51 protein-coding genes and 1 pseudogene (2 of these 52 cut by a window edge) are annotated in these 57671 nt (G+C 62.1%); 31 read left to right on the top strand and 21 right to left on the bottom strand.

Translation table 11 applies throughout. The features are described from left to right. The 3 genes in view from EXN22_RS06775 to EXN22_RS06765 are tightly spaced (at most 4 nt apart) and all read left to right on the top strand, a layout consistent with a single transcriptional unit that may run on beyond the window. Nucleotides 1–87 carry the 3' portion of a merozoite surface protein 3b gene (locus EXN22_RS06775; RefSeq protein ID WP_130263333.1) on the top strand. The gene continues 1053 nt to the left of window position 1, outside the view, so the window shows 87 of its 1140 coding nt (coding positions 1054–1140); its start codon lies off the left edge, out of view; the stop codon is at nt 85–87. Continuing rightward, nucleotides 87–1526, top strand: coding sequence for a DUF6384 family protein (locus EXN22_RS06770; protein ID WP_130263332.1), 1440 nt, complete (start codon nt 87–89; stop codon nt 1524–1526). The genes EXN22_RS06775 and EXN22_RS06770 overlap by 1 nt, the downstream gene beginning before the upstream one ends. A gap of 4 nt (nt 1527–1530) precedes the next feature. Then, entirely contained in the window at nt 1531–2880 is a 1350-nt protein-coding gene (locus tag EXN22_RS06765) for a coiled-coil domain-containing protein (protein ID WP_130263331.1), read from the top strand. Nucleotides 2881–2946: 66 nt separating this feature from the next. On the opposite strand, the gene EXN22_RS06760 is transcribed toward EXN22_RS06765, so the two are convergent. The 3 genes from EXN22_RS06760 to zwf are packed head-to-tail and all read right to left on the bottom strand — an operon-like array spanning nt 2947 to nt 5808. Beyond that, entirely contained in the window at nt 2947–3621 is a 675-nt protein-coding gene (locus EXN22_RS06760) for a bifunctional 4-hydroxy-2-oxoglutarate aldolase/2-dehydro-3-deoxy-phosphogluconate aldolase (RefSeq protein ID WP_130263330.1), read from the bottom strand. 17 nt (nt 3622–3638) lie between these two features. Continuing rightward, nucleotides 3639–4352 (bottom strand): 6-phosphogluconolactonase, encoded by a 714-nt coding sequence (gene pgl, locus EXN22_RS06755; protein WP_130263329.1) that lies wholly within the window; start codon nt 4350–4352, stop codon nt 3639–3641. Beyond that, nucleotides 4339–5808: a glucose-6-phosphate dehydrogenase gene (gene zwf / locus EXN22_RS06750; RefSeq protein ID WP_130263328.1), complete on the bottom strand. Its 1470-nt coding sequence runs from the start codon at nt 5806–5808 to the stop codon at nt 4339–4341. Before zwf ends, pgl begins: the two co-directional genes overlap by 14 nt. Before the next feature lie 213 nt (nt 5809–6021). Between zwf and hexR the strand changes: the two genes are divergently transcribed. Beyond that, nucleotides 6022–6882 carry a DNA-binding transcriptional regulator HexR gene (hexR, locus tag EXN22_RS06745; RefSeq protein ID WP_176794343.1) on the top strand — a complete coding sequence of 287 codons (861 nt, stop codon included), beginning with the start codon at nt 6022–6024 and terminating at the stop codon, nt 6880–6882. Here the strand turns inward: hexR and EXN22_RS06740 are convergent. The 10 genes from EXN22_RS06740 to edd form a co-directional block, all read right to left on the bottom strand. Further along, nucleotides 6875–7729 carry a D-hexose-6-phosphate mutarotase gene (locus EXN22_RS06740; protein ID WP_130263327.1) on the bottom strand — a complete coding sequence of 285 codons (855 nt, stop codon included), beginning with the start codon at nt 7727–7729 and terminating at the stop codon, nt 6875–6877. The genes hexR and EXN22_RS06740 overlap by 8 nt on opposite strands. Nucleotides 7730–7833: 104 nt before the next feature. Beyond that, nucleotides 7834–9180, bottom strand: coding sequence for a carbohydrate porin (locus tag EXN22_RS06735; protein WP_130263326.1), 1347 nt, complete (start codon nt 9178–9180; stop codon nt 7834–7836). A gap of 54 nt (nt 9181–9234) precedes the next feature. Next, nucleotides 9235–10386, bottom strand: a complete 1152-nt coding sequence (locus EXN22_RS06730; protein WP_130263325.1) for an ABC transporter ATP-binding protein — start codon at nt 10384–10386, stop codon at nt 9235–9237. A 6-nt stretch (nt 10387–10392) separates the two neighbouring features. Beyond that, nucleotides 10393–11238: a carbohydrate ABC transporter permease gene (locus tag EXN22_RS06725; protein WP_130263324.1), complete on the bottom strand. Its 846-nt coding sequence runs from the start codon at nt 11236–11238 to the stop codon at nt 10393–10395. Beyond that, on the bottom strand, nt 11231–12139 hold the full coding sequence (locus EXN22_RS06720; RefSeq protein ID WP_130263323.1) for a carbohydrate ABC transporter permease: 909 nt from the start codon (nt 12137–12139) through the stop codon (nt 11231–11233). Before EXN22_RS06720 ends, EXN22_RS06725 begins: the two co-directional genes overlap by 8 nt. A gap of 90 nt (nt 12140–12229) precedes the next feature. Beyond that, nucleotides 12230–13492, bottom strand: coding sequence for an ABC transporter substrate-binding protein (locus EXN22_RS06715; RefSeq protein ID WP_130263322.1), 1263 nt, complete (start codon nt 13490–13492; stop codon nt 12230–12232). A 144-nt stretch (nt 13493–13636) separates the two neighbouring features. Then, nucleotides 13637–15031, bottom strand: a complete 1395-nt coding sequence (locus tag EXN22_RS06710; protein ID WP_325053299.1) for an ATP-binding protein — start codon at nt 15029–15031, stop codon at nt 13637–13639. A 43-nt stretch (nt 15032–15074) separates the two neighbouring features. Next, nucleotides 15075–15773, bottom strand: coding sequence for a response regulator (locus tag EXN22_RS06705; RefSeq protein WP_130266766.1), 699 nt, complete (start codon nt 15771–15773; stop codon nt 15075–15077). Nucleotides 15774–15853: 80 nt separating this feature from the next. After that, the gene (locus tag EXN22_RS06700) at nt 15854–16807 is read right to left on the bottom strand and encodes a glucokinase (protein ID WP_130263320.1); all 954 of its coding nucleotides are present in this window, start codon (nt 16805–16807) and stop codon (nt 15854–15856) included. Continuing rightward, nucleotides 16804–18630 (bottom strand): phosphogluconate dehydratase, encoded by a 1827-nt coding sequence (gene edd, locus EXN22_RS06695; RefSeq protein ID WP_130263319.1) that lies wholly within the window; start codon nt 18628–18630, stop codon nt 16804–16806. The genes EXN22_RS06700 and edd overlap by 4 nt, the downstream gene beginning before the upstream one ends. A gap of 269 nt (nt 18631–18899) precedes the next feature. On the opposite strand from edd, the gene gap reads away from it, so the two are divergent. The 8 genes and pseudogenes from gap to EXN22_RS26635 all read left to right on the top strand — a co-directional run bounded on the left by gap (nt 18900) and on the right by EXN22_RS26635 (nt 27833). Further along, nucleotides 18900–19901 carry a type I glyceraldehyde-3-phosphate dehydrogenase gene (gap, locus tag EXN22_RS06690; RefSeq protein ID WP_130263318.1) on the top strand — a complete coding sequence of 334 codons (1002 nt, stop codon included), beginning with the start codon at nt 18900–18902 and terminating at the stop codon, nt 19899–19901. Between the two features lie 175 nt (nt 19902–20076). Continuing rightward, complete coding sequence (locus EXN22_RS06685) at nt 20077–20589, top strand: RNA polymerase sigma factor (protein ID WP_130263317.1); 513 nt, start codon at nt 20077–20079, stop codon at nt 20587–20589. A 93-nt stretch (nt 20590–20682) separates the two neighbouring features. Continuing rightward, complete coding sequence (locus EXN22_RS06680; RefSeq protein WP_130263316.1) at nt 20683–21645, top strand: FecR family protein; 963 nt, start codon at nt 20683–20685, stop codon at nt 21643–21645. Nucleotides 21646–21764: 119 nt separating this feature from the next. After that, nucleotides 21765–24359: a TonB-dependent receptor gene (locus EXN22_RS06675; protein WP_130263315.1), complete on the top strand. Its 2595-nt coding sequence runs from the start codon at nt 21765–21767 to the stop codon at nt 24357–24359. A gap of 145 nt (nt 24360–24504) precedes the next feature. Beyond that, nucleotides 24505–25119: a biliverdin-producing heme oxygenase gene (locus EXN22_RS06670; RefSeq protein ID WP_130263314.1), complete on the top strand. Its 615-nt coding sequence runs from the start codon at nt 24505–24507 to the stop codon at nt 25117–25119. Nucleotides 25120–25179: 60 nt separating this feature from the next. Then, nucleotides 25180–25605, top strand: coding sequence for a YbaN family protein (locus EXN22_RS06665; RefSeq protein ID WP_130263313.1), 426 nt, complete (start codon nt 25180–25182; stop codon nt 25603–25605). 101 nt (nt 25606–25706) lie between these two features. Continuing rightward, nucleotides 25707–26927 (top strand): annotated as a pseudogene (locus EXN22_RS26640) (PDC sensor domain-containing protein); the annotation flags it as partial. A gap of 150 nt (nt 26928–27077) precedes the next feature. Continuing rightward, entirely contained in the window at nt 27078–27833 is a 756-nt protein-coding gene (locus tag EXN22_RS26635) for a methyl-accepting chemotaxis protein (protein WP_407691962.1), read from the top strand. Nucleotides 27834–27891: 58 nt separating this feature from the next. On the opposite strand, the gene arcD (EXN22_RS06655) is transcribed toward EXN22_RS26635, so the two are convergent. Further along, nucleotides 27892–29319 carry an arginine-ornithine antiporter gene (gene arcD, locus EXN22_RS06655; protein ID WP_130263311.1) on the bottom strand — a complete coding sequence of 476 codons (1428 nt, stop codon included), beginning with the start codon at nt 29317–29319 and terminating at the stop codon, nt 27892–27894. A 443-nt stretch (nt 29320–29762) separates the two neighbouring features. Between arcD (EXN22_RS06655) and arcD (EXN22_RS06650) the strand changes: the two genes are divergently transcribed. The 12 genes from arcD (EXN22_RS06650) (at nt 29763) to EXN22_RS06595 (ending at nt 44033) form a co-directional block, all read left to right on the top strand. Continuing rightward, on the top strand, nt 29763–31190 hold the full coding sequence (gene arcD, locus EXN22_RS06650) for an arginine-ornithine antiporter (RefSeq protein WP_130263310.1): 1428 nt from the start codon (nt 29763–29765) through the stop codon (nt 31188–31190). Nucleotides 31191–31223: 33 nt separating this feature from the next. Beyond that, on the top strand, nt 31224–32480 hold the full coding sequence (gene arcA / locus EXN22_RS06645; RefSeq protein WP_130263309.1) for an arginine deiminase: 1257 nt from the start codon (nt 31224–31226) through the stop codon (nt 32478–32480). A gap of 78 nt (nt 32481–32558) precedes the next feature. After that, nucleotides 32559–33569 carry an ornithine carbamoyltransferase gene (locus tag EXN22_RS06640; RefSeq protein WP_130263308.1) on the top strand — a complete coding sequence of 337 codons (1011 nt, stop codon included), beginning with the start codon at nt 32559–32561 and terminating at the stop codon, nt 33567–33569. Between the two features lie 129 nt (nt 33570–33698). Next, nucleotides 33699–34628 carry a carbamate kinase gene (gene arcC, locus EXN22_RS06635; protein WP_130263307.1) on the top strand — a complete coding sequence of 310 codons (930 nt, stop codon included), beginning with the start codon at nt 33699–33701 and terminating at the stop codon, nt 34626–34628. A 55-nt stretch (nt 34629–34683) separates the two neighbouring features. Further along, nucleotides 34684–35049 (top strand): DUF5064 family protein, encoded by a 366-nt coding sequence (locus tag EXN22_RS06630; protein ID WP_130263306.1) that lies wholly within the window; start codon nt 34684–34686, stop codon nt 35047–35049. A gap of 115 nt (nt 35050–35164) precedes the next feature. Continuing rightward, nucleotides 35165–36673, top strand: coding sequence for a sigma-54-dependent transcriptional regulator (locus EXN22_RS06625; RefSeq protein ID WP_130263305.1), 1509 nt, complete (start codon nt 35165–35167; stop codon nt 36671–36673). 273 nt (nt 36674–36946) lie between these two features. Further along, on the top strand, nt 36947–37330 hold the full coding sequence (gene gcvH / locus EXN22_RS06620; protein WP_130263304.1) for a glycine cleavage system protein GcvH: 384 nt from the start codon (nt 36947–36949) through the stop codon (nt 37328–37330). A gap of 10 nt (nt 37331–37340) precedes the next feature. Next, on the top strand, nt 37341–40196 hold the full coding sequence (gene gcvP / locus EXN22_RS06615) for an aminomethyl-transferring glycine dehydrogenase (RefSeq protein ID WP_130263303.1): 2856 nt from the start codon (nt 37341–37343) through the stop codon (nt 40194–40196). An 89-nt stretch (nt 40197–40285) separates the two neighbouring features. Next, on the top strand, nt 40286–41662 hold the full coding sequence (locus EXN22_RS06610) for an L-serine ammonia-lyase (protein ID WP_130263302.1): 1377 nt from the start codon (nt 40286–40288) through the stop codon (nt 41660–41662). A 28-nt stretch (nt 41663–41690) separates the two neighbouring features. Beyond that, nucleotides 41691–42815, top strand: a complete 1125-nt coding sequence (gene gcvT, locus EXN22_RS06605) for a glycine cleavage system aminomethyltransferase GcvT (protein ID WP_130263301.1) — start codon at nt 41691–41693, stop codon at nt 42813–42815. 349 nt (nt 42816–43164) lie between these two features. After that, nucleotides 43165–43377: a cold-shock protein gene (locus tag EXN22_RS06600; protein ID WP_007934683.1), complete on the top strand. Its 213-nt coding sequence runs from the start codon at nt 43165–43167 to the stop codon at nt 43375–43377. Nucleotides 43378–43547: 170 nt separating this feature from the next. Further along, nucleotides 43548–44033, top strand: coding sequence for an RDD family protein (locus EXN22_RS06595; RefSeq protein ID WP_130263300.1), 486 nt, complete (start codon nt 43548–43550; stop codon nt 44031–44033). A gap of 59 nt (nt 44034–44092) precedes the next feature. Here EXN22_RS06595 and EXN22_RS06590 read toward each other — a convergent pair whose 3' ends face one another. Continuing rightward, complete coding sequence (locus tag EXN22_RS06590; protein WP_130263299.1) at nt 44093–44848, bottom strand: monalysin family beta-barrel pore-forming toxin; 756 nt, start codon at nt 44846–44848, stop codon at nt 44093–44095. Between the two features lie 198 nt (nt 44849–45046). On the opposite strand from EXN22_RS06590, the gene EXN22_RS06585 reads away from it, so the two are divergent. Next, nucleotides 45047–45577: a hypothetical protein gene (locus tag EXN22_RS06585; protein WP_130263298.1), complete on the top strand. Its 531-nt coding sequence runs from the start codon at nt 45047–45049 to the stop codon at nt 45575–45577. A gap of 65 nt (nt 45578–45642) precedes the next feature. Here the strand turns inward: EXN22_RS06585 and lptG are convergent, their stop codons facing one another. Beyond that, nucleotides 45643–46704, bottom strand: a complete 1062-nt coding sequence (gene lptG / locus EXN22_RS06580; protein ID WP_130263297.1) for an LPS export ABC transporter permease LptG — start codon at nt 46702–46704, stop codon at nt 45643–45645. Continuing rightward, nucleotides 46697–47812 carry an LPS export ABC transporter permease LptF gene (lptF, locus tag EXN22_RS06575; protein WP_130263296.1) on the bottom strand — a complete coding sequence of 372 codons (1116 nt, stop codon included), beginning with the start codon at nt 47810–47812 and terminating at the stop codon, nt 46697–46699. Before lptF ends, lptG begins: the two co-directional genes overlap by 8 nt. A 286-nt stretch (nt 47813–48098) precedes the next feature. Here lptF and EXN22_RS06570 point away from each other — a divergent pair, with 286 nt between their 5' ends. From EXN22_RS06570 to rlmF, 5 genes are all read left to right on the top strand, one after another. After that, nucleotides 48099–49592 (top strand): leucyl aminopeptidase, encoded by a 1494-nt coding sequence (locus EXN22_RS06570; protein ID WP_130263295.1) that lies wholly within the window; start codon nt 48099–48101, stop codon nt 49590–49592. A 51-nt stretch (nt 49593–49643) separates the two neighbouring features. Further along, complete coding sequence (locus EXN22_RS06565; protein ID WP_130263294.1) at nt 49644–50072, top strand: DNA polymerase III subunit chi; 429 nt, start codon at nt 49644–49646, stop codon at nt 50070–50072. Nucleotides 50073–50077: 5 nt separating this feature from the next. Continuing rightward, nucleotides 50078–50425: a DNA polymerase III subunit chi gene (locus tag EXN22_RS06560; protein ID WP_130263293.1), complete on the top strand. Its 348-nt coding sequence runs from the start codon at nt 50078–50080 to the stop codon at nt 50423–50425. Nucleotides 50426–50560: 135 nt separating this feature from the next. Further along, nucleotides 50561–53407 carry a valine--tRNA ligase gene (locus EXN22_RS06555; protein WP_130263292.1) on the top strand — a complete coding sequence of 949 codons (2847 nt, stop codon included), beginning with the start codon at nt 50561–50563 and terminating at the stop codon, nt 53405–53407. Between the two features lie 97 nt (nt 53408–53504). Next, nucleotides 53505–54467, top strand: coding sequence for a 23S rRNA (adenine(1618)-N(6))-methyltransferase RlmF (gene rlmF / locus EXN22_RS06550; protein WP_130263291.1), 963 nt, complete (start codon nt 53505–53507; stop codon nt 54465–54467). A 51-nt stretch (nt 54468–54518) separates the two neighbouring features. Here rlmF and EXN22_RS06545 read toward each other — a convergent pair whose 3' ends face one another. Beyond that, nucleotides 54519–54800, bottom strand: a complete 282-nt coding sequence (locus EXN22_RS06545; RefSeq protein ID WP_009398256.1) for an HU family DNA-binding protein — start codon at nt 54798–54800, stop codon at nt 54519–54521. A 408-nt stretch (nt 54801–55208) separates the two neighbouring features. On the opposite strand from EXN22_RS06545, the gene yejK reads away from it, so the two are divergent. After that, complete coding sequence (gene yejK, locus EXN22_RS06540) at nt 55209–56216, top strand: nucleoid-associated protein YejK (protein WP_130263290.1); 1008 nt, start codon at nt 55209–55211, stop codon at nt 56214–56216. On the opposite strand, the gene EXN22_RS06535 is transcribed toward yejK, so the two are convergent. From EXN22_RS06535 to EXN22_RS06525, 3 genes are all read right to left on the bottom strand, one after another. Then, nucleotides 56197–56496, bottom strand: coding sequence for a GIY-YIG nuclease family protein (locus tag EXN22_RS06535; RefSeq protein WP_130263289.1), 300 nt, complete (start codon nt 56494–56496; stop codon nt 56197–56199). The genes yejK and EXN22_RS06535 overlap by 20 nt on opposite strands. Before the next feature lie 40 nt (nt 56497–56536). Next, a complete protein-coding gene (locus EXN22_RS06530) occupies nt 56537–57007 on the bottom strand; it encodes a nuclear transport factor 2 family protein (RefSeq protein ID WP_130263288.1) in 471 nt (156 codons plus the stop codon). A gap of 79 nt (nt 57008–57086) precedes the next feature. Continuing rightward, on the bottom strand, nt 57087–57671 hold the 3' portion of the coding sequence (locus EXN22_RS06525) for a CynX/NimT family MFS transporter (protein WP_130263287.1). It continues 699 nt past the right edge of the window; 585 of the gene's 1284 nt are visible here — the last part of the coding sequence; its start codon lies off the right edge, out of view; its stop codon occupies nt 57087–57089.

Raw genomic sequence — 57671 nt, 5'->3', positions numbered from 1 at the left:
GAATCGAGCAATGCCTCGCGCGACATCGCGGCGGCGGTCGAGGATGCCAAGCGTAAATTCGCCGCCCTGCTCAGCAAGGCAGCCTGATGAGCAGCATTCCACTCTCCGAACAGCTCGGAGCGATGGCGTTCGTCGACGAATTGCGCCACCAGCACATGCAGGTCCAGGAACACCTGAACCTGCCCAAGCGCCGCGCCGATGTTGCGGCGCGTATTCGCGACTACTACCAAAGCCATAACATTGCCTTTGACGAAGCGCTGATCGATCAGGGCGTTCGCGAGTTTTTCGCCCGTCGCCTGATGTTCGAAGAACCGCCCTTGAGCTGGCGGCAAAAGCTGCTGAGCAAGGCGTCGATGGCGCGCAGCCAACTGTTCAAGCTGTTCCTGACGATCATCGCTGCGCTGCTGATTACCCAGTGCACGCGCCTGGTCCACGACAGCGGCGTCACCATCGAGATCGACAACAGTGCCCGCGACCTGCGCCTGCACGATGAAGACCTGCGCGCCGAAATCCAGCTCAAGCACGAGAAACTTGAGCAGTGGCAGCAAAAAGCATTAGCTCGACCCGATGCTGCGGTCGGCCGTATTCTTGATGAAGTCCGGCAAACATTGCCGCCGCTTGCGCAAACCTTCGCCAGCGATGTGCCGCAGTTCATCGACAAGACCAATCGCGACAGCGTCAAGGCCCTGGTCGAGAAACGTGAAGCACAGATCAAGCAGGTCCGCGATTCCATGTACGCGACGCGCTCCGCCTTTGCCACGGTAGAGGGTATCTACGAGCAGCGCGATGAACTGGCCAGGCTCATGGCCCTGCCGACCTACCTGAAAGGCCTTGCGCAGTTCCCCAACCTCAAGGAGCTTGCCGGCTCGGCCGACCAGCAACTGCTGCAGGTCAAAGATAACTCAACACTGACCGCCGCCAGCCGGTATGTCGGCCAACTGCGTTTGCAGATCGATGAAACCGGCGACTGGCTGGAAAAGATCGCCCTGCGCGACCAGTTAGCCCAGCGCCTCAAGGCCATGCCCCTGAGTGCCGGCGATCGGACGCAGCTGCAACTGTTACTCGCTCAGGCCAACACCAGCCTGGACGCTCGGGAGGCCACTCAAACCCACTATCGACTTCGCCACCTGGAGCAGATGCTCGACTTCGCCGCTGCAGCGCTGACGATCCAGATCGTCGACCGCACCGGCGTCAAATCCGGGGTGGAGCGTTGCTACGACCCCGCCGGTTGCAACCGCGGCGAGGCCACCGACAAAGGCAAGAGCTGGTTCGTGGTGGTCGAGGCCACCAACCCGGCCGGCATCAGAGTCGAAGTACCGGTGACCAGTGCCGAAACCGGCAAACTGCAATGGAACGGCTACTTCGGTGTGCGAGTCAGCCAGGCCGAATACCTCAAGGTCAAAGAAGACAAGCTCGACGACGGCCATGTCGATGACCGCATGATGGGCAACAAGGCTGCCAACTCGCTGACCCTGCGCTTTAACCAGCGCACCACGAGCAACCCTGACATGATCATGGACTGGTGAACACATGACCCCCACTACCCTCACCAGCACCGTGGCGCAGAACGCCCGCGACAACGAGTCCTTGTTGCGCAGCGCCGAGCAGTTGCTGTCGACCCTGAGCGATCAGGAAGCGCGCCTGGAACAGGACATTCTCACCCGGCTGAGCAACATCGCAACCCTCAAGCTTGAGCATCGCCCGGCACTGGACCAGGACACCTTGCTACAACTACAGGCTCGCCAGGACGCCGAAGCCCAGCTGCGCGCAGACCTTGCCCGGGTCGAAAGCGATATTGCCGCCTCGTTGGCCGAGCAGCACAGCGTGCGTGTGCGTATTGAAGACATCGACCGCCAGGTCAAGGATCAACTGGCGCTCGAACCCGACTGGCGCCAACTGGGCGAACAGTTACTGGCAGCGCAAGAGGCCAACGAAGAGGCGGTTACCGGCTACGCCGAGATCCGCCAGGAGTGCGTCGATAAGCTGCCCTCCTACAGCGCCAACCCGATCTACTACCACCTGCTCAAGCGTGATTACGGCACCGAGCAGTACCGCTACAACTTCCTCCACCGCTGGCTCGACAACACCCTGGCCAAGCGCGTCAACTTCCAGGGCAACCGCAATAACGAGCTGATACTGCGCGCCATGCAAACGCGTAACGAAGAACTGCAAGGCGAGCGCCTGGCCCTGATTGCCGGGCTGCAGAAAACTGTCGAACAACGCCTGGCCCAGGCACGAACAGCGGCGGGGATGGACCCTTTAAGCGGCCAAGACACCACGCTGAACAAACACATCGCCGCCGCCAAGGCCCGGGCCAACGAGCAGCACCAGCAGTTGGCCAGCTTTGCCGGCAAGCAGGACCCGCACTACCTGCGGATCCGCCAGAACATCACCGAACGCCTGCAGGCACAGACCATCGAGCAACTGCTGGTGGAAGTACAAAAGACCCCGGACAGCAACGACGACCGGATCGCCGCCCAGCTCAAGGAGCTGTACCCGCGCCTGCGGGAAGTGCAGGACCGCCTGCCGCAGTTGCGCGACCAGCATGACCGCGCCCTGCGCGACTACGAGCGGGCCAAGGAACTGGAGCGGGCGTTGCGTACCGACTACTACCGCGACAGCGACTACAACTTCCATACCAGTTTGGGTTTCGATCGCCTGCTGGCCGACTACATGACCCGCGACCTCAGCCTGCATGCCTTGGAGACCCTGCTGCAAAGTGGCCGGCGCCTGGTACCGCGTAGCACGTCCTCCTCCAGCAGCTCGTCGTCGTTCAGCTGGTCAAGCTCAGGCTCCAGCAGTTCCAGCTCAAGCTCCAGCGACTACTCCACCTCCAGCAGTAGCGGGGGCGGCAGCTTCAGCACCAGCGACAGTTTCTGAGCGGCAAAAAAAAACGGTGCACCGACCAAGCGCACCGTAAAGCCGTGTTGCACACAACGAATCAGATCAGTCCAGCAGTGCCAGGGCCTCGGCGCTGCAGGCCTGGATACGGGCCCAGTCGCGGCTTTTGATCCAGCTGCTGTCGAGCATCCAGGTGCCGCCCACGCACATGACGTTGGGCAGCGCCATGTAGTGCTTCACATTGCCCGGGTTGACGCCGCCCGTGGGGCAGAAACGCACATCGCCAAACGGGCCGCCGTAGGCCTTGATGGCTGCCACGCCGCCGCTGATCTCGGCAGGGAACAGCTTGAAGCGCCGGTAACCCAGGGCATAGCCCATCATGAGTTCCGACGGTGTGCTGATGCCGGGCAGCAGTGGGATGTCGCTGTCGACACCGGCCTCGAGCAAATCCTGGGTAATGCCCGGGGTGACCACGAACTGCGCGCCAGCAGCCTGGACGGCGGCAAACATGCTGCGGTCCAGTACGGTGCCGGCACCGATGCACAGCTCGGGGCGCTGCTCGCGCAGCACCTGGATGGCCTTGAGGCCATGGGAGGAGCGCAAGGTCACTTCCAGGGTCTTGATGCCTCCGCCTGCCAGGGCATCAGCCAGCGGCAGGATGTCTTCTTCGCGGGCGATGGTGATCACCGGCAGAATGCGCGCCTGGGTGCAGATCTGATCGATCCGGGCAATCTTGTCGGCCATGGAAGCTCCCGGCTGTTTCAGTTCATGCGTGGTCATAACGGCGGATCCTTGGCTCATGGGCACCAGTAAATATCCAGAGGGTCTTGCAAGAAGGCGCGAATCGGCATCTGCGCCAGGTCATCGCCTGCCAGCGCGGCGCGCAGGGTAGCGAGTTTGCCCGGGCCTTGCACCGACAAGGCGGTAAACCCGGCGCTGGCCAATAGCGCGCGGGTCATGCTCAGGCGCTGATGCGGCACGCTTGGCGCCAGCATCGGCAGGCAGCGCCGAGAACTCTGCGGATCAAGGCCTTCGACAAGGTTCGGGCTGTTGGGGAACAACGAAGCGGTATGACCGTCATCGCCCATGCCCAGCACCAGAACATCGATGCCCGGCAGTTCGGCCAATGCCTGGTCGGCTTCCAGCGCTGCGACGTCGAGGCTGCCAGCAGCGCGATAGAGGCTGAGGAAAGTTGCCTTGGCAGCAGCGCCAATCAACAGATGACGCTTGAGCAGGCCGGCATTGCTGTCGGCATGCTCCACCGGTACCCAGCGCTCATCGGCAAGCGTCACCAGCACCTTGGACCAGTCCAGCGGCTGCTTGATCAGCGCCGTAAAGAATGCCACCGGGCTACGGCCACCGGAGACCACCAGGGTGGCCCGGCCCTTGGCCGCAATCGCGGCATTCAGGCGCGCTGCCACGTCCTTGGCCAAGCCTTCGGCCAGCGGCGCTGCCGCGTTGTAGTCATGCGCCGTGACGTTGGCCGGCAGTTGCAGTTCAGATATCGCCATACCAGGACCTCCCATCGCGGGTAATCAGTGCAATCGAGCTCATCGGCCCCCAGGAGCCGGCGGCATAAGGTTTGGGCGCATCGCCCGACTGCTTCCAGCCGGCAATCAACTGATCGCACCACTTCCACGCGTATTCGATTTCGTCTTTGCGCACGAACAGGTTCTGATTGCCACGCATCACTTCCAGCAACAACCGCTCGTAAGCATCGGGGATCCGCGCACTGCGCCAGGTATCGGAAAAATTCAGCTGCAACGGCCCGCTGCGCAGTTGCATGCCTTTATCCAGGCCCTGCTCCTTGGTCATCACCCGCAAGGAAATACCCTCGTCCGGCTGCAGGCGAATGATCAGCTTGTTGCCGATCTGCAATCGCTGTTCCGGGGCAAAGATGTAGTGCGGGGTTTCCTTGAAATGGATGACGATCTGCGACAGTTTTTGCGGCATGCGTTTGCCGGTACGCAAGTAGAACGGCACGCCGGCCCAGCGCCAGTTGCGGATATCGGCGCGCAGGGCGACGAAGGTTTCAGTGTCGCTCTGGGCGTTGGCGTTGTCTTCTTCCAGGTAACCGGGCACCGGCTTGCCTTCGCTGTAACCGGCAATGTACTGGCCACGCACCACCTGGGTGCTCAGGCCTTCGCCCTTGATCGGCGCCAGGGCCTTGAGCACCTTGACCTTCTCGTCGCGGATACTGTCGGCGGAAAGGTCGCTTGGCGGGTCCATGGCAATCAGGCAGAGCAGCTGCAACAGATGGTTCTGGATCATGTCGCGCAGTTGCCCGGCCTTGTCGAAGTAACCCCAGCGCCCTTCGATTCCGACCTTTTCGGCGACGGTGATTTCCACATGGGAAATCGAGTTCTGGTTCCACTGGGTTTCGAACAAGCTGTTGGCAAAGCGCAGGGCAATGAGGTTCTGTACCGTCTCCTTGCCCAGGTAATGGTCGATGCGGTAGACGCGGTTTTCCGGGAAAAACTGAGCCACAGCATCATTGACCCGTCGCGAGGATTCCAGGTCATGGCCGATGGGCTTTTCCAGCACCACCCGAGTACGGGCACTGAGGCCGGCTTTGTCGAGGTTTTCGCAGATACCGCCATACACTGCCGCGGGGGTGGCGAAATAGGCGATCAACTGGCTGTCGCTACCGACCCGCTCGGCCAGGGCCTGGTAGTCCTCGGCCTTGAGAAAATCCACGTGCAGGTAGCTCAGGCGGGCAAGAAAGCGTTGCAGCACCGGCGCCTCGATCTGCCCGGCGGGCACGAACTCCTGCAGGTGCGCCTCGATTGACGCCAGGTGCTCATCGACACTGCCCGCCTCGCGGGCCAGGGCCAGCACCCGGGTGTCGGCGTGCAGCAGGTCGGCGCGGTCAAGCTGGTACAGCGCCGGAAACAGCTTGCGCAAGGCCAGGTCGCCAAGGGCGCCAAACAGGGCAAAGGTGCAGGGTTCTACGCTGATCGACGCCATGATGTTGGTTCTTTTATCAAGTTGACCTAGGAATACCGTTTTCAATCGCAGTTTTCAAGAGATAATGTAGTAAAAACCACAACATTTTACCAAGCAGACAGATTCAAGTGGTGTGCCATCCATGCCATCAGTACGATAGGCCACCGTGTCAAAAGCCCGCTGCTGTCACCAGCCGGCTGTCTCAACGACCCAAGGAAAACACCCATGGACCGCGTGCGAAACCTCCTGGAGCAGATCCAGGGCCGCCTCGAAGAGCTGAACAAGGCTGAGCGCAAAGTCGCCGAAGTCATCCTGCTCAACCCTCAGCAAGCCACCCGCTTCAGCATTGCCGCCCTGGCCCAGGCGGCCAAGGTCAGCGAGCCGACGGTCAACCGCTTCTGCCGTTCGTTCGGCGTCAGCGGCTACCCCGAGCTCAAGCTGCAACTGGCTCAGAGCCTGGCCAGTGGTGCCGCCTATGTCAGCCGGGCGGTGGAAGCCGACGATGATCCGGCCTCCTATACCCAGAAGATCTTCGGCAGCGCCATCGCCTCGCTGGACAGTGCCTGCCAGCAGCTTGATCCGCAGTTGGTCAGCCGCGCCGTCGACATGCTGATCCAGGCCCGGCAGATCCACTTCTTTGGCCTGGGTGCCTCGGCCCCGGTAGCCCTGGATGCCCAGCACAAGTTCTTTCGCTTCAACCTGGCGGTGTCTGCCCATGCCGATGTGCTGATGCAGCGCATGCTGGCGTCGGTGGCCCACACCGGCGAGCTGTTCGTGATCATCTCCTACACCGGACGCACCCGCGAGCTGGTCGAAGTCGCCCGCCTGGCCCGCGAGAACGGCGCCTCGGTGCTCGGCCTGACCGCTGCCGACTCGCCTCTGGCCAAGGCCAGCAGCCTGAGCCTGAACATCCCGCTGCCCGAAGACACCGACATCTATATGCCGATGACCTCGCGGATCATCCAGCTGACCGTGCTCGACGTGCTGGCCACCGGCATGACCCTGCGCCGCGGCGTCGACTTCCAGCCGCACCTGCGCAAGATCAAGGAAAGCCTCAACGCCAGCCGCTACCCGATTGACGACGAGCTCAACTGAGCATCTGCGCCTGCAGCCGCAGGTGCGCCTGCTCACCCGGCGCCAGGCTCAGGCTGTCACTGCTGCCACTGGCCGCCTCGACACAGACGAACCCCAGGGTTTCGCTGCCGCTGACGCCCATCAACGGCCGGCTGCCGGGATGCCAGACCACGGTGTCTTCGCTGTCACCGGTATCGATGCATAACTGGCGCTGCCAGGCCGGATCGTGCAACTGCAGGGTCGCCGCATGGGGGAACACCCGCTGGCAGCCACCGTAGACCTTCAAGGCGCCCTTCTGGCGACAGGCCTGACGGTTCAAACGGTCGTAACCGTCAATGTTTTCTAGCCCAGATAGCGCTATCTCAGAAACGTCACTAATACGCCAGTAAGCTAGCAGAGCATGACTCAACTGACACGGCTGACTGTCCTGATGCTCGGTACTCAGTTGCAACTCCATGCGCTTGCCCAGCCTGGCCAGCAGGTCGACCTGCCAGTCGCACAGCTGCAGACGCCACTTGAGGGTCACACCGTCGGTATCTTCGCTGCTGTCGATCAGTTTCCAGTCGAGCAGGCGCGCCCAACCGTGGGCCGGCCACATGTCTTCGCTAGGATGGCGGCCGTACCAGGGCCAACACACCGGCACACCACCACGGATGGCGCCGACTTGCGGCCACTGCGCCGCACACCACAGCCACGGGCGCTCGCCCTGGGGCTGGAAGTGCAGCAACTGCGCACCCTGGCGGCTGAAGACCGCCTGGCATTGCGGGTGATCGATGATCAGCACGTCGCGCTGCTGGTAACGCTCCCACTCGAAGGTCGGCCGCGGCCGCTGCGAGGTGAAGAAACGTTGTAGCGGGTGCTCTGGCATGGCGTGAGACTCTTGTTGTTAGTGAGGGCCCCATCGCGGGGCAAGCCCGCTCCCACAGGCCCCGCGATGGGTGCGCAATATGCGTAAATTTACAACATATTGCCTCAGAACGACGACTGAATTTTCAACCCGGCGACCAGCGCGTTATCCACCTTATCCACCCCGCCCGGGTGGGTGATGTATTGCAGGTTGGGGCGTACGGTCAGCCAGTTGGTCACGTGGAAGCCATAGTTGATTTCGTAGTTGTATTCAGTCTTCTGGATCGGCACAAAGTTCGCGTCGTCGTAGTTGCTGATGCCGGCGGAGGCATTGAGCAGCTCAGCATTTTTCTTCACGTCGTCGTTGACATGGATACGGGCGAAACCGATGCCCAAGTCATCCTTTGGACGTGCGTCGAACAGCCCCTTGTACACGAACATCAACGACTGATAGTTGTCGATGAAGTTGGTGTCCTTGTCGTGGAACGTGGCATTCGCCGCGATGTGCAGGCCACGGCTGGCATCGCCGTTGTGGGTGGTGAGTTGCTGTTGCGCGACAAACCAGTAGCCATGCTTGCTGTCATGCACGCGATAACCGTTACCGCTGGTCACAGCGTCCTGACCGTTGGCGTCCTCGCGCACATCGCTGGCGTCGGCTGTGCTCTTGTAGTAACCCACACGGTATTCACCCGGCAGGCTGTTGAGCTTGGGCGACCAGACCAGTTCGACCGGCAAAACGGTACCGGCAGTGCCACTACCGCTGAGCTTGAAGCCGTTTCCATGTTCCAGTTGCGACGGGTTCTGGTTGTACGCGCCGACTTGCGCGTAGAGCTCGTCATTGATGTTGTATTTGACCCGAATCGCCGCCTGACTGACCGGCCAGTTGTACCAGATATTGGTCGCCCAGTTACCCACCTGGGAGCCACAGAACGCCAGGTTCTGGAACTCGCAGGGGAAGGTGTTGAAGTCTTCGCCTTCACCGAAGTAACCGGCTTTCACGTCGAGTTTGTTATCGAAGAACTGATGCTGAATCCACAGCTGGGTCAGGCGGACCATATGGCCACGACCGTAGACCTCCTGCGAAGAGCTCAACATACCGGCACGCGGATCGCCAATCCGGTCATTGGACAAGCTCTCGCCGTTTCGGTTGGTCAGCTGGATCTTGGCCTGGGTGTTATCCCAGCCCAGCAGTTTCTGCAGATCCAGTGCCGCCCCCAGGCCGAACTGATCGCTGTAGCGCGCGGTCTTGTCGTCGTTGAAGCCACCATTGAGGTTGCCAGCGACTTCACCGACGTAATCGATCTTGATGTCAACACCCTTTTCCAGCAGTTCGGTACGGGTGCCGCCCCAGTCGCCGGTCATCCATTGCGACTCTGGAGCAAAGGCATCGGCCGCCTGCGCCCCGCAACTGACGCCCAAGGCCGCCAACAGGGTCAACGGCGCCAGTGGCTTTATACGCTTGAAGTGATCCATCCCTTGTTTCCTCGTTTTATTGTTCTCGATGGGGTTCTACGCTCTATAACGAATTCAGCGCCCCTTGAATTGGGCAACATTGTCCTTGCCGGCCTGCGGCGCCACGACGCCCAGGCGCTCACCGCTGGCGGCATCGAACAGCAATACCCGCGCCGGATCGAACTGCAGGTTCAGGGTGTCACCCACCTGGGTTGGCACATCCGGTGCCATGCGGCAGCAGACCTTGGTCTGGTTGAGAGTGACGAATACCAGCAGGTCCGGCCCGGTGGGCTCGGTGATCTGCACCTCGGCGCGAATGCTCGGCAGGCCGTTGGCTTGAGCCGGGGCCAGGGCAATCTGTTCCGGGCGAACACCAAGGATCACTTCACGCTCCTCCAGGCCAGGCACATTGAAGCCCAGGGGCAGCTCGCAACGCGCCTGACCACTGTCGAGCAGGGCCAGCAGGCGGCCGTCCTTGCGCTGCAGGCGCAGGGGAATGAAGTTCATCGGTGGCGAGCCGATGAAACTGGCCACAAACAGGTTGGCCGGGTCGTTGTAGATCTGCTGCGGGGTACCGAACTGCTGGATCAGTCCGTCCTTCATCACCGCCACCTTGTCACCCAGGGTCATCGCCTCGATCTGGTCGTGGGTGACGTACACCGTGGTGGTCTTCAGGCGCTGGTGCATCAGCTTGATTTCGGTGCGCATCTCCACCCGCAGCTTGGCGTCGAGGTTGGACAGTGGCTCGTCGAACAGGTAGATCTTCGGTCGCCGCGCCAGTGCCCGGCCCATGGCCACGCGCTGCTGCTGGCCACCGGAAAGCTGGCCAGGCTTGCGCGTTAGCAGATGCTCGATCTGCAGCAGCTTGGCCACCCGCGCCACTTCTTCATCGATCGCGGCGGCAGGCATCTTGCGCATTTTCAGACCGAAGGCGATGTTGTCGCGCACATTCATGGTCGGGTACAGCGCGTAAGATTGAAACACCATGGCGATGTCGCGGTCCTTGGGGCTCATGCCACTGATGTCGGCATCGTCCACCAGGATCGCCCCGCCGCTGATCTGTTCGAGGCCGGCGATACAGTTCATCAAGGTCGATTTGCCGCAACCGGACGGGCCGACCAGAATCAGAAACTCGCCCGAGTCGATCGACAGTTCGATGCTCTTCAGGGTATCCGGCAGACCGTTGCCATAACTCTTGTTGACGTTGCGCAGTTCAAGCGTTGCCATTGTTGTTTACCCCTTGACCGCGCCGGCCGTGAGCCCGCGCAGGAAATACTTGCCAGCCAGCACATAGACCAACAGGGTCGGTAACCCGGCGATCATCGCCGCCGCCATGTCGACGTTGTATTCCTTGACCCCGGTGCTGGTGTTGACCAGGTTGTTCAGGGCCACGGTGATCGGTTGGGCATCGCCGCTGGCGAACACCACGCCGAACAGAAAATCGTTCCAGATCTGGGTGAACTGCCAGATCAGGCAGACCATGATGATCGGCACCGACATCGGCAGCAGGATGCGTCCGAAGATGGTGAAAAACCCTGCGCCATCGAGCCGCGCCGCACTGACCAGGGCCTGCGGCACGCTGCAGTAGTAGTTGCGGAAAAACAGCGTGGTGAAGGCCAGGCCATAGACGATGTGCACCAGCACCAGGCCCGTGGTGGTGCTCGCCAGGCCGAGCTTGCCGAGGGTGAACGAGGCTGGCAGCAGCACAGTCTGGAACGGCAGGAAGCAGCCGAACAGCAACAAGCCGAAGAACAGCTGCGAGCCCCGAAAGCGCCACATCGACAGTACATAGCCATTGAGCGCGCCGAGCAGGGTCGAGATCACCACCGCCGGCACGGTGATCTTCACCGAGTTCCAGAAGTAACCACCCACGGTGTCCCAGGCCTTGATCCAGCCAATGCCGGTGATCACTTCGGGCCAGCTCAACAGGTTGCCGGTACGGATGTCCTCCGGCGACTTGAAGCTGGTCAGCAGCATCACGATCAGCGGGATCAGGTACAGCGCGCAGGCCAGGATCAACGTCGAGTAGATGGCCAGGCGACTGAAGCTCAACGAGCGGGGAGCGAGGGACCTAGTCATGGCGCTTGTTCCTCAGTTCCGAATACAGGTACGGCACCAGGATCGACAGGATCGCGCCGAGCATCAGGATCGCGCTGGCCGAGCCCATGCCCATCTGCCCGCGGCTGAAGGTGAAGGAATACATGAACATCGCCGGCAGGTCCGAGGCATAGCCGGGGCCGCCTGCGGTCATGGCCGCGACCAGGTCGAAACTCTTGATCGCGATGTGCGCCAGGATCATCAGTGCGCTGAAAAATACTGGCCGCAAACTCGGCAGGACGATGCGCAGGTAGATGCTCGGCAGGCTGGCGCCATCGACTTGCGCTGCGCGGATGATCGACTGGTCGACACTGCGCAGGCCGGCCAGGAACAACGCCATGACAAAGCCCGAGGCCTGCCACACCGCAGCGATCACCAGGCAGTAGACAACCCGCTCGGGGTCCACCAGCCAGTCCAGGCGAAAGCCCTCCCAACCCCAGTCGCGGAGCATCTTGTCCAGGCCCAGGCCGGGGTTGAGCAGCCACTTCCAGGCGGTGCCGGTAACGATCATCGACAGTGCCATGGGGTACAGGTAGACGGTGCGAATAAAGCCTTCACGGCGAATGCGCTGGTCGAGCAGCACCGCCAGCAGCACACCGACCACCAGGCTGATTGCGATGAACATACCGCCGAACAACAGCAGGTTCTTGCTGGCCACCCACCAGCGATCGTTCTCCATCAGCCGCGCGTATTGCGCAAAGCCCACCCATTTGTAGCTGGGCATGAAGCTTGAGTTGGTGAAGGACAGGACGAAGGTCCAGAGGATATAGCCGTAAAAGCCGACCAGGACAATCAGCATGCTCGGCGCCAGTACCAGTTTCGGTAGCCAGCGCTGCAGGGCGTCCAGGGGTGAGGCCTTGTTGAGTGTGGCAACAGTGCTCATCAGGAATGTCTCGTGTGGAGGCAATCGCGGGCCTGTGGGAGCGGGCTTGCCCCGCGAAGAGGCCCGAAAGCCCGCCCCCACATCAACCCATCACTTGGCCGACTTGATCGCCGAACTCAGTTGCTTGACCGCCGTCGCCGGGTCGGCTTTCGGGTCGTTGAAGAAGTTGGTGACAACATCGAAGATCGCCCCTTGCACCGCCAGGGTGGTCGCCATGTTGTGGGCCATGCTCGGTTGCAGGCCGTCACCTTTTTCCGCTTCCTTGAAGTCCACCGCCGACTTCTGCGTGCAGGCGTCGAACTGGCTCATGTCCATGTCCTGGCGCACCGGCAGGGAACCCTTGTTCTGGTTGAACACCGTCTGGAACTGCGGTTCCAGGGCGACCTTGGCCAGGTCGTTCTGCGCCTTGATGTCGTTGTCGTTCTTGAGCTTGAACATCGCCAGCGAATCGATGTTATAGGCAAAGCTGCCCTGGGTACCGGGGAAGGCTACGCACTGGTAATCCTTGCCCGCCACCTTGCCGGCGGCGGTCCATTCGCTCTTGGCCCAGTCGCCCATGATCTGCATGCCGGCCTTGCCGTTGATGACCTCGGCGGCGGCGATGTTCCAGTCACGCCCGGCGCGGTTGGCGTCCATGTAAGTGCCCAGGCGTTGCAGGGTCTTGAACACCTCGACCATCTTGGCGCCGGTCAGGGTGCTTTCATCCAGGTCGACGAAGGCCTTGTGATAGCCCTGGGGCCCGAGGATGCTCAGCACCAGGTCCTCGAACACGGTGCTGTCCTGCCACGGCTGGCCGCCATGGGCCAAAGCAACGAAGCCTGCGGCCTTGAGTTTGTCGGCGGCAACGAACAGTTCATCGAGGGTGGTCGGCACCTTGGCCCCGGCCTTGTCGAACACCTGCGGGTTGATCCACAGCCAGTTGACCCGGTGGATGTTCACCGGCACCGCCACATAGTGGCCGTCGTACTGCATGATCTGGGCGACTTTCGGCGGCAGCAGGGCGTCCCAGTTATTGGCCTTGGCAACATCATCAAGATTGGTGAGCAAGCCCAGCGAGCCCCATTCCTGGATGTCCGGGCCCTTGATCTGTGCGGCACCCGGTGGATTGCCGGCGACGGCGCGCGTCTTCAGCACGGTCATGGCCGCTGCACCACCGCCACCGGCGACGGCATTGTCCTTCCAGGTAAAGCCGTCTTTCTCGACTTGTTCCCTGAGGGTTTTCACGGCCGCCGCTTCACCACCGGAGGTCCACCAATGGGTGACTTCAACCGTACCCTTATCGGCAGCAACAGCGCTCAGGGGCAACAAGCAGGCAACGGAAATAGCAGCGGCGAGGCGATTGATCGCATTCATCGAGAGGAACCTTTTCTTGTTGTTATGCAGGTGCAAGTCGTGGTGCTTGCGCTTGCATCGGAGTCTAACCAGCGGCACAGGCGCCGGAGGTAACGAAGGGATGCGCGAATGTCACCAAGCGGTGACATTCGCTCAGACAGGCGCTCAATCACTGCTGCGCGGCAGGCTCAAACTCACCCGCAAGCCGCCTTCACGCAGGTTGCGCAGGCTTACTTCGCCGCCGTGACTGTGGGCGATGTTGCGCGCGATGCCCAGGCCCAGGCCGTAGCCCTGCTGCTGCCCGGCCAGGCGAAAATGCGGCTCGAACACCTGCTCCAGGCGCTGCTCGGGCACGCCCGGGCCTTCGTCATCGACCTGCAGGACGAAGCCGCTGTCGCTGTCGAAAATCCGCAGGTGGGCGCGCTCACCGTACTTGAGGGCATTGTCGATCAGGTTGCCGATACAGCGCTTGAGCGCCAGCGGCTTGCCGGGATACGGCGCCAGGGCGCGGCCCTCCAGGGTGATCTGGCCACTGCCCAGGTACGGCTCGACCAGGCAATCAAGCACCTGGTTGAGATCGATCGGCTCGATGTTCTCGTGGATATCGGTGTCTTTCACGCACTGCAGTGCGCCCTTGACCAGCATCTCCAGCTCATCGAGGTCGCGACCGAACTTGGCCTGCACTTGCTCGTCTTCAAGCAGTTCGACCCGCAGGCGCAAGCGCGTGATCGGCGTGCGCAGATCGTGTGAGATGGCGCTGAACAACTGGCTGCGCTCGGTCAGGTAGCGGCTGATGCGCTCGCGCATGGCGTTGAAGGCCCGCCCCACCTCCTCCACCTCGCTGCCCCCGCCTTCGGTGACCGGCTCGACATCAGCCCCCAGCGACATCTCCCGCGCGGCCAGGGCCAGGCGCTTGAGCGGGCGGCTCTGCCAATGCACCAACAGGCCGATGAACAGCAGCAAGAATGAACTGGTCAGCACGATGAACCACAGCTGCTGGCTGGGCAGGCCCTGTTCTTCGAGGCTGGTATAGGGCTCGGGCAGCAGCGAGGCGATGTACAGCCATTCGTCTTCATCGAGGCGGATCTGGGTCACCAGCACCGGCGGATTGATCGGCTCCAGGGTCAGCGCATAGTGGGCCCAGGAGCGCGGCAATTCATCGAGTTTCAGCCCGCTATTGAAGATGCGCAGCTCCTGCGGGCTGACGAACTGGATAGAGATTTCCAGCTGTGCGCCAAGACGCTGGTGCAACACCTCGCCGACCGCATCGATCACCGCAGCCTTGCGCGGCGTGACGGTCAGCACCTGCATGTCCAGCGGCTTGTCGTTGAGGGTCACGACAAAACGGGTGCCGCCCATGCTGCGCAACTGGTCGAGCACCATCGGCCGGTAGGCCACTGGCAGCGAGCGAAAGTAACTGACGCTGGCACTCATCGAATGGGCCAGGCTGCGTGCGCTGGCGACCAGGCCTTCCATCTGGCTGGCGCGCAGTTGCGACAACCAGATCAGGCTCGACAAGCCTTGCGCCAGCAACACCACCAGCAGGGTCAACAGCAGCATGCGCCCCAGCAACGAGCGGGGCAGCCGCAGGCGCAAGCGCCCGTCAGTGTGCGGGCGCAACGCTGGCCGCCAGCAGGTAGCCACTGCCGCGCACGGTACGAATCAGCCGTGGCGGTTTTTCGTTGTCGCGCAAGCGCTGGCGCAGGCGGCTGACGGCCATGTCGACGATGCGGTCCAGCGGCATCGGCTCACGGCCACGGGTGGCATTGCCGATGGTGTCGCGGTCGAGGATTTGTTGCGGGTGATCGAGAAACAGCTTGAGCAAGGCGAAGTCGGCCCCGGACAGGATCACCTCTTCACCATCGCGGTGGAACAAGCGATGGCTGATGGTATCCAGGCGCCAATCGTCAAAGGCCAGCACATCACTGCCATGGCGCTCCTGGCCAAACCCGGCACGGCGCAGCAAGGCCTTGATCCGCGCTTGCAGTTCCCGCGGGCTGAAGGGTTTGCCCAGGTAGTCGTCGGCGCCCAGCTCCAGGCCGATAACCCGGTCGGCCTCGTCGGAGCTGGCGGTGAGCATGATGATCGGCACCTGGGCCAGGCGCGGATGCTGGCGCACCCAACGGCAAAGGCTGAAGCCGTCTTCATCGGGCAGCATCACATCGAGGATCACCAGGTCGCAATCGCTGGCGTCCAGGGCCTGGCGAAAGCTGCGCCCGTCGGCCACCGCCTGGACACTGAAACCGGCGCGGCTCAGGTAGGTCTGCAGCAGCTCACGAATGTCCTGGTCATCGTCGACCATCAGTATCGACTTGCTCACGCATCACTCCTTGTGGATCAGGGTGAGGGTTTCGCGGGGCAAGCCCGCTCCCACCGAACCTGTCAGCCGGCTTGCTGCAAGGCCACGCCGGCGCCGAGCAAGCCGGAGAATTCAGCGGTGACCAACCATACCGGGACATCCTTTAAGTAGCCACTCATGCAGCCCTTGTCGGCAAAGCTGGCGCCAAAGCCGCTGGCCAGAAACAGCTCGGCAAAGCGCGGAATGATGCCGCCGACGATAAACACTCCGCCGCGCCCACCCAGGGTCAGCACATTGTTGCCTGCCACCCGGCCAAGAAAACGACAGAACTGCTCGATCACCGCCAGCGCCAGCGGCTCGCCGGCCAGGGCCGCATCGGTGATTGCCGCCGGGCTCTGCAACGTTGCCGGCTGGCCATCCAGGACGCAGATGGCCTGGTACAAACGCAGCAAGCCGCCGCCGCTGAGCACGGTTTCGGCGCTGACGTGACCGATTTCGTTTTCGATCTGCTGGCGAATCTGCGCTTCGCGGGCATTGCCCACCGGCAGGTCGACATGCCCGCCCTCGCCCGGCAAGGCGATCCAGTGCTCGTCACCAAGGCTGAGCAAGGTACCGACACCAAGGCCGGTACCCGGGCCGATCACCACCGCCGGGCGGCTGGCATCCGGCGTACCTGGGCAAACGCTCCGGTATTCGCCCGGCTGCAGCCGGGTCATGCCCAAGGCCATTGCGGTGAAGTCGTTGATCAGCAGCAAGCGCTCGACCTGCAAGGTCTTGCAGAACGCCTGACGGCTGAGGCGCCAGTGGTTGTTGGTAAAGCGAAATTCATCGCCGTCGACCGGCCCGGCCACCGCCAGGCACACCGCACCCAGCTCGCCGCGCTCAAGCCCCTGACCTGCAAGGTAGGCGCCAATGGCCTGTTCCGGGCTGGTGTAGTCGGCCGTGGCAAAGACCTGCACCGCATGCATGCGGTTGTCTTCCCAGAGGGCAAAACGGGCATTGGTGCCACCGATATCGCCGACCAGTGCGCGCTTCATTTGAGCGTCTCCAGGGCCGAGGTGAAGGCGCTGGCACCCTTCTCTGCCGGGCTCAGGGCGGTACGCAGAAAACCAAACAGCTCACGGCCGCACCCCAGGTCGTTACCGGTCGGTGCTGCGGGCAGTTCACGGTCGGCAAGTTCCTCGGTGCTGAGCTTGACCGTCAGGGTCCCGGCGACACCATCGACGCGGACGATATCGCCATCGCGCAGGCGCGCCAACGGGCCACCGTCGAAGGCTTCTGGGCAGACATGAATGGCCGCCGGGATTTTCCCCGAAGCGCCGGACATGCGCCCATCAGTCACCAGCGCTACCTTGAAGCCGCGATCCTGCAGCACCCCCAGGAATGGCGTCATCTTGTGCAGCTCGGGCATGCCGTTGCAGCGCGGGCCCTGAAAACGCATTACGGCGACGAAATCGCGCTCCAGCGCCCCGGCCTGGAAGGCATCGGCCAGCGCCTGCTGGTCATGGAACACCAGCGCCGGCGCTTCAACCACCTGATGCTCGGGAGCCACCGCAGACACCTTCATCACCCCACGACCGAGATTGCCTTCCATGACCCGCAGGCCGCCTTCAGGCGAAAACGCCCGTGCCACCGGGCGCAGGATCGCCTCATCGAGGCTCGTCGACGGGCCTTCGCGCCAGACCAGCTTGCCCTCCTCAAGAAACGGCTCCTGGGTATAGCGACGCAAGCCGTGGCCGGCGACGGTGTTGACGTCTTCATGAAGCAAACCGGCATCGAGCAGTTCACGGATCAGCAAGGCCATGCCGCCCGCCGCCTGGAAGTGGTTGATGTCGGCCTTGCCGTTCGGATAGACGTGAGACAGGGTCGGCACCACTTCCGAGAGTTCGGCCATGTCCTGCCAGGTCAGCTGGATGCCGGCGGCCTGGGCGATCGCCGGCATGTGCAGGGTGTGGTTGGTCGAGCCGCCGGTGGCATGCAGGGCAACGATGGAGTTGACCAGGGCTTTCTCGTCGACGATCTCGCCCAGTGGCATGAAGTTGCCACTGGCCTTGGTCATGCGCGTGACCTGCTGCGCAGCCTCGGTGGTCAGGGCATCACGCAGCGGCGTATAGGGGTTGACGAAGGAGGCGCCCGGCAGGTGCAGGCCCATCACCTCCATCAGCAACTGATTGGTGTTGGCGGTACCGTAGAAAGTGCAGGTGCCGGGGCTGTGGTAGGACTTCATCTCCGACTCCAGCAGCTCTTCGCGGCTGGCCTTGCCTTCGGCGTAACGCTGGCGCACGTCGGCTTTCTCTTTGTTGGAGATGCCCGACGGCATCGGCCCGCCCGGAACGAAAATGGTCGGCAGGTGACCGAAGCGCAGCGCGCCCATCAACAGGCCGGGAACGATCTTGTCGCAGATACCCAGCATCAGCGCTGCGTCGAACATGTTGTGCGACAGGGCAATGGCGGTGGACATGGCGATCACTTCGCGGCTGGCGATGCCCAGTTCCATGCCCGGCTCACCCTGGGTGACACCATCGCACATGGCCGGCACGCCACCGGCGAACTGGCCGACCGAGCCGATATCGCGCAACGCCTGCTTGATCTGTTCGGGGTAGTGCTCGTAGGGCTGGTGCGCCGAGAGCATGTCGTTGTAGGCGGAGACGATGGCGACGTTGGCCGCGTTCATCAGCCGCAGGCTCTGCTTGTCCTGACTGCCGCAACCGGCCACACCGTGAGCGAAGTTGGCACACTGCAACTTGGCGCGCATCGGCCCGTCGCTGGCGGCCCCGCGAATCAGCTCAAGGTAGCGTTCACGGGTGGGGCGACTGCGGGCGATCAGCCGTTGGGTGACCTCAAGAATGCGCGGATGCATGTACTGGACTCCAGGCTAACGGTGGTTGCGACCTCTGCGGCGGTTTCCCTTAACAACGATCGCGGCCTAGGCTCAATGGCAGGGGCGATGCGTTGCGGGAGGAACGGCTTGGCCGATCGCTCGTTGTAGATTAAATAAAATACTGCCAGCAAAAAGGCTTGTTTTCTATTTTTTTACGAATAATCTTGTAATTCCAACAACAAAATCAGATGCAGTGAAGCAAAACTTCAATTGCCACGGGCTTTACCCGTTCTGCCAGAGGTAGCTCCATGACCCTTCGTATCGCAATCAATGGCTTTGGCCGCATCGGCCGCAACATCCTCCGCGCACTCTATACCCAAGGCTATCGCCAGGACCTGCAGGTCGTCGCCATCAATGACCTGGGCGACAGTGCAATGAACGCCCACCTGCTCAAATACGACAGCGTCCATGGCAGCTTTGCCGCCACGGTCGAATCCGATCACGAGAGCATTACCGTCAACGGCGATCGCATCGCAGTCAGTGCGATCCGCAACCCGGCGGAACTGCCGTGGAAAGCCGAAGCCATCGATGTGGTGTTCGAGTGCACCGGCTTGTTCACCGAGCGCGCCAAGGCCGCCGCCCATCTTACTGCCGGGGCTGGCAAAGTCATTATCTCGGCACCGGCCAAGGGCGCTGACGCTACCGTGGTGTATGGGGTCAACCACGACATCCTGCGCCCTTCGCACCAGATCATCTCCAGCGCTTCGTGCACCACCAATTGCCTGGCACCGCTGGCCCAGGTGCTGCACCGTGAGTTCGGCATCGAGCAGGGGCTGATGACCACCATCCACGCCTACACCAATGACCAGAACCTCACCGACGTCTACCACAGCGACCCGTTCCGCGCACGTTCCGCGACCCAGTCGATGATCCCGAGCAAGACCGGTGCCGCCGAAGCCGTGGGCCTGGTGCTGCCGGAACTGGCCGGCAAGCTCACGGGCATGGCCGTACGGGTGCCGGTGATCAACGTGTCGCTGGTCGACCTCACCGTCAACCTTGAGCGCGAGGCCAGCGCCGAGGCCGTCAATGCACTGTTCAAGGAAGCCAGCCGACACTCCAAGGTGCTCGGCTACAACAGCCTGCCGCTGGTATCTTGCGACTTCAACCACAACCCGCTGTCGTCGATCTTCGATGCCAACCATACCCGGTCCAATGGGCGCATGCTCAAGGTGCTGGCCTGGTACGACAACGAATGGGGCTTCTCCAACCGCATGCTGGATAACTGCCTGGCGCTGTGCAACGCCCGCTAAAATCACCCCCTCGCAGGAGCGGGCTGGCCCCGCGATAGGGCCAGCCCAACCGATACAAGTCCAGTGCCCGGACTGGCAATCGCGGGGCAAGCCCGCTCCCACAGATAGCGTCAGTACTTGACCTGCGCGTTGATGATAAGCATTATCATTCGCCACGCATTGGTCGAGTACCGCAGTGAGTCAGTCCCGGTTCAACACCGTTTTCCTTGCCCAGCGGGTCAGCCTGCTGCGCACCCTGCAGCGCATGGTGGATAACCCCAGCACTGCCGAAGACCTGTTGCAGGAGACCTACCTGCGGGTGACCCGCGCCCTCGGCGAACGCCCTATCGAGCACCTGGAACCCTTCGTGTTCCAGACCGCGCGCAACCTCGCCCTCGATCACCTGCGCGCGCGCCGGGCGCAGTCGCGCAACCTGGTCGACGATGTGCCCGAGCAGATCCTGCACAACGTTGCCGCCCCCAGCAGCAGCGCCGAAGACGCCGCCCACGCCGAACGGCTGCTCAAGCGCCTGAGCATCAGCCTTGCGCAATTGACCGAGCGCCAGCAACGCATCTTCATCCTCAGCCGCCTGCATGGCGCCAGCTACCTGGAAATCGCCGAGCAGTTGCAAGTATCGGCCAGCACGGTGCAGAAGGAACTGAAGCTGATCATGGCCATCTGTGTAGGGGTGGCCGACCGGCTGAAGTAAACAGCCTGTCGTGGATCGCAGCTAAAACCTTGCCATCCTCATGGATACCCCGGATCATTCGCACACAGCGCCCGCCCGCCAAGGACCCACCCCGTGACCGACAGTCCCTCCCCTAGCCCCTCGCCGCCTGGCCAGCCCGCCAGTGACCGTGCCATGGACCAGGCCCTGGACTGGCTGATCCGCCTGCAGTGCGCAAGCGTAGAAGACACCCAGGCATTCGAAGCCTGGCTCGAGGCCGACCCGGCCAACGCGACCGCCTATGTCGAAGCCGAAGCAATCTGGAACGGCGCTCCCTTGCGCCAGGCCGCCGGGCAGCTCAATCACCTCAAGCGTCGCTCGCTGCGCGCGCGCATCCGCACGCACTGGAAACCCTTGGCCACTGCTGCCGTGCTGCTGGTGACGGTGTTCACGGTCGGCAACCTGCCACTGCGTCTGCAAGCCGATCACCTGACCGTGGTGGGTGAACGTCAGCGGCTACAACTGGACGACGGCTCCAAAGTACTGCTCAACACCAATTCGGCCTTCGCCAGCGACCTGCGCGACAACCGCCAGGTGGCCAGACTGCTGCAGGGCGAGGCCTACTTCGAGATCCCCGGCGGCGCCCAGCCCGCACTGGAACTGCAAGCCGGACCACTGCGCGCCAGCGTGCGTGACACTGACTTTGCCGTGCGCTACCTCGACGGCGAGGCCCAGGTGCGGGTGCAGCGTGGTGATGTCGACCTGCAAGCCAGCAGCGACCAGCGCATTCGCCTCTCGGCGGGCGACAGCATCAGCGTCGGCCCCAACGGCTTCAGCCAGCGCGGGCGCCTCGATGCGCAAAAAGACCTGGCCTGGGTCCAGGGCCGCCTGGTGTTCGAGAACTGCCCCTTGAGCCAGGTGCTGGCGGAGTTGCGCCGCTACTACCCAGGCTTGATCATCAACGGCAATCAACACTTGGAAAACATCGCGGTGACCGGCAACTATCGCCTCGACCAACCGCTGGAAACCCTGCGCGCCCTGGCCCACATCACTTCAGCACAACTGCACGAATACCCGGCACTGGTGATTCTCAACTGAGCTGAAAGTTTTTTTACGCGATCCCTGAAGCTGTTACGTCTCGTTATAGCCAATGCAACTGATTCTTATTTTTGAGTCGGTACGCACCTATAACAATCGCGCCACAGGGAGCGCTTTCGATGCCCACCGGTTTCATTCGTCGGTCTTCAGTCACTTCACGCACCCCCGGCCTGCAGCGTTGCACGCTCTCCCTGTTGACCCTGGCCATGCTCGCCAGCGGCGCTTGCAGCCTGCCGGCGCTGGCCGCAGAGCCTGCCCAGGCCACGGCCCCGCGCATGGGCGATTATCGCTTCGCCATTGGCCAGCAGCCGCTGGTTTCGGCGCTTAACGCCTTCACCGCAGTCACTGGCTGGCAAGTGGGCTTTTCCGCCGAACTGGCCGAAGGCGTCGCCTCCCCGGGCGTGCACGGCTCACTCAAGCCTGAGGCCGCCCTGCAGCGCCTGCTTGCCGGTACCGGCCTGAACTACCGCACCCTGAGCAGCGGCAACGTCGTCATCGAACGCAGCGCCAGCAAGGCCATCGCCCTGCAGCAGATCACCATCAGCGCCACCCGCAACGCCCAGGACATCAGCCAGGTCCCCAGCACCGTCAGCGTGCAGACCCGTGAGCAACTGGACCGCCAGAACGTCAACAACATCAAGGAACTGGTGCGTTACGAACCCGGCGTCTCGGTCAGCGGCACCGGCCAGCGCAGTGGCCTGAACGGCTACAACATTCGTGGTATCGACGGCGAGCGGGTACTGACCCAGATCGACGGCGTGTCGATCCCCGACAGTTTCTTCTTCGGCCCTTACGCCCAGACCCAGCGCAACTACGTCGACCCTGAAATCGTCAAGCGCGTGGAGATCCTCCGCGGCCCGGCCTCGGTGCTGTACGGCAGCAACGCCATCGGCGGCGCGGTCAGCTACTTCACCCTCGACCCCGATGACATCATCAAGCCCGGCAAGGACGTTGGCGCCCGCCTGAAGACCGGCTACAGCTCGGCCGACGAAAGCTGGCTGAACTCGGCCACCGTTGCCGGCCGCCAGGGCGAGTTCGACGGCCTGCTGCATCTGAGCCAGCGCAATGGCCATGAAACCGAGTCCTACAGCAGCCACGGCGGCACGGGCCTGGCGCGCACCGCCGCCAACCCCGAGGATGTGCGCACCACCAACATCCTGGCCAAGGCCGGCTGGAACTACGCCGATGACGCGCGCCTGGCCTTCACTTACGAAAACTACAAGGACGACCGCGACCTGGAGCAGAAGAGCGCGGTGGGCGGGCCGTTCCTTCCCGGCATCGGCGCCATGAACTCGTACCGCGACCGGACCGGCAACGACACCGTGACCCGCGAGCGTTTCGGCATCAACCATGAGTTCGCCCTGGGCAGCATGCTGGCCGACAACATCAAGTGGAGTCTGAACTACCAGATCGGCAAGACCGACCAGCGTACCGAAGAGCTCTACTTTGCCTCGGGCCGCCAGGTGTTTCGTGACCGCCAGACCACCTACAAGGACCGCCAGTGGGTGTTCGACGCGCAACTGGACAAAGCCTTCAGCATTGGCACAACCGACCACCTGCTGACCTACGGCACCACCCTCAAGCACCAGAAGGTCACCGGCTCGCGCAGCGGCACCGGCACCTGCCTGAACGTTGGCGGCGCCTGCCGCTTCATCGGCCAGATCAGCGCTAATGACACCCAGGCACTGGTCAGCGATTTCCCTGATCCGACCGTCAACACCTACAGCCTGTTCGCCCAGGACGAGATCCGTTGGAACCAGTGGACCTTCCTGCCGGGTGCGCGCTACGACTACACCAAACTCAAGCCACACATGACCGACGAGTTCCTGCGTGGTGTAGGCGCTGGCCCCAACGACCCTGTCGACGACGATGCCAAGAAATGGCACCGCGTCTCGCCCAAGTTCGGCCTGACCTATGCTTTCAACGACAACTACACCTGGTACGGCCAGTACGCCGAAGGCTTCCGCACCCCGACCGCCAAGGCGCTGTACGGCCGCTTCGAGAACCCGGGCCTTGGCTACAGCGTGCGTGGCAACTCCAACCTCGAGCCGGAAAAGAGCAAAAGCTACGAGACCGGCCTGCGCGGCAACTTCGATGCAGGTAACTTCGATGTCGCGGTGTTCTATAACAAGTACCGCGACTTCATCAACGAAGACGCCGTGCAGGGCAACAACCTGGGCCAGACCTTCGAAGCCAATAACATCAAGCACGCCACCATCAAGGGGGCCGAGTTCAAGGGCCGCCTGAACCTCGACGCTTTCGGCGCGCCACAAGGCCTGTATACCCAGGGCTCGCTGGCCTATGCCTATGGCCGCAACGACGACACCGGTCAGCCGCTCAACAGCGTCAACCCGCTGACCGCGGTGATGGGCCTGGGTTACGAGCAGGAGCAATACGGCGCGCTGCTGAGCTGGACCCTGGTCAAGCGCAAGAACCGTGTTGACGACACCACCTTCTTTGCTCCCGACGGCACCAGCAAGCAGTTCCGCACCCCCGGCTACGGCGTGCTCGACCTGACCGGCTTCTACAAGGTCAGCGACGACATCACCGTCAATGCCGGCCTGTACAACCTGACCGACAAGAAGTACTGGCAGTGGGATGACGTACGCGGCTACGACGGCCTTGGTGAAGCAGCGGTGACCGCCCCGGCCAACCTCGACCGCCTGACCATGCCGGGCCGTAATTTCGCCATCAACCTGGTCTGGGATATTTGAGCCCAATCGCGGGGCAAGCCCGCTCCTACCGTTTGTGTAGGAGCGGGCTTGCCCCGCGAAAAACCGTACAGGTGAGGTTTTTTTACTGTCGCGCGTCTTCTCATTCGTCTAGTCATCAGGCACGCCCATTTCGCAAGGAATCACCATGACCGCCGCTACCACCACCGAACGCGCCAGCCTGCGTTCGCAACGCTTGAACCAGCTGACCCACGCGCCGCACACCGAACTGGACGCCCTGGTCAAATCCCACGCGCCGTTCGAAACCCGCGAGAGCTTCGCCCGCTTTGTCGTCGCCCAGTACCTGTTCCAGTCCGAACTCAAGGCGCTGTACACCGACCCGGCGCTGATTGCCATCGTCCCTGACCTGGCCGAGCGCTGCCGCGCCGAACAGGCCGGCCTGGACCTGGCTGACCTGAACACCGAAATCCCCGCCGACTTCGCCGGCGCCGTGCAGAGCCCAAGCCTGGGTGAAGCCATGGGTTGGATCTTCGTTTCCGAAGGCTCCAAGCTTGGCGCCGCGTTCCTGATCAAGCGCGCCGTCGTTCTGGGCCTGTCCGACAACTTCGGTGCCCGCCACCTGGGCGAGCCGGCCGGTGGCCGCGCCGAAGGCTGGAAACAGTTCACCCGTATCCTCGACGGCCTGGAACTGAGCGCCGAAGAAGAAGCCAAGGCCGAGCAAGGCGCCGTGGCCGCCTTCGAGCGTTTCACCGAACTGCTCAAACACGCTTACGCCACTGCGCCTAAAGCCGAACTGGCCTGATGCGCCGTACCCGGTTACCCTCGCGGTAACCGGGCCTTGCCCGTGCACACCGACAAGCCCATGACCCGCCCAGTCGCTTCAAAACTCTCACGCCTGCTTTTCGGCCTGCTGGCTTACGTCAGCCTGGGCATCGGCCTTGTGGCCATCGTGATTCCCGGCCTGCCCACCACCGAATTCATCCTGCTCGCCGCCTGGGCCGCCACCCGCAGCTCGCCACGCCTGAGCGCCTGGCTGGAAAACCACCGGCTGTTCGGGCCGATCCTGAGCAACTGGCGCAACGGCAAGGTAATCCAGCGCCGGGCCAAGGTCAGCGCCACCGTCAGCATGCTGCTGTGCGCAAGCCTGATGCTGGTGTTCCTCGATCATCATTGGCCGGTGTTTCTCGCCATTACCGGCATGGCCCTGGGCAACCTGTGGATCTGGTCACGGCCAGAAGCCGCACCCTTGAGCCTCGCCGACCGTTCATCGGCGGGCACTCATGGCTAAGGCGATAAAGCCGATGCACTGTTATCGCTAAAAGGATGTAGCGAATCGAGCCAGCCCTGCTGCTCGGTCCTCTACCGGCCTGCCTTTTAGCGAGTACGTCCATGTTCGACACGCTCTCGATCCGCCTGAAAATCGTCCTGCTCTCCGGCCTCTGCCTGCTTGGCGTGGTCGCCCTCGTGGTCGGTATCAACCTGTATCAATCGCACCAGAGCGATGAACTGGTTGGCGAGGCCAGCACCACCATGCTCACCCGCAACGTCCAGGCCCTGCTGCAGGCCCGCGCCGGCGAAAAAGCCGAAATGCTGCGGCGTACCTTCAGCGACAGCCAGACCGTCATTACCGCACTCGCCGACCAGGTCCAGGACCTGCAGCAACTGGCCCGCGAGCGGGGCCTGAGCGGCGGTGAGCTGCGCGCAGCGATCAACCAGAGCCTGGCCACCAGCTTCAAACGCAACCCGGATGTTCTGGGCATATGGCTGGCCTTCGAGGCCGAAGGCATGGAAGGTGGCGACAGCGCCTTTGCCAACGATGCCAAGCACCTGAGCAACGAAAGCGGCCGCTTCGCCAGCTACTGGAGCCGCGCCCAGGGCCAGGCCCTGAACACGGTGATCAGCGACGTCGACCTGAACAAGACCGAGATCAACCTCAGCGGCACGCCCTACAACGTCTGGTACACCTGCTCGCGCAACAGTGCCCGCGCCTGCCTGCTCGAACCCTACTCAGACACCGTCGGCGGCAAGCAGATGCTGATGACCAGCATCACTGTGCCGCTGCTGCACAACGGCAAGGTGATCGCCGTGGCAGGTGTGGATATCTCCCTCGATGCCCTGCAGTCCGCTGCCGCCCAAGCCCAGCAAGAGCTGTTCAACGGCGCCGGCCAACTGATGATCGTTGCCCCCAGCGGCCTGCTGGCGGCCAACAGCAACGATGCCGCCAAGGTCGGCAAGAACATTGGACAGGACGGCCAGCAGGCGCTGCAGACCATCGCCAGCAACCAGTCGCTGATCCTTGAGCAGGGCGAGGCCATCCGCGCGGTCAACCCTGTCCAGCCAATCACCGACAGCAAACCCTGGGGCATTCTCATCGACCTGCCCAAGCAGGTGCTGCTGGCCGACGCCATCAGCCTGCAGGCCACCCTCGAAGACGCCCGCACCAGCGGCACGCTCAAGGTGGTGCTGTTCGCCACGCTGGCCGGCCTGGTTGGCTTGCTGCTGATGTGGCTGACCGCGACCGGGGTGACCCGGCCGCTCAATACCGTGGCGAGCATGCTCGAAGACATCGCCAGCGGTGAAGGCGACCTGACCCAGCGCCTGCGCTATGCGCGCAAGGATGAGCTAGGCCGCTTGACCGGCGGCTTCAACCGCTTTCTCGACAAGTTGCAGCCGACCATCGCCCAGATCAAGCAGAGCATCACCCAGGCCCGGGCCACCGCCGATCAGTCCTCGGCGATTGCCCAACGCACCAGCGAAGGCATGCAGGTGCAGTTCCGCGAAATCGACCAGGTGGCCACCGCCTCCAACGAAATGAGCGCCACCGCCCACGATGTTGCCAACAGCGCCGCCAGTGCCGCCGATGCCGCACGCGGCGCCGATCGCTCGGCCAAAGACGGCATGGCGATCATCGAGCGCAGCACCCGCGACATCACCGTACTCGCAGAACAGGTCAGCAAGGCGGTAAGCGAAGTGGAAACCCTGGCGCAGAACAGCGAACAGATCGGTTCGGTGCTGGAAGTGATCCGCAGCATCGCCGAACAGACCAACCTGCTGGCGCTGAACGCCGCCATCGAAGCGGCCCGCGCCGGTGAAAGCGGTCGCGGGTTTGCCGTGGTCGCCGACGAAGTGCGCAACCTGGCACGCCGCACCCAAGACTCGGTGGAGGAAATCCGCCAGGTGATCGAGCGTATCCAGAGCAACACCCGCGAGGTGGTTGCAACCATGCATTCGAGCCACGGCAAGGCCCAGGAGAACGCCGGGCAGATCCACCAGGCAGTCCAGGCGCTGGACAAGATCAGCGAAGCGGTGACCGTGATCAGCGACATGAACCTGCAGATCGCCAGCGCTGCCGAGCAGCAGAGCGCGGTGGCCGAAGAGGTCAACCGCAACGTTTCGGCGATCCGCGGCGTGACCGAAACCCTCACCGGCCAGGCTGCAGAATCGGCGCAGGTGAGCAGCCAGCTCAACACCCTGTCCACGCAGCAGATGGCCTTGATGGATCAGTTCAGGGTGTAAAGTTATCGCGGGGCAAGCCCGCTCCCACAGTGTGGGAGCGGGCTTGCCCCGCGATGCTTTAAAGGCTCAGCACCCCACTGTACAACCCATAAGCCGCCAGCCCCGCCCCCACCAGCACGGCAGCAAAGATCAGCTTCTCCCAGGTGGTAAACAACGCTTGCCCCTGCTCATGCTTGGCACGGGCAAACAGGATCACCCCCGGCGCATACAGCAGCGCTGACAGCAGCAGGTACTTGAGCCCGCCGGCGTACAGCAGCCAGATTGCATACACCAGCGCAATCGCGGCAATCAGCAGGTCCTTGCGCCGCGCCCCCGGGTGCCCCTCATAGGACTCACCGCGCAGCGCCAGCAGCACCGCATAGGCCGCCGACCACAGGTAAGGCACCAGGATCATCGACGACGCCAGGTAAATCAGGCTGGTATAGGTACCGGCCGAGAACAGCGTGATCAGCAAGAACAGCTGAATCATCACATTGGTCAGCCACAGGGCATTGGCCGGCACGTGATTGGCGTTTTCCCTGGCCAGAAAGCGCGGCATGGTCTGGTCGCGCGCCGTGGCAAACAGGATCTCGGCGCACAACAAGGCCCACGAAAGCAACGCGCCCAACAGCGATACCGCCAGGCCGATACTGATCAACAAGGCCCCCCAGGGCCCGACGATATGCTCCAGCACCGAGGCCAGCGACGGGTTCTGCAGGGCCGCAAGCTCCGGCTGGGTCATGACTCCGAGCGACAGCACGTTGACCAGCACCAGCAAGGCCAGCACGCCGATAAAGCCGATCACCGTGGCCTTGCCGACGTCCGAGCGCTTCGCCGCCCGGCCCGAGTAGACGCTGGCGCCCTCGATGCCGATAAACACGAAGACCGTCACCAGCATCATGTTGCGCACCTGGTCGAGCACACTGCCGAATTTCGGGTTGCTCAGGCCCCAGATATCACGGGTGAAAATGTCGGCGCGAAAGGCCACGGCAGCAATGACGATAAACATCACCAGCGGCACGATCTTGGCTACGGTGGTCACCTGGTTGATGAACGCCGCCTCTTTGATCCCGCGCAACACCAGAAAATGTACCGCCCACAGCAGCAACGAGGCACAGGCAATGGCGATTGGCGTATTGCCTTCGCCAAACACCGGAAAGTAGAAGCCCAGGGTGCTGAACAGCAATACGAAATAGCCGACGTTGCCCAGCCAGGCACTGATCCAGTAACCCCAGGCCGAAGAAAAGCCCATGTACTCGCCAAAGCCGGCCTTGGCGTAGGCATACACCCCGGAGTCGAGCTCGGGTTTGCGGTTGGCCAGGGTCTGGAACACGAAGGCCAGCGCCAGCATGCCCACCGCCGTGATACCCCAGCCGATCAATACCGCACCGACGTCGGCACGTGCAGCCATGTTTTGTGGCAGCGAGAAAATCCCGCCGCCGATCATCGAGCCGACCACCAAGGCGATCAACGCACCCAGGCGTAGTTTCTGTCCAGATTCGGACATGCCGATCCCCTTTCTGTCTCGTGTTTGTAATACCAGCAGTACACCCTGAGTTAAATATAAGCCGAGTGTAAGCGTCTATATGTATTAAACCACTAAGCGCGACCTGCTCATAACTAGCGACTCTATGCGGACCGAACTAAATGGTGAGTTTTGTGCACAATCTCCGCTTCTTCAAGCGAATAAGAAATTTTCTCATGGAAAATTTGCGATTCCGCCAAAACGGACTAGCTTCAACTCTCGCAGCCCCGCAAGAGCGATTGCTCTAAAACGCCATGGAGGTGCCAGTTGACAAGGCTTGCAGTACCGCGACCGACAGCCTCCGGGAGGCTGTTTCAGTCACTGATTTGCAATGGAATGTCCTGATGAACTGACCTGAATCAGCTAACGACTTCGCCGCTGGATTTATTCTAGCGTCATCTCTTCTCCTGCTATGGAGTTATTCAATGTCAGACGCTCCCGGAAAACTACGACTTGGTGCGCTGGTTGCACTTGTTGTCGGCTCGATGATCGGCGGCGGGATCTTTTCGTTGCCGCAAAACATGGCCGCAAGTGCTGATGTAGGCGCTGTTCTGATCGGTTGGGGCATTACCGCCATCGGTATGCTGACCCTGGCTTTCGTGTTCCAGACCCTGGCCAACCGCAAGCCTGACCTGGACGGCGGGGTGTACGCCTACGCCAAGGCCGGCTTCGGCGATTACATGGGCTTTTCTTCGGCTTGGGGCTACTGGATCAGTGCCTGGCTGGGCAACGTCGGCTACTTCGTGTTGCTATTCAGTACCCTCGGCTACTTCTTCCCGATCTTTGGCGAGGGCAACACGCCGGCAGCCGTCATTGGTGCCTCGGTACTGCTCTGGGCCGTGCATTTTTTGGTACTGCGCGGCATCAAGGAAGCGGCGTTCATCAACCTGGTCACCACCGTGGCCAAGGTCGTGCCGCTGGCGTTGTTCATCCTGATCGCCCTGTTCGCTTTCAAACTGGACATCTTCACCGCTGACATCTGGGGTTCGATGAACCCTGACCTGGGCAGCGTAATGAACCAGGTGCGCAACATGATGCTGGTCACCGTCTGGGTGTTCATCGGCATCGAAGGCGCGAGCATCTTCTCGGCCCGGGCGGAAAAGCGCTCGGACGTGGGCAAGGCCACAGTCATCGGTTTCATCACCGTGCTGCTGTTCCTGGTGCTGGTCAACGTGCTGTCGCTGGGCATCATGACCCAACCGGAACTGGCCAAGCTGCAGAACCCGTCGATGGCCGCCGTGCTTGAGCACGTGGTCGGTCACTGGGGTGCGGTGCTGATCAGCGTCGGCCTGATCGTCTCGCTGCTCGGTGCCCTGCTGTCCTGGGTGCTGCTGTGCGCCGAGATCATGTTCGCCGCCGCCAAAGACCACACCATGCCGGAGTTCCTGCGCCGCGAGAACGCCAACCATGTGCCGGCCAATGCCCTGTGGCTGACCAACGCCATGGTGCAGATCTTCCTGGTCATCACCCTGTTCTCGGCCAGTACCTACCTGTCGCTGATCTACCTCGCCACCTCGATGATCCTGGTGCCTTACCTGTGGTCGGCCGCCTATGCCTTCCTGCTCGCCCTGCGCAGTGAAACCTACGAACAGGCCCTGGCCGAACGCAAGAAAGACCTGGTCATCGGCGCTATCGCCCTGGTCTACGCGGTCTGGCTGCTGTACGCCGGCGGCGTCAAATACCTGCTGCTCTCAGCGCTGCTCTATGCCCCTGGCGTGATCCTGTTCGCCAAGGCCAAGCGTGAGGTCGGCCAACCGATTTTTACCAACGTGGAGAAGCTGATCTTCGCCGCCGTGGTCCTGGGCGCCCTGGTGGCTGCCTATGGCCTGTACGACGGCTTCCTGACTCTGTAACCCCCCGTTTTCGCAACTTGGAGGAAATGAACCATGTCCACGGATAAAGCTAAGTACGGCGTACATTCCGAAGCCGGCAAACTGCGCAAAGTAATGGTCTGCTCCCCTGGCCTGGCACACCAGCGCCTGACCCCGAGCAACTGCGACGAGCTACTGTTCGACGACGTCATCTGGGTCAACCAGGCCAAGCGCGACCACTTCGACTTCGTCACCAAAATGCGCGAGCGTGGCATCGAAGTGCTGGAAATGCACAATCTGCTGACCGACATCGTCGCTCAACCTGAAGCACTGAAATGGATTCTCGACCGCAAGATCACCCCCGATACCGTCGGTGTCGGCCTGACCAACGAAGTGCGCAGCTGGCTCGAAGGCCTGGAGCCGCGCAAACTGGCCGAGTTCCTGATTGGCGGCGTGGCCGGTGAAGACCTGCCCGACAGCGAAGGCGCCAGCGTCATCAAGATGTACCGCGACTACCTGGGCCACTCCAGCTTCCTGCTCGACCCACTGCCCAACACCCAGTTCACCCGCGACACCACCTGCTGGATCTACGGCGGCGTGACACTGAACCCGATGTACTGGCCAGCGCGACGTCAGGAAACCTTGCTGACCACCGCCATCTACAAGTTCCACCCTGAGTTCACCAATGCCAACTTCGACATCTGGTACGGCGATCCGGATCACGACCACGGCAAGGCCACCCTCGAAGGCGGCGACGTCATGCCGATCGGCAATGGCGTGGTCCTGATCGGCATGGGCGAACGCACCTCGCGCCAGGCCATCGGCCAACTGGCGCAATCGCTGTTCGCCAAGGGCGCGGTCGAGAAGGTCGTCGTCGCCGGCTTGCCGAAATCCCGTGCGGCGATGCACCTGGACACTGTGTTCAGCTTCTGCGACCGCGACCTGGTCACGGTCTTCCCCGAAGTGGTCAAGGAAATCATCCCGTTCGTCATTCGCCCCGACAGCAGCAAGCCGTATGGCATGGATGTACGCCGCGAGAACAAATCGTTCCTCGAGGTGGTCGCCGAATCCCTCAACCTCAAGCAACTGCGCGTGGTCGAGACCGGCGGCAACAGCTTTGCCGCCGAGCGCGAGCAGTGGGATGACGGCAACAACGTGGTGGCGTTGGAGCCCGGCGTGGTCATCGGCTACGACCGCAACACCTACACCAACACCCTGCTGCGCAAGGCCGGGGTCGAAGTCATCACCATCAGCGCCGGCGAACTGGGCCGTGGCCGCGGCGGCGGTCACTGCATGACCTGCCCGATCGTGCGTGACCCAATCGACTACTAAAACGACCTCCACCGCCTGCACCCACGGGTGCAGGCGGGCCGATCACCGCTTTCCGTTCTCAAGAACAGGAGAATCATCATGGCGTTCAACATCCACAACCGTAACCTGCTGAGCCTGGAACACCACACCCCTCGCGAGTTGCGCTACCTGCTGGACCTGTCCCGCGACCTGAAACGTGCCAAGTACACCGGCACCGAGCAGCAGCACCTCAAAGGCAACAACATTGCGCTGATCTTCGAGAAAACCTCGACCCGCACCCGTTGCGCCTTCGAAGTGGCTGCCTACGACCAGGGCGCCAACGTCACCTACATCGACCCCAACTCCTCGCAGATCGGCCACAAGGAAAGCATGAAGGACACCGCCCGGGTGCTCGGACGCATGTATGACGCCATCGAGTACCGTGGCTTCAAGCAGGAAATCGTCGAAGAGCTGGCCAAGTTCGCCGGCGTACCGGTGTTCAACGGCCTGACCGACGAGTACCACCCGACCCAGATGATCGCCGACGTGCTGACCATGCGTGAACACGCCGACAAGCCGATCCACGAGATCAGCTACGCCTACCTGGGCGATGCGCGTAACAACATGGGTAACTCGCTGCTGCTGGTCGGCGCCAAGCTCGGCATGGACGTACGCATCTGCGCGCCCAAAGCCCTGTGGCCCCACGACGACCTGGTCGCCCGTTGCAAGAAATACGCAGAAGAAAGCGGCGCACGCATCACTCTGACCGAAGACCCGAAAGCGGCGGTCAAGGGCGTCGACTTCATCCACACCGACGTCTGGGTATCGATGGGCGAGCCGGTTGAAGCCTGGGCCGAGCGCATCACCCAACTGCTGCCGTACCAGGTCAACGCCGAGCTGATGAAAGCCACCGGCAACCCGCGGACCAAGTTCATGCACTGCCTGCCGGCGTTCCACAACTCCGACACCAAGGTCGGCAAACAGATCGCCGAGCAGTACCCGCACCTGGCCAACGGTATCGAAGTGACCGACGACGTGTTCGAGTCGCCGGCCTGCATCGCCTTCGAGCAGGCGGAAAACCGCATGCACACCATCAAGGCGATCCTGGTCTCGACCCTGGCTGACCTGTAATCCAGCTGACCACTTCTGTGGGAGCGGGCTTGCCCCGCGATAACGTCACCGCGGTGCAGCAGATGCACCGCCATCGCGGGGCAAGCCCGCTCCTACAGGGTGGCATCTCTTTCCTAGAAGGACATCATCATGCGTATCGTTGTTGCATTGGGCGGCAACGCCCTGCTGCGCCGTGGCGAACCCATGACTGCAGACAATCAGCGCGCCAATATCCGCATCGCCGCCGAGCAGATCGCCAAGATCCATTCGGGCAACGAGCTGGTCATCGCCCACGGCAATGGCCCGCAAGTCGGCCTGCTGTCGTTGCAAGCGCAATCCTACAAGCCCGACGAAGCCTACCCGCTGGATGTGCTCGGGGCTGAAACCGAAGGCATGATCGGTTACATCATCGAACAGGAACTGGGCAACTTGCTGGACTTCGAAGTACCGTTCGCCACCCTCCTGACCCAGGTCGAGGTGGACGCGAACGATCCGGCCTTCAAGGACCCGACCAAGTTCATCGGCCCGGTCTACAGCAAGGAAGACGCCGAACGCCTGGCCAAGGAAAAAGGCTGGGTGGTCAAGGCCGACGGCGACAAGTACCGTCGTGTGGTGGCCAGCCCCAAACCCAAGCGCATCTTCGAGATCCGCCCGATCAAATGGCTGCTGGAAAAGAACAGCATCGTGATTTGCGCCGGCGGCGGTGGCATCCCCACCATGTATGACGAGAATCGCAAGCTCAAGGGCATCGAGGCGGTGATCGACAAGGACCTGTGCTCGGCGTTGCTGGCCGAACAGCTGGACGCCGACCTGCTGGTGATCGCCACCGACGTCAACGCCGCGTTCATCGACTACGGCAAGCCGACCCAGAAGGCCATTGCCCAGGCGCATCCGGACGAGCTCGAGCGTCTGGGCTTTGCCGCAGGCTCCATGGGCCCGAAAGTCCAGGCGGCTTGCGACTTTGCGCGTAACACCGGCAAAGTCGCGGTGATCGGTTCGCTGGCCGACATCGAGGAGATCGTCAAGGGTACTGCCGGTACCCGGGTGAGCACCTCGAAGCCTGGAATCAGCTACCGTTGAATGCAGTGGGCGGGCTTGCGGGCCCGCCGTTTTCAACTTTCCGGAGGATTCCATCATGGCCCAGTTTCAACCCGGTCACGTGCATATCGAGCGCACTGCACTGAATAAGGCTGATCACAGTTACGACCTGAATATCGAGTACGCAGTAGTCCGGGAAGCCAACAAACACGGCATTGATTTCCACATGCATGGGAGCATCGAAGGCAAGACCGTGGAGGAGAAGTTCTTCCTGAGCAAGGAAGAGGTACTGCCGAGCTTCCTGAGTGTTGCCACGCGCAGGGCGCAGAGCTACATGCCGTCGCCCAAGAAATTCGAGAGCCTGGGCTCAACGCACAAGATCTACGACCTGATGTTCGAGGACATTCGCGAGAAACTGGATGTGAAATCGGGGGATTCGGTCAATCCCGAACACTTCGAATAGCCTTCGGGCCTCTTCGCGGGGCAAGCCCGCTCCTACATTGGTGGGAGCGAGCTTGCCCCGCGAAGAGGCCGCACAGCATACTTGCCGCCTTCGGCAGCCTTGAATCCCCCTCCCCATGCGCATCCACGTCAGTTTCATCGACCGCGTCGGCATCACCCAGGAAGTGCTGGCCCTGCTCGGCGCCCGCAACCTCAACCTGGACGCCGTGGAGATGGTGCCGCCGAACGTCTACATTGACGCCCCGACCCTCAGCCCCCATGTCCTCGAAGAACTGCACGATGCGCTGTTCAACGTGCAGGGCGTGCAAACCGTGCAAGTGGTCGACATCCTCCCCGGCCAACGCCGTCACCTGCAACTCGATGCCCTGCTCGCGGCCATGAGCGACCCAGTGCTGGCGCTAGACAGTGCCGGCCATGTCTTGCTGGCCAACCCGGCACTGGTGGCGCTGTGCGGGCAGGAGCCGTCCGACCGTTCGGTGGCCGACCTGTTTGGCGACCCAGGCCTGCTCGACGCGTTGATCGAGCAAGGCTTTCACTTGCCGATGCGCGAAGTCACCCTCAATGGCCAGACCCTGCTGCTCGACGCTACGCCGATCACCAATGCCGGCGCCCTGCTGACCCTGTACCAGCCCAACCGCATCGGTGAGCGGCTGTCGGCGCTGCACCATGACCACGCCGAAGGCTTCGATGCGCTGCTCGGTGATTCGCCGCCTATCCGCACCCTCAAGGCCCGCGCCCTGCGTGTGGCGGCCCTGGATGCGCCGCTGTTGATTCACGGCGAAACAGGCACCGGCAAAGAGCTGGTGGCCCGCGCCTGCCACGCCATCAGCAGCCGCCACAACGCGCCGTTTCTGGCCCTCAACTGCGCCGCGCTGCCGGAGAACCTGGCCGAAAGCGAGCTGTTCGGCTACGCCCCCGGCGCCTTTACCGGCGCGCAGCGCGGTGGCAAGCCGGGGCTGATGGAACTGGCCAACCAGGGCACGGTGTTTCTCGACGAGATCGGCGAGATGTCGCCGTACCTGCAGGCCAAGCTGTTGCGCTTTCTCAATGACGGCAGCTTCCGTCGGGTTGGTGGCGACCGTGAGGTGAAGGTCAATGTGCGCATCCTCAGCGCCACCCACCGCGACCTGGAAAAGATGGTCGCCGAAGGCAGCTTTCGCGAAGACCTGTTCTACCGCCTGAACGTGCTCAACCTGCAGGTACCGCCGCTGCGCGAGCGTGGCCAGGACATCCTGCTGCTGGCGCGCTACTTCATGCAGCAGGCCTGTACCCAGATCCAGCGGCCATTGTGCCGCCTCGCCCCGGCCACCTACCCGGCGCTGCTGGGCAACCGCTGGCCGGGCAACGTACGCCAGTTGCAGAACGTAATCTTCCGCGCCGCAGCCATCAGTGAGAGCAGCCTGGTGGACATCGGCGACCTGGACATCGCTGGCACCTCGGTCGCCCGTGGCCACGATGCCGAAGTCGATAGCCTGGAACAGGCCGTGGAAGACTTTGAACGCAGCCTATTGACCAAGCTCTACAGCAGCTACCCTTCTACCCGCCAGCTGGCCAGCCGCCTGCAGACCTCGCACACCGCCATCGCCCATCGCCTGCGCAAATACGGCATCCCGGCCAAGCCCTGATCACGTGTAGCGAAATCAATACGCCGTATCGAAATCAATACAGCACAGTTTCGAGGCCATGGTGCAAGGTTCTGATCCACTTGCGCTTTTTTTCCCGGCCTGTGCTGTAGCGATTTCACTACAGCAGACGATCATCTAATCTCCATAAATTATTTAACATATTGATTTATAACGATATTTTATAAATGGCCGCATTATTGCTAAGGCATTCCTCATCCCTGGCTCACCTGAGCCACGCCTACAGCCGTCCCCTGCGGCCTTTGAGGAGTTTCCATGAGCGAGTTGCGTTTTACCGAAGATCACGAATGGCTGCGTAGCGAAGCAGACGGCAGCGTCACCGTCGGAATTACCGCCTTCGCCCAGAAAGCCCTGGGCGATGTGGTCTTCGTGCAACTGCCAGAGCTGCAACGCTACGAGCAAGGCGCCGAAGCCTCGACCGTCGAGTCGGTCAAGGCCGCCAGCGGTGTGTACATGCCCCTGACCGGCGAAGTGGTCGCCGTCAACGAGCAACTCGAAGGCAATCCCGAGCTGGTCAACGAAGACCCGCTGGGGGAAGGCTGGTTCTTCCGTTTCATCCCGGCCGACGCCGGCGCCGTCGCGCAGCTGCTCGACGAGGAGGCCTACGACCGCCTGATCAAAGCCAACGCCGACGCCTGAGGAAACCACCATGACCATCAACCTCGGCACTGCCAACGAATTTATCGCCCGCCACATCGGCCCGCGCCAGCACGACGAGCAGCACATGCTCGCCACCCTCGGTTTCGACTCGCTGGACGCGATGAGCGCTGCGGTCATTCCCGACAGCATCAAGGGCACCAGCGTCCTGGAACTGGGCGCAGGGCAAAGCGAAGCCCAGGCCCTGGCCTCGCTCAAGGCCATCGCCGGCAACAACCAGCTGTTCAAGAGCTTCATCGGCCAGGGCTACTACAACTGCCACACTCCGGCGCCAATCCTGCGCAACCTGCTGGAGAACCCGGCCTGGTACACCGCCTACACCCCTTACCAACCTGAGATTTCCCAGGGCCGCCTGGAAGCGCTGCTCAACTTCCAGACCCTGATCAGCGACCTCACCGGCCTGCCGATCGCCAACGCCTCCCTGCTCGACGAAGCCACCGCCGCCGCCGAAGCCATGACCTTCTGCAAGCGCCTGAGCAAGAACAAGGCTAGCCACGCCTTCTTCGCGTCCGTGCATTGCCACCCGCAGACCCTCGACGTGCTGCGCACCCGTGCCGAACCGCTGGGTATCGAAGTCGTGGTGGGTGACGAGCGCCAATTGAGCGATGTCAGCGCTTACTTCGGCGCCCTGCTGCAGTACCCGGCCAGCAGCGGTGAAGTCTTCGACTACCGTGAATTGGTCGAGCGCTTCCATGCGGCCAATGCCCTGGTCGCCGTGGCCGCCGACCTGCTGGCCCTGACCCTGCTGACCCCGCCGGGTGAGTTCGGCGCCGACGTGGCCATCGGCAGCGCCCAGCGCTTCGGTGTACCGCTGGGCTTCGGTGGCCCGCACGCGGCCTACTTCTCCACCCGCGATGCGTTCAAGCGCGACATGCCAGGCCGCCTGGTCGGCGTGTCGATCGACCGCTTCGGCAAGACCGCCCTGCGCCTGGCCATGCAGACCCGCGAGCAGCATATCCGCCGCGAGAAGGCCACCAGCAACATCTGCACCGCCCAGGTATTGCTGGCCAACATCGCCAGCATGTACGCCGTGTACCACGGCCCCCAAGGCCTGAAGCAGATCGCCGAACGCACCCACGCGCTGACTGCGATCCTCAAGGCCGGCTTGCAGCAACTGGGCGTTGCGGTGCAAGTCGAACACTTCTTCGACACCCTGACCCTGGCCACCGGCGACGCCACCGCCACCTTGCATGAGCAGGCCCGCGCCCAGCGCCTGAACCTGCGCCAGATCGATGCTCAGCGCCTGGGCCTGTCGCTGGATGAAACCAGCACCCAGGCCGACGTCGAAGCGCTGTGGCAGCTGTTTGCCGAGGGCAAAGCCACTCCAGACTTCGCCGCCCTGGCGGCCAGCGTGCTGGCGCAATTGCCTGCCGCCCTGCTGCGCCAGTCGGCGATCCTCGAGCACCCGGTGTTCAACCGCTACCACAGCGAAACCGAGCTGATGCGCTACCTGCGCCGCCTGGCCGACAAGGACCTGGCTCTGGACCGCACCATGATCCCGCTGGGCTCGTGCACCATGAAGCTCAATGCCGCCAGCGAAATGATCCCGGTGACCTGGGCCGAGTTCGGCAACCTGCACCCCTTCGCACCCGCCGAGCAGAGCCAGGGCTACCAGCAACTGACCAGCGAGCTGGAGGCCATGCTCTGCGCCGCCACCGGCTACGACGCCGTGTCGCTGCAGCCCAACGCCGGCTCCCAGGGCGAATACGCAGGCCTGCTGGCCATCCGCGCCTACCACCAGAGCCGTGGCGACGCGCGCCGTGACATCTGCCTGATCCCGTCCTCGGCCCACGGCACCAACCCGGCCACCGCCCACATGGCCGGCATGCGCGTGGTGGTCACCGCCTGTGACGCCCGTGGCAACGTCGACATCGACGACCTGCGAGCCAAGGCCATCGAGCACCGCGAGCACCTCGCCGCGCTGATGATCACCTACCCCTCGACCCACGGCGTGTTCGAAGAAGCCATCGGCGAGATCTGCGCGATCATCCACGACAACGGCGGCCAGGTGTACATCGACGGCGCCAACATGAACGCCATGGTCGGCCTCTGCGCCCCGGGCAAGTTCGGCGGCGACGTGTCCCACCTGAACCTGCACAAGACCTTCTGCATCCCTCACGGCGGCGGCGGCCCGGGCGTCGGTCCGATCGGCGTCAAGTCGCACCTGGCACCGTTCCTGCCCGGCCATGCACACATGGACAACAAGCAGGGCGCGGTCTGCGCCGCACCGTTCGGCAGCGCCAGCATCCTGCCGATCACCTGGATGTACATCCGCATGATGGGTGGCGCCGGGCTCAAGCGCGCATCGCAAATGGCCATCCTCAATGCCAACTACATCGCCCGCCGCCTGGAAGAGCACTATCCTGTGTTGTACACCGGCAGCAACGGCCTGGTGGCGCATGAGTGCATTCTCGACTTGCGTCCGATCAAGGACAGCAGCGGCATCAGCGTCGATGACGTGGCCAAGCGCCTGATCGACTTCGGTTTCCACGCCCCGACCATGTCGTTCCCGGTGGCCGGTACGCTGATGATCGAACCGACCGAAAGTGAGTCTAAAGAAGAACTGGACCGCTTCTGCGAGGCGATGATCCGCATCCGCGAAGAGATTCGTGCGGTAGAGAGCGGCAGCCTGGACAAGGACGACAACCCGCTGAAGAACGCCCCGCACACCGCCGCCGAAATCGCCGGTGAGTGGAGCCATCCGTACAGCCGCGAGCAGGCTGTGTATCCGCTGGCGTCGCTGGTGGAAGGCAAGTACTGGCCACCGGTCGGCCGCGTCGACAACGTGTTCGGCGACCGTAACCTGGTGTGTGCCTGCCCGTCGATCGAGGCTTATCAGGAGGTCTGACGGCCTCCATCGCGGGGCAAGCCCGCTCCCACAGGATGTGGGAGCGGGCTTGCCCCGCGATGCTCTTGACCATCAATGAGGGTACGACCATGTCACTAAGCGTCTTCGACCTGTTCAAGATCGGCATCGGCCCCTCCAGTTCCCATACCGTAGGCCCGATGCGCGCTGCTGCGCGCTTCGCCGATGGCCTGCGGCGCGATGGCCTGCTGACCGCCACCGCCTGCGTCAAGGCCGAACTCTATGGCTCGCTCGGTGCCACCGGCAAAGGGCACGGCAGCGACAAGGCCGTGCTCCTGGGCCTTGAAGGCGAGCACCCCGACAGTGTCGACACCGACAGCATTCCCGCCCGCCTGCAGGCGATCCGCAGCAGCGGTCGGCTGAACCTGTTGGGCGAGCACAGCATCGACTTCGTCGAAAAACAGCACCTGGCGATGATCCGCAAGCCGCTGGCCTATCATCCCAACGGCATGATCTTTCGCGCCTTCGACGCCGCCGGCCTGCAGATCCGCAGCCGCGAGTACTACTCGGTGGGCGGTGGCTTCGTGGTCGATGAAGATGCCGCCGGCGCCGACCGCATCGTCGAAGACAGCACCGTGCTGCCCTTCGCGTTCACGACCGCCAAGCAACTGCTCGGCCATTGCGCTGCGCAAAACCTGTCAATCAGCCAGATCATGCTGGCCAACGAGGCCGCCTGGCGGCCGGAAAGCGAAACCCGTAGCGGCCTGCTGCATATCTGGCAGGTCATGCAGGACTGTGTCTCGGCCGGCTGCCGCAACGAAGGCATCCTGCCCGGCGGGCTCAAGGTCAAGCGCCGGGCTGCGGCGCTCTACCGCCAACTGTGCAGCAACCCCGAAGCGAGCCTGCGCGATGCCCTGTCGGTGCTCGACTGGGTCAACCTGTACGCCTTGGCGGTCAATGAAGAAAACGCCTTTGGCGGACGTGTGGTCACCGCGCCGACCAATGGCGCCGCCGGCATTGTCCCGGCGGTACTGCACTACTACATGCGCTTTATTCCCGGCGCCAACGACGACGGCGTGGTGCGTTTTCTGCTTACCGCCGCCGCCATCGGCATCCTCTATAAAGAAAACGCCTCGATCTCCGGTGCCGAAGTCGGTTGCCAGGGCGAGGTGGGCGTTGCCTGTTCAATGGCTGCCGGCGCCTTGTGCGAAGTCATGGGTGGCAGCGTGCAACAAGTGGAGAACGCCGCCGAGATCGGCATGGAACACAACCTGGGCCTGACGTGCGATCCGATTGGCGGGCTGGTCCAGGTGCCTTGCATCGAACGCAACGCCATGGGTTCGGTCAAGGCCATCAACGCGGTGCGCATGGCTCTGCGCGGCGACGGGCAGCACTACGTCTCGCTGGATAAAGTCATCCGCACCATGCGCCAGACCGGCGCCGACATGAAAAGCAAATACAAGGAGACCGCCCGCGGCGGTCTGGCCGTCAACATCATCGAATGCTGACACCCTCTCAAGCCCCAAGGAGTCATCAATGTCTACCCAAACGCTGCTCAAGACCCCGCTGCACGCCCTGCACCTGGAGCTGGGCGCACGCATGGTGCCGTTCGCCGGTTACGACATGCCGGTCCAGTACCCGCTGGGGGTGATGAAAGAGCACCTGCATAGCCGCGAGCAGGCTGGCCTGTTCGATGTATCGCACATGGGCCAGATTCGTCTGAGCGGTGCCAGTGCCGCCAAGGCCCTGGAAACCCTGGTACCGGTCGACATCATCGACCTGCCGGTGGGCATGCAGCGCTATGCCATGTTCACCAACGAACAAGGCGGCATTCTCGACGACCTGATGGTCGCCAACCTGGGCAACGACGAACTGTTCCTGGTGGTCAACGCCGCCTGCAAGGACCAGGACCTGGCGCACCTGCGCAAGCACATCGGCGAGCAGTGCCAGATCCAGCCACTGTTCGAGGAGCGCGCGCTGCTTGCCCTGCAGGGCCCGGCGGCGGTCAAGGTGCTGGAGCGCCTGGCGCCTGAAGTGGCGAAGATGACCTTCATGCAGTTCCAGCCGGTACGACTGTTGGACGCCGACTGCTATGTCAGCCGCTCGGGCTATACCGGTGAAGACGGTTTCGAGATTTCAGTTCCGGCGCAGCGTGCCGAAGCCCTGGCCCGTCGCCTGCTGGCCGAGCCGGAAGTGGCTGCCATCGGCCTGGGCGCACGCGACTCGTTGCGCCTGGAAGCTGGCCTGTGCTTGTACGGCCACGACATGAACACCCAGACCACGCCAATCCAAGCCAGCCTGCTCTGGGCCATCTCCAAGGTGCGTCGTGCCGATGGCGAGCGCGCCGGTGGTTTCCCCGGTGCGGCGGCAATCTTTGCTCAGCAGCAAAGCGGCGTTGCGCGCAAACGCGTGGGATTGTTGCCACAGGAACGTACGCCAGTACGCGAAGGTGCCGAGATCGTCGATGAGACGGGCACTGTAATCGGCAGCATCTGCAGCGGTGGCTTCGGGCCGTCGCTCAATGCGCCGGTGGCGATGGGGTATCTGGACACAGCCCACAGCGCACTGGATACAGCGGTGTGGGCGATTGTTCGTGGCAAGCGCGTAGCGATGAAAGTCAGCAAGATGCCGTTCGTTGCCCAACGCTATTATCGCGGCTGAATCGTTACTTGAAACAGGGTGTCATGACGCGTTCGGACTTTCGGATCCGAACGTGTTTCCTCACTTTCGAAAAGCCTTGCAACAGCGCTTCGAATGGGCCAGAAAAAATCCCCCGAACGGCCGCTAAAAGGCACAGCGGCAGCGGTCTGCAGGGCTTGTTTTTGTCTTCAAAGTTAGCGTATTGTCTGTGCACTGTGTTTGCATGGGTCGCTATGGTTCGTGACCTGGGCAGTAGCGCTGAGATTTGCTACAACCCGTTCGACGTCTCTTACTTTCCTGCAACCCAGCCCAGTACTCTTTCATTTGGAAGAAGCTGTTACTAATTCTAAGTTTCAAAGGAAATAAGACAATGTCCCAACGTCAGAGCGGTACCGTCAAGTGGTTTAACGACGAGAAAGGTTTTGGTTTCATCACTCCAGAAAGCGGTCCGGATCTGTTCGTACATTTCCGCGCTATTCAGGGTAACGGCTTCAAAAGCCTGAAAGAAGGTCAGAAGGTTACTTTCGTTGCTGTGCAAGGCCAGAAAGGCATGCAGGCTGACGAAGTTCAAGCCGAAGGCTGATCTTCCTCTACAAAGAAGCCTCTGCTGGCAACAGCAGGGGCTTTTTTGTGCCCGCTGGGTAGGAGCGGGCTTGCCCCGCGATTGCGGTTTGACAGATAAACGGTGTCGCAAGGCAACGAATCGTCCGCGTAATTTCGTAGAATGGCGGTTTTGCGCAAAGAGGCCCTTGTATGCCCAAGCAGTTGTTACAGCCCCAGGGCGAATTCCCGGTTGTCGACCTGGGTCGCCGTCTGGCCGCCATGTTCTACGACTTTCTGCTGTGCACCGCGCTGCTGATCGTCACCGCCGGCGCCTACAAGATGATCCAGATGGCCTTCATTGGCGAGTCGCGCATGCGCGAGCTGACTGAAGCCGGTGCCCTGGATGGCGATCCGTTGCTATCGACCATCCTGCTGTTCGCCCTGTTCGGCTTCTTCGCCAAGTTCTGGACCCACGGCGGCCAGACCCTGGGTATGCAGGTATGGGGTATCCGCGTGCAGAACGTCGACGGTAGCGCCATCAGCCTGTGGCAGGCCTTGCTGCGCTTTGTCGTAGCGATTGGCTCATGGTTGTGCCTGGGCCTGGGCTTCTTCTGGGTGCTGTTGGACAAACGCAAGCGCAGTTGGCACGACATCTATTCGGACAGCCAACTCGTGCGTATTCCCAAGAAAAAGTGAACCCCAGAGGTGGGCCTGGCGACATAGCCCACCGCTACTCTGCTTCACGGGCCCCTACGTCAGTAGCGAAGACGTGGATTGATGTCTGCGGAGTAAAAGTCGATCTTGAACGCAGCGTCATTTGAATTGGGATCATCATTGGCCTGTGGATCGAAACCTTCCATCAGCACGATTCTCTGAACGTCCTCCCAGTCCAGAGGGCTGACGGCAGCCTCGCCTTTGACGGTAACCGTTTTGTTGGTCGCGACCGACGACAAGTAGTACAGGTCCAGCACGCGCCCTCTCAGCAATTGCTTGTGATACTTGAAATGCGCGGCCATCGACTTGCCCGCTGAATCGGCACAATGCGCATACACCATGTACAGCTGATAAACCGTGAACACACCTGGCCCTTTCAGGGTTACTTCCTTGGCGTGGGACTTTTCATTTGTCCAGGTTTCCGTCTGGCTATAGCCCATCTCAAGACCGGCGCTAGCATTGATAATATCAATGCTTGGACTGATGTCGTACTTGACGCTCAAGGACTGAGTAAAAGCTCTGCTATACCCCTGGGCGACGGTGACCGACTCCTTGAATTCGGCCTGATCTTCCAGGCGAATAATATCCACCTGCTCAAGGTAGGCAAATACCGGTCGACTGTAAGTGTGCCAGTTCTGCCTACCGATAAATACATCACCCCGCACGGTTTCCCCCTCCACCCAACAGCCTTGCCTCAGCCCGTGCGCCCCCGCAAGCAGGTACCTGTCGATCTTCGCAGACCCACGTAGCAACGGATAACCCTTGCGGTGCTCCGGATAAGACTCGTGCTTTTCCATAACTGCTCTCCATCTTGATGATTGAGTAAGTTGAACAACTTAAATCAATCACCTTATGTGAACAGCCGGAAATCATTACCTTGTACCAACGTCCGACAGCGCTCGCCCGAAACGACGTACCGATCAAGCAGAACAAGACGGCTGCTCAATAACATGCGAGCACTTCAGGATAGCGCCCCCTACCTGGAGAGTTCTACCATGTATCAATACGACATACCCCGTTCATTCATTGCCCGCCTACGGGTTAATAAAAGCAACTACCAAGGACAATTGGGAACCGTTGAACTGAGCACGTATTTAGACCGTTCATATGGTGCAACGTATAGCAGTTGGCTAACACTCAGCGATTACCCATATGCGCCGAAACAACTGTTCTGGTTCGGCGCCCTTAACGTCGCCAATACCATTGATTACTACGAAATTCGTACCTGGCGAGCAGCCAACCAGCGGGAAACCTCCCACAATCAACGGCTGGACTGGAGCACAAACAGGTATATCGGCCTGTACCCGGCAAAGGACACACCCGGACCGTTCTGGAGCCTGAGCAAACGGATAACAGCCCCTGGCGAGTACAGTGATGTCAGGATCATCAGCGAAAACCTGCGCCCGATGGCGGCATACAACAAGACCCAGGCAGGAGACTACCAGTCGCATTACCTGAATGACGAAGCCGGTGAAACACTGGCCTTTGAAATTGAAGTCGTCGACACTGGCATCCGCTGGCCTTGACTCAATGCACCATAAAAAAGGCCCTGACACTCAAGTGTCAGGGCCTTTTTTATGGTGCGGTCATACTAGCCAGCCCGACGCAGCATCCACAGCCCGGCCACCGCACAGATCGCCGCCGGTAACACCACCGCCAGCAACGGCGGGAAACCAAACACCTGGCTCGATGGCCCGAGCAGGTCCTGGGCGATGCGGAACACGAAGCCTACCAGCACACCGGTGAACACCCGCTGACCGAGGGTGACCGAGCGCAGCGGGCCAAAGATGAATGAGATCGCCATCAGTACCAGCGCAGCGGTAACCATCGGCTGCAGCACCTTGGTCCAGAACGCCAGCCAGTAGCGGGCATTATTCAGGCCCTGGTCGGAAAGGTAGTGGATATAGTCCCAAAGGCCGGTGATCGAGAGCGACTCTGGCGCTACGACCACAGTGTTGAGCAATTGCGGTGTGACGGATACGTCCCAGCGCTCTTCAGGGGTTTTCACCACTTCGGTGTGGTCGCCTCGGAAATGCGTAGTGGTGACATCACTGAGCAACCAGTGGTCTTCCTTATACTGGGCGCGACGGGCAAAGCTGGACGTCTGCATGTGCCGCTCGCTGTCAAAACGATAGCGGGTCACGCCGTACAGCAGGCCGTTGGGCTGCACCGAGTTGATGTGCACGAACTCATCGCCCTGACGGTGCCACATGCCGCGCTTGGAGCTCTGCGCCTCGCCACCGCCCTGGGCCAGGGAACGGTCGGCCTGGGCCTTGTTCTCGGTGACCGGGGCCAGGTATTCGCCAATCAGGATACCGGCCAGCATCAACACCAGCATCGGTTTCATCACTGCCCAGACGATGCGGCCGATAGACACGCCAGCGGCACGCATGATGGTCAGTTCACTGCTGCTGGCCAGGCTGCCCAGGCCGATCAGGCAGCCGATCAGGGCCGCCATCGGCAGCATGTCGTACAGCCGCCGCGGGGCGGTCAGCAGGACGAAGTTACCCGCATCCATCAAGGTGTAGGTATCGGTGATATCGCCCATCTCGTCGATGAAGGCGAACAGCGAGGCCAGGCCCAGGATGATCCCCAGCACCGCCAGAATGGCCATCAGCACGCTTTTGCCGATGTAGTTGTCGAGTTTAACCATGGGCCACCTCCGCACGGCGAGCGGCACGCTTGAGGCGCAGCGGCTCCCAGTACATCAGGCCGAGGCCGATCGACAGGAACAGGCCATGGACCCACCAGATGCCCAGGCCGATCGGCAGCTTGCCTTTCTCCAGGGCGCCACGCACGGCAATCAGCATTGTCAGGTACGCCATATACAGAAGAATTGCCGGCAGCAATTTGAGGAAGCGGCCCTGGCGCGGGTTGACCCGCGACAGCGGCACCGCCAGCAGGGTCACGACAAACACCAGCAGCGGCAACGACAGACGCCATTGCAGCTCGGCACGCTCGCGCAGCCCGTCACTGCCGATCAGTTGCGAGGTCGGAATGGCTTCACGCTCGGTGATTTCCTCGCTGACTTCAGGCTTGGGCAACAGCACGCCGTAGGTGTCGTACTTGATCGCCCGGTAGTCAGCCTGGCCCGGATTGCCATCGTAGCGGTAACCGTTTTCCAGGATCAGGTAGCGATTGCCGTCGGCATTGACCTGCTGGTGGCCCTTCTCGGCGACCAGCACCGAAGGACCACGGTCCTTGGTCTTGTCCTGATTGAAGCGCTTCTCGGAAATGAACACGCCGCCCAGGTTGACCCGATCGTCCGACAGCTGTTCGGTATAGGTCACCCGCGACCCGTCACGCAAGGTCTGGAATCGCCCCGGTACCAGGGTATCGAACTCGGTCAGGGCATCCTGCTGGTTGATGATCTTTGCCACCTGGGTAACACCCTGTGGCGCCAGGCCCAGGCTCAGCCAGGCCACCAGCAGGGCAACCAGTGCCGCTGGCGCCATGGTCATGCCCAGCAGGCGCTGCTGGCTCATGCCAGTGGCCGAGAGCACGGTCATTTCACTTTCGAGGTACAGCCGGCCATAGGCCAGAAGGATCCCGAGAAACAGCCCCAGCGGCAGGATCAACTGCAGGAAGCCCGGCAGACGATAGCCCATGATCAGGAACAGCACGCTCGGATCGAGCACGCCCTGCGCGGCCTGGGCCAGGTATTTGATGAAGCGCCCGCTCATGATGATGACCAGCAGCACAGCGCTGACGGCACTCAAGGTCACCAGGACCTCGCGGGACAGATAACGAAAGACGATCAAACCAGACACTCCTGGGTTGTCAGGCTCGGACAGCCGAACAAGGAATCCATAACAGCCAACATAGTAGCCCGCTCGCTGGAGCGAACCCGGGTAAAAGTTGGCGCATTATCCTGTGATTGACCGTGCCTGTCACTTGGCGCCGCACAATGCTTCATCTCGGGGTTGTCAGCGCGGGCGAAGCAGGCTCAAACTGGGGGCTTTATTGCTGGTACGCGACCACGCGGCCACAACCCTTGACGCGCCGGCACACGCCGCGCGCACTGACAGATCATTCGGGGAACCTGACATGGAACTGGTTGTAAAAAGCGTAGCTGCTGCATCCTTGAAAACCGCTACCCTGGTCCTGCCCGTGACGCAAGGCGGCAAACTCGGCGCCATCGCCAAGTCTATCGACGAGGCCACCGGCGGTGCCCTGGCCAGCGTGCTCAAGCGTGGCGACCTGACCGGCAACGTCGGCCAGACCCTGCTGCTGCACAGCCTGCCCAACCTCAAGGCCGAGCGCGTGCTGCTGGTGGGTACCGGCAAGGATGGCGAACTGGGTGATCGCAGCTTTCGCAAAGTCATCGCCAGTGTGCTGACCGTGCTCAAGGGCCTCAATGGCGGCGATGCGGCGCTGGCCCTGGACGACGTTAACGTCAGCGGTCGCGATGCTTTTTATGGCAAGACCCGTCTACTGGCCGAAACCCTGCTCGATGGCCAGTACGTTTTCGACCAGTTCAAGAGCAAGAAGGCCGAACCCCGTGCCCTGAAGAAAATCACCCTGCTCAGCGCCAAGGCTGGCGTCAGCGAAGTCGAGCGCGCGGTCAAGCATGCCGTCGCCATCGCCAACGGCATGGGCTTCACCCGTGACCTGGGCAACCTGCCACCCAATGTCTGCCACCCAAGCTACCTGGCCGAGCAGGCCAAGGCCCTGGGCAAGGAATTCAAAGCCCTGAAGGTCGAGGTGCTGGACGAGAAGAAGATCAAGGACCTGGGCATGGGCGCTTTCTACGCCGTTGGCCAGGGCAGCGATCAGCCACCACGCCTGATCGTGCTCAACTACCAGGGCGGCAAGAAGAGCGAAAAGCCATTCGTACTGGTCGGCAAGGGCATCACCTTCGACACCGGTGGCATCAGCCTCAAGCCTGGCGCCGGCATGGATGAGATGAAGTTCGACATGGGCGGCGCTGCCAGCGTCTTCGGCACCCTGCGCGCCGTGCTCGAACTGCAATTGCCAATCAACCTGGTGTGCCTGCTGGCCTGCGCCGAGAACATGCCAAGCGGCGGCGCCACCCGTCCTGGCGACATCGTCACGACCATGAGCGGGCAGACCGTCGAGATCCTCAACACCGACGCCGAAGGCCGCCTGGTGCTGTGCGATACCCTGACCTACGCCGAGCGCTTCAAGCCGCAGGCAGTGATCGACATCGCCACTCTGACCGGCGCCTGCATCGTCGCCCTGGGCAGCCACACCTCGGGCCTGATGGGTAACAACGACGAGCTGGTCGGGCAACTGCTCGATGCTGGCAAGCGCGCGGACGACCGCGCCTGGCAACTGCCGCTGTTCGACGAATACCAGGAGCAGCTCGACAGCCCGTTCGCCGACATCGCCAACATCGGCGGGCCGAAAGCCGGCACCATCACCGCCGGTTGCTTCCTGTCGCGCTTTGCCAAGGCCTACCACTGGGCCCACCTGGACATCGCCGGCACCGCCTGGATCAGCGGCGGCAAGGACAAAGGCGCCACTGGCCGCCCGGTACCGCTGCTGACCCAGTACCTGCTCGATCGCGCCAACGCCTGAGATGACGCTGGCCAGCTACACCTTCGGGCGTAGCCGGCCGGCAGACCGATCATGAGCAAAGTCGATTTCTACATCTTGCCCAGCACCGCCCCTTCAGCGCGCCTGGATTTCGCCTGCAAGCTGTGCGAGAAGGCCTGGCGCCTCGGGCACCGGGTCTACCTGCATTGCCGCGACAGCGCCCAGCGCGATGAGCTGGACGCACGCCTGTGGGCCTTCAAGGGCGAGGCCTTCGTGCCGCACAGCGCGGCCGAAGACGAACCACAAGGCAGTGTTGGCCTGGGACTGGGCGATGACGCCGGCAACCATCAAGACCTGCTGATCAACCTTGATCTCAAGGTGCCGCCGTTCGCTGCCCGCTTTGCCCGGATCGCCGAGATCGTGGTCGAGGAGCCAGCGATTCGTCAGGCGGCCCGAGAGAGTTTCCGTTTCTACCGCGAACAGGGCTATGCTCTGCAAGATCACCGCTTACAGCGACTCTGAAGACGATGGACAAACCCACACCCATGCCCCAATCCGCACACCTGCTGGACGACCTGGAGTCGATCCGCCAGTTGCTCGGCGACGCATCCCTCGAGCCGCCGCTGTTGACCGATACCGTCGAGGAGCAGATCCCGCTGCTGCTTGAAGAGGCCGAAGCGGCGCCGCAACCTGCGCCTCAAGCGCCTGCCGACCCGCAGGCCAAGCGCCAGGAGACGCTGCTGCACCTGGACAGCGAACTGCGCGCCGCCGCCCAGTTGATCATGCAAGATGTGATCAACGATTTCGCCCCGCATATCGAGAGCGAAATCAAGCGCCGGCTCGATGCCCGGCTCGAACGCCTGCTCAACCAATAAAAAGCAGTTCCAAGCTGCAAGCGACAAGCTGAAAGAGCCGTGCGGCGCTCTGAGCTTGCAGCTTGTCGCTTGAAGCTTGCCGCTTCGTTATACTCTCCGGCTTTCCTGAATAAATGCCTAAGGGTCCCGCCGCGCATGGATAAGACCTACCAGCCGCACGCTATTGAAACTTCCTGGTACAACACCTGGGAGTCCGAGAATTATTTCGCCCCGCAAGGCGCGGGCGATTCCTACACCATCATGATCCCGCCGCCGAACGTCACCGGCAGCCTGCACATGGGTCACGGCTTCAATAACGCGATCATGGACGCCCTGATCCGTTTCCGCCGCATGCAGGGTCGCGACACCCTGTGGCAGCCGGGTACCGACCACGCCGGTATCGCCACGCAGATGCTGGTCGAGCGTCAACTCGAAGCCAAGGGCCAGAACCGCCACGACCTGGGCCGCGAGAAATTCCTGGAGAAAGTCTGGGAATGGAAGGACCAGTCCGGTGGCAACATCAGCCGCCAGATTCGCCGCCTCGGCTCGTCGGTCGACTGGAGCCGCGAGCGCTTCACCATGGACGACGGCCTGTCGGAAGCGGTGAAAGAAGCCTTCGTGCGCTTGCATGAAGACGGCCTGATCTACCGCGGCAAGCGCCTGGTCAACTGGGACACCAAGCTGCACACGGCGATCTCCGACCTGGAAGTGGAAAACCACGACGAGAAGGGCCACCTGTGGAACCTGCGCTACCCGCTGGCCGACGGAGCCAAGACTGCTGACGGCAAGGACTACCTGATCGTCGCCACCACTCGCCCGGAAACCATGCTCGGCGACGCCGCCGTTGCCGTGAACCCGGAAGACGAGCGTTACAAAGCGCTGATCGGCAAGTTCGTCGAGCTGCCACTGGTTGGCCGACGCATCCCGATCATTGCTGACGACTACTGCGACCCTGAATTCGGCACCGGCTGCGTGAAGATCACCCCGGCCCACGATTTCAACGACTACGAAGTCGGCAAGCGCCACAACCTGCCGCTGCTGAACATCTTCGACAAGAACGCCTTCGTGCTGCCGGCAGCCCAGGTATTCAACCTCGACGGCAGCCTCAATGAAAGCCTCGACGCTACCCTGCCCGCACAATACGCAGGCCTGGACCGCTTCGTTGCGCGCAAGCAGATCGTCGCCGATTTCGACGCTGCAGGCTTGCTGGTCAGCATCGACGACCACGCGCTGAAAGTACCCAAGGGCGACCGTTCCGGCACCGTCATCGAGCCATGGCTGACCGACCAGTGGTACGTGTCTACCAAGCCGCTGGCGGAGCCGGCGATCGCTGCCGTTGAAGACGGCCGCATCCAGTTCGTGCCCAAGCAATACGAAAACATGTACTTCTCGTGGATGCGCGATATCCAGGACTGGTGCATCAGCCGTCAACTGTGGTGGGGCCACCGCATTCCGGCCTGGTACGACGAGTCCGGCAAGGTTTATGTCGGCCGCAGCGAAGAAGAAGTCCGCGCCAAGCACAACCTCGGTGCCGACGTGGTCCTCAACCAGGACAACGACGTCCTCGACACCTGGTTCAGCTCGGGCCTGTGGACCTTCTCGACCCTGGGCTGGCCACAGCAGACCGAATTCCTCAAGAAATTCCACTCCACCGACGTGCTGGTCACCGGATTCGACATCATTTTCTTCTGGGTTGCCCGGATGATCATGCTGACCATGCACCTGGTCAAGAACGAGGACGGCACCCCGCAGGTACCGTTCAAGACCGTCTATGTGCACGGCCTGGTGCGCGATGGCCTGGGTCAGAAAATGTCCAAGTCCAAGGGCAACGTCCTTGACCCGCTGGACATCGTCGACGGCATCACCCTGGACGAGCTGCTGGAAAAACGCACCAGCGGCATGATGCAGCCAAAACTTGCCGAGAAGATCGCCAAGCAGACCAAGGCCGAGTTCCCTGAAGGCATCGCCAGCTACGGCACCGACGCCCTGCGCTTCACCTTCTGCTCGCTGGCCTCCACCGGTCGCGACATCAAGTTCGACATGGGCCGCGTCGAAGGCTACCGCAACTTCTGCAACAAGATCTGGAACGCTGCCCGCTACGTGCTGGACAAGGGCGAAGACTGCGGCCAGAACGGTGAAGCCTACGAGCTGTCGCTGGCCGACCGCTGGATCATCTCGCAGTTGCAGCGCACCGAAGCCGAAGTAACCCGCCAACTCGACCAGTTCCGCTTCGACCTCGCCGCCCAGGCGCTCTACGAGTTCATCTGGAACCAGTATTGCGACTGGTACCTGGAGCTGTCCAAGCCGGTCCTGTGGGACGAGAACGCCCCGGTCGAACGCGCCCGTGGCACTCGCCGCACCCTGGTTCGGGTACTGGAAGTGGCGCTGCGCCTGGCCCATCCGTTCATGCCGTTCATCACCGAAGAAATCTGGCAGCGCCTGGCGCCGCTGGCCGGCGCTGAAGGCAAGACCATCATGCTGCAGCCATGGCCAGTGGCCAATGAAAGCCGCATCGATGCCGCTGCCGAAGGCGATATCGAATGGCTCAAGGAGCTGATGCTCGGCGTGCGCAACATCCGTGGCGAAATGAACATCGGTCCGGGCAAGCCCCTGCAACTGTTCCTGAAAAACGCCAGTGCCGAAGACCAGCGCCGCCTGCAGGAAAACGAAGCGCTGCTCAAGAAGCTGGCGAAGATCGAGTCCTTCACCGTGCTCCGCGAACAGGACGAGGCACCACTGAGCGCCACCGCCCTGGTTGGCGATCTGCAGGTGCTGGTGCCGATGGCCGGCCTGATCGACAAGGACGCCGAGCTGGCTCGCCTGAACAAGGAGATCCAGCGCCTGCAGGGTGAAGTCCAGCGCGTTGGTGGCAAGCTGTCCAACGCCGCCTTCGTCGACAAGGCACCGCCTGCGGTGATCGACAAGGAGCGCGCCAAGCTGGCAGAGGCCGAGCAGGCCCTGGCCAACTTCACCGAGCAGCATGCGCGGATTGCCGCCTTGTAACGATCGCTGACCTCAGTGATGCCATCGCGGGTCAAGCCCGCTCCCACAGATCTGTAGGAGCGGGCTTGACCCGCAATGCTTTGCACCGGACATCAAGATGACCACAACCAACAAACCGACCCTGCACCCGCGCAACCGCCACCAGGGCCGCTACGACTTCCCCCAGTTGATCAAGAGCAGCCCGCAGCTGAGCCAGTTCATGATCACCAACCCCCACGGCAAGCCAAGCATCGACTTCGCCAATCCCGAGGCCGTACGGGTGTTCAACCGCGCCTTGCTCAAGGCCCAGTACGGTATCCAGCACTGGGATATTCCAGCTGACTACCTGTGCCCGCCGATTCCTGGCCGGGCTGACTACGTGCACGTACTTGCCGATCTGCTGGCCGAAGACAACGGCGGCGAAATCCCCCGAGGTGCTCAAGTCCAGGCGCTGGATATCGGCGTCGGCGCCAACTGCATCTACCCGTTGCTGGGCCACAGCGATTATCGCTGGCGCTTCCTGGGCTCGGACATCGATGCCACAGCGCTCGCTGCGGCCGGCGCCATCGTCAAGGCCAACGGCCTGGGCAAGGCCATCAGCCTGCGCCAGCAAGGCCATCGCCAGCACATCCTGCTGGGGCTGCTCAAAGGCGACGAGCGTTTCGACCTGACCCTGTGCAACCCGCCCTTCCACGCCTCGCGCGACGAAGCCACCCGAGGCAGCCAACGCAAATGGCGAGCCCTGGGCAAGGCCGACCCCAAGCGCAAGCTGCCGGTGCTGAACTTTGGCGGGCAAAACAACGAACTGTGGTGTGAAGGCGGCGAGATCCGCTTTGTCAGCCAACTGGTGGCCGAAAGCGCAAGCCTGGGCCAGCAGGTGCTGTGGTTCACCAGCCTGGTGTCCAAAGCCTCCAACCTGCCCGGTATCGAGGCGGCGTTGAAAAAGGCCGGTGCAGTCGAGCAACGGGTGGTAGAGATGGGCCAAGGGCAGAAACAGAGCCGCATGGTCGCCTGGACCTTCAAGGATGCTGCAGCACGCCAGTCCTGGCGACAGCTGCACTGGAACAAAACCCAGGCATAAAAAAGCCGCGTCCGGGCAACCCGGACGCGGCTTTTGTCGAGCTGTTTACAATTACTTGTTTACAGCGTCGGTCAGCACTTTGGCTGGTACGAACTTGACGACTTTCTTGGCAGCGATTTCGATGGCAGCGCCAGTCGAAGGGTTGCGGCCGGTACGGGCAGGACGCTCGGTGATTTTCAGTTTGCCGATGCCTGGCAGGGTGATTTCGCTGCCATTTTCCAGTTGATCAGCAACGATCTGACCCAGTTGCTCCAGAGCGTTACGCGCGGTGGTTTTTGGCGCGTCGATAGCTTCAGCGATATCGGCGATCAGTTGGTCTTTGGTCAATGCCATGGTGGTGTTCCTTCCCTATCAAATTCAGTGAGTATGCAGAGTGCTACGTCAGTCATCGAGCCAGACCTGCGGGGTAGCCGGCGGTCCGGTGTTACAGCCACGTCTATCGCGTATGTAGATACGTAAAACGACGTTTGGTTCGACGTGACGCGAGCGGTCTGCCAGCAATGCGCCACACACGGGGCGCAAGACCGGGCAAAACTACCACAGGAATAGATAAATATCCGCCTCCCACAGGGCAAATGTTCAGGTTTTTCGGGGGTTTGCGCGAAAAAATGCAGAAATCTGAGCAAAAAACGAACAACCGACATATCTGCCAACATCTGGCCGCTGAATCACCCCCGTGCTGAGGTACACTTGGCGACTTTGCAACGCGGCCAGCACCGCCCATTTTCAACCGAGAATCCCATGCCGATCCGTCATTGCATCGTCCACCTGATCGACAAGAAACCCGATGGCAGCCCAGCCGTGCTGCACGCACGCGACACCGAACTGGCCGAATCCGGCGCCATCGAAAACCTTTTGGCCGACCTCAACGACAGCTACAACGCCAAACAGGGCAAAGCCTGGGGCTTCTTCCACGCAGAATCCGGCGCCCACCCATTCAGCGGCTGGCTCAAGGAATACCTGGATGAAGGCAGTACCTTCACAGCCTTCAGCCGTGTCGCCGTCGAGCACCTGCAAAAGCTGATGGAAGAGTCCAACCTGTCGGTCGGTGGTCATGTGCTGTTTGCCCACTACCAGCAAGGCATGACCGACTACCTGGTCATCGCCCTGCTGCACCACAGCGAAGGCGTTGCGGTGAACGCCGAGCTGGACGTGACGCCCTCGCGCCACCTGGACCTTGGCCAGTTGCACCTGGCCGCCCGCATCAACCTCTCCGAGTGGCAGAACAACAAGGCCTCCAAGCAGTACATCTCGTTCATCAAGGGCAAGAACGGCAAGAAAGTCTCGGAGTACTTCCGCGACTTCATCGGCTGCCAGGAAGGCGTCGACGGCCCGGGCGAGACCCGTACCCTGCTCAAGGCTTTCAGCGACTTCGTCGAAAGCGAAGACCTGCCCGAAGAAGCCGCCCGCGAGAAAACCCAGACCCTGGTCGACTACGCCACCAGCCAGACCAAGGCCGGGGAGCCGGTGACCCTCGAGGAGCTTTCAGGGCTAATCGACGAAGACCGCCCACGGGCCTTCTACGAGCACATCCGCAACAAGGACTACGGCCTGTCGCCGGAAATCCCCGCCGACAAACGCACCCTCAACCAGTTCCGCCGCTTTACCGGGCGCGCCGAAGGCCTGTCGATCAGTTTTGAAGCGCACCTGCTGGGCTCGAAGATCGAGTATGACGAGCAAGCCGGCACCCTGATCATCAAAGGCCTGCCGACGCAGCTCACTGATCAGCTCAAGCGTCGCAAGGACTGAGCCCCGTCCAGGAGGCCACCAGGGCCTCCTTGGCACTTTTGCGTAGTTTCTTCACCAGCCGCTCCTGTTGCAGGGCCCTGGCCTTGTCCGGCCAGGCTTCGACATAAACCAGGGCCACCGCCGGGCTGGTGCTGAAATAGCGTGCACCCTGGCCCTTCTGATGGGCCAGGAAGCGCCGTTCGGGGTTGTCGCTGATCCCGCAGTACAGCGAGCCATTGGCGGCGCGCACCAGATAGACGTACCAAGGTTTGTTCAGCGGTTCAGGGGTGGTCTCGGACACGGGTGGCTACTATCAACGGCAAAGCGCACAGCTTAGCGCCTCAACGTCCCGCCTGAAACGCCCGCAAGCCTTTCTGTGCCTGGGCACGCACCTTGCCCTGCAGCAGTGGCGACCAGCCCAGCAATAGCCCTGTAGCGCCCAATGCCTGACGCGACCAGCGCCACAGGTCGAAGCTGTCGTGGTGCTCGCAGATCTTGCCGTCGCGCAATACGAAGCGGGCCTGGATGTCGTTGACCACGGTACGCCCGGTCTGGCTGAACAGGTAGGTCGCCACCCAGTGGGCGCTGCCACTTTGCTCATCGGCACGGACCTGATCGAAAGTCAGGGAAAAGTCCTTGGCTCGGGTGGTGAGCATGCGCCACATGTCACCGGCATCCTTGCCGCGCAAGGTGCCAAAGGCCGGGTCGCTGAAGACGATATCGTCGCTGTAGCAGGCAACCATCGCTTCGGCATCCAGGCGCTGGAACGCCTGGTAGAAGCACGAGATCAAAGCAGTGTTGGCGTCGCTCATTTGGCGGGTCCGGCTCCAATGATTAGACCCGCACCATAGTGGCAAAAACCATCGCGGGGCAAGCCCGCTCCCACTGGATTCAAACCCGCTCGCTGACTACTTGCACATGCAGGTTGCGCCCGGCCTTCAGGCCAAAGCCGATGGCGCCAACACCCAGCACGGCAAAAATCCAGCCCACTGCACTCCAGCCACCGGTCAAGTCATGCACCAGGCCGACCGCGAACGGCCCCATGGACGCCAGGGTATAGCCGATGCCCTGGGCCATGCTCGAAAGGTTGGCCGCTACGTGGGCATCGCTTGAGCGCAATACGATCAAGGTCAATGCCAGAGCGAAGGTTCCGCCCTGCCCCAGGCCGAGCACGATTGCCCAACCCCACAGCCCGTCCAGAGGCGCATACAGGCAACCGAACAGGCCAGCCAGGGCCAACAGCATGACCACGACAATGGCCAGGCGCTGGTCTTTGCCACGGGTCGCCAGCCACGGGGCGCTGAGCGAACTGATCAACTGCACGATCACCGACCCGGACAGCACCAGACCTGCCTGGGTAGGGCTCAGCCCCCGACCGATAAGAATCGAGGGCAACCAGCCAAAGACGATATAGGCCAGCGACGACTGCAACCCCATGTACAGGGTCACTTGCCAGGCCAGCGGGTCGCGCAGCAG

The sequence above is a fragment of the Pseudomonas tructae genome (assembly GCF_004214895.1).
Lineage (GTDB): Bacteria > Pseudomonadota > Gammaproteobacteria > Pseudomonadales > Pseudomonadaceae > Aquipseudomonas > Aquipseudomonas tructae.
This window is presented reverse-complemented; position numbering and strand designations above follow the sequence as displayed.

Bases quoted from the DNA above. Each gene is read 5' to 3' on its own strand.
- EXN22_RS06770 (WP_130263332.1), top strand. From the start codon at position 87: ATGAGCAGCATTCCACTCTCCGAACAGCTCGGAGCGATGGCGTTCGTC.
- EXN22_RS06765 (WP_130263331.1), top strand. From the start codon at position 1,531: ATGACCCCCACTACCCTCACCAGCACCGTGGCGCAGAACGCCCGCGAC.
- EXN22_RS06760 (WP_130263330.1), bottom strand. From the start codon at position 3,621: ATGACCACGCATGAACTGAAACAGCCGGGAGCTTCCATGGCCGACAAG.
- pgl (WP_130263329.1), bottom strand. From the start codon at position 4,352: ATGGCGATATCTGAACTGCAACTGCCGGCCAACGTCACGGCGCATGAC.
- zwf (WP_130263328.1), bottom strand. From the start codon at position 5,808: ATGGCGTCGATCAGCGTAGAACCCTGCACCTTTGCCCTGTTTGGCGCC.
- EXN22_RS06740 (WP_130263327.1), bottom strand. From the start codon at position 7,729: ATGCCAGAGCACCCGCTACAACGTTTCTTCACCTCGCAGCGGCCGCGG.
- EXN22_RS06735 (WP_130263326.1), bottom strand. From the start codon at position 9,180: ATGGATCACTTCAAGCGTATAAAGCCACTGGCGCCGTTGACCCTGTTG.
- EXN22_RS06730 (WP_130263325.1), bottom strand. From the start codon at position 10,386: ATGGCAACGCTTGAACTGCGCAACGTCAACAAGAGTTATGGCAACGGT.
- EXN22_RS06725 (WP_130263324.1), bottom strand. From the start codon at position 11,238: ATGACTAGGTCCCTCGCTCCCCGCTCGTTGAGCTTCAGTCGCCTGGCC.
- EXN22_RS06720 (WP_130263323.1), bottom strand. From the start codon at position 12,139: ATGAGCACTGTTGCCACACTCAACAAGGCCTCACCCCTGGACGCCCTG.
- EXN22_RS06715 (WP_130263322.1), bottom strand. From the start codon at position 13,492: ATGAATGCGATCAATCGCCTCGCCGCTGCTATTTCCGTTGCCTGCTTG.
- EXN22_RS06710 (WP_325053299.1), bottom strand. From the start codon at position 15,031: ATGCTGCTGTTGACCCTGCTGGTGGTGTTGCTGGCGCAAGGCTTGTCG.
- EXN22_RS06705 (WP_130266766.1), bottom strand. From the start codon at position 15,773: ATGGTCGACGATGACCAGGACATTCGTGAGCTGCTGCAGACCTACCTG.
- EXN22_RS06700 (WP_130263320.1), bottom strand. From the start codon at position 16,807: ATGAAGCGCGCACTGGTCGGCGATATCGGTGGCACCAATGCCCGTTTT.
- edd (WP_130263319.1), bottom strand. From the start codon at position 18,630: ATGCATCCGCGCATTCTTGAGGTCACCCAACGGCTGATCGCCCGCAGT.
- gap (WP_130263318.1), top strand. From the start codon at position 18,900: ATGACCCTTCGTATCGCAATCAATGGCTTTGGCCGCATCGGCCGCAAC.
- EXN22_RS06675 (WP_130263315.1), top strand. From the start codon at position 21,765: ATGCCCACCGGTTTCATTCGTCGGTCTTCAGTCACTTCACGCACCCCC.
- EXN22_RS06670 (WP_130263314.1), top strand. From the start codon at position 24,505: ATGACCGCCGCTACCACCACCGAACGCGCCAGCCTGCGTTCGCAACGC.
- EXN22_RS06665 (WP_130263313.1), top strand. From the start codon at position 25,180: ATGACCCGCCCAGTCGCTTCAAAACTCTCACGCCTGCTTTTCGGCCTG.
- EXN22_RS26635 (WP_407691962.1), top strand. From the start codon at position 27,078: ATGCAGGTGCAGTTCCGCGAAATCGACCAGGTGGCCACCGCCTCCAAC.
- arcD (WP_130263311.1), bottom strand. From the start codon at position 29,319: ATGTCCGAATCTGGACAGAAACTACGCCTGGGTGCGTTGATCGCCTTG.
- arcD (WP_130263310.1), top strand. From the start codon at position 29,763: ATGTCAGACGCTCCCGGAAAACTACGACTTGGTGCGCTGGTTGCACTT.
- arcA (WP_130263309.1), top strand. From the start codon at position 31,224: ATGTCCACGGATAAAGCTAAGTACGGCGTACATTCCGAAGCCGGCAAA.
- EXN22_RS06640 (WP_130263308.1), top strand. From the start codon at position 32,559: ATGGCGTTCAACATCCACAACCGTAACCTGCTGAGCCTGGAACACCAC.
- arcC (WP_130263307.1), top strand. From the start codon at position 33,699: ATGCGTATCGTTGTTGCATTGGGCGGCAACGCCCTGCTGCGCCGTGGC.
- EXN22_RS06630 (WP_130263306.1), top strand. From the start codon at position 34,684: ATGGCCCAGTTTCAACCCGGTCACGTGCATATCGAGCGCACTGCACTG.
- EXN22_RS06625 (WP_130263305.1), top strand. From the start codon at position 35,165: ATGCGCATCCACGTCAGTTTCATCGACCGCGTCGGCATCACCCAGGAA.
- gcvH (WP_130263304.1), top strand. From the start codon at position 36,947: ATGAGCGAGTTGCGTTTTACCGAAGATCACGAATGGCTGCGTAGCGAA.
- gcvP (WP_130263303.1), top strand. From the start codon at position 37,341: ATGACCATCAACCTCGGCACTGCCAACGAATTTATCGCCCGCCACATC.
- EXN22_RS06610 (WP_130263302.1), top strand. From the start codon at position 40,286: ATGTCACTAAGCGTCTTCGACCTGTTCAAGATCGGCATCGGCCCCTCC.
- gcvT (WP_130263301.1), top strand. From the start codon at position 41,691: ATGTCTACCCAAACGCTGCTCAAGACCCCGCTGCACGCCCTGCACCTG.
- EXN22_RS06600 (WP_007934683.1), top strand. From the start codon at position 43,165: ATGTCCCAACGTCAGAGCGGTACCGTCAAGTGGTTTAACGACGAGAAA.
- EXN22_RS06595 (WP_130263300.1), top strand. From the start codon at position 43,548: ATGCCCAAGCAGTTGTTACAGCCCCAGGGCGAATTCCCGGTTGTCGAC.
- EXN22_RS06590 (WP_130263299.1), bottom strand. From the start codon at position 44,848: ATGGAAAAGCACGAGTCTTATCCGGAGCACCGCAAGGGTTATCCGTTG.
- EXN22_RS06585 (WP_130263298.1), top strand. From the start codon at position 45,047: ATGTATCAATACGACATACCCCGTTCATTCATTGCCCGCCTACGGGTT.
- lptG (WP_130263297.1), bottom strand. From the start codon at position 46,704: ATGGTTAAACTCGACAACTACATCGGCAAAAGCGTGCTGATGGCCATT.
- EXN22_RS06570 (WP_130263295.1), top strand. From the start codon at position 48,099: ATGGAACTGGTTGTAAAAAGCGTAGCTGCTGCATCCTTGAAAACCGCT.
- EXN22_RS06565 (WP_130263294.1), top strand. From the start codon at position 49,644: ATGAGCAAAGTCGATTTCTACATCTTGCCCAGCACCGCCCCTTCAGCG.
- EXN22_RS06560 (WP_130263293.1), top strand. From the start codon at position 50,078: ATGGACAAACCCACACCCATGCCCCAATCCGCACACCTGCTGGACGAC.
- EXN22_RS06555 (WP_130263292.1), top strand. From the start codon at position 50,561: ATGGATAAGACCTACCAGCCGCACGCTATTGAAACTTCCTGGTACAAC.
- rlmF (WP_130263291.1), top strand. From the start codon at position 53,505: ATGACCACAACCAACAAACCGACCCTGCACCCGCGCAACCGCCACCAG.
- EXN22_RS06545 (WP_009398256.1), bottom strand. From the start codon at position 54,800: ATGGCATTGACCAAAGACCAACTGATCGCCGATATCGCTGAAGCTATC.
- yejK (WP_130263290.1), top strand. From the start codon at position 55,209: ATGCCGATCCGTCATTGCATCGTCCACCTGATCGACAAGAAACCCGAT.
- EXN22_RS06530 (WP_130263288.1), bottom strand. From the start codon at position 57,007: ATGAGCGACGCCAACACTGCTTTGATCTCGTGCTTCTACCAGGCGTTC.